Origin of the sequence: Cognatilysobacter terrigena (assembly GCF_004361065.1) — a bacterium.
Lineage (GTDB): Bacteria > Pseudomonadota > Gammaproteobacteria > Xanthomonadales > Xanthomonadaceae > Cognatilysobacter > Cognatilysobacter terrigena.
Genome location: NZ_SELT01000007.1, coordinates 1 through 54398, shown reverse-complemented (window position 1 = coordinate 54398; position 54398 = coordinate 1). Strand labels below are relative to the sequence as shown.

The 54398-nt window shown below is 68.7% G+C and carries 59 protein-coding genes (1 of these 59 running past the window's edge); 27 read left to right on the top strand and 32 right to left on the bottom strand.

Going from position 1 to position 54398, the window contains the following annotated elements; translation table 11 throughout:
• The 3 genes from cysW to hemB form a co-directional block, all read left to right on the top strand.
• Positions 1-231: the 3' end of a sulfate ABC transporter permease subunit CysW gene (cysW, locus tag EVS83_RS06245; protein ID WP_133500235.1), read on the top strand. It extends 582 nt beyond the left edge of the window; 231 of the gene's 813 nt are visible here — the last part of the coding sequence; its start codon lies beyond the left edge, outside the window; the stop codon is at positions 229-231.
• Positions 194-1297 (top strand): sulfate ABC transporter ATP-binding protein, encoded by a 1104-nt coding sequence (locus EVS83_RS16150; RefSeq protein ID WP_133500176.1) that lies wholly within the window; start codon positions 194-196, stop codon positions 1295-1297. Before cysW ends, EVS83_RS16150 begins: the two co-directional genes overlap by 38 nt.
• Before the next feature lie 217 nt (positions 1298-1514).
• A complete protein-coding gene (gene hemB / locus EVS83_RS06235) occupies positions 1515-2507 on the top strand; it encodes a porphobilinogen synthase (RefSeq protein WP_133500175.1) in 993 nt (330 codons plus the stop codon).
• Positions 2508-2976: 469 nt separating this feature from the next.
• Here hemB and EVS83_RS06230 read toward each other — a convergent pair whose 3' ends face one another.
• On the bottom strand, positions 2977-3831 hold the full coding sequence (locus EVS83_RS06230; RefSeq protein ID WP_133500234.1) for a TolB family protein: 855 nt from the start codon (positions 3829-3831) through the stop codon (positions 2977-2979).
• 74 nt (positions 3832-3905) lie between these two features.
• Between EVS83_RS06230 and aroE the strand changes: the two genes are divergently transcribed.
• Positions 3906-4763: a shikimate dehydrogenase gene (gene aroE / locus EVS83_RS06225; RefSeq protein WP_133500174.1), complete on the top strand. Its 858-nt coding sequence runs from the start codon at positions 3906-3908 to the stop codon at positions 4761-4763.
• Positions 4760-5023, top strand: a complete 264-nt coding sequence (locus tag EVS83_RS06220; protein WP_133500173.1) for a YkgJ family cysteine cluster protein — start codon at positions 4760-4762, stop codon at positions 5021-5023. The genes aroE and EVS83_RS06220 overlap by 4 nt, the downstream gene beginning before the upstream one ends.
• Here EVS83_RS06220 and EVS83_RS06215 read toward each other — a convergent pair.
• On the bottom strand, positions 5020-5499 hold the full coding sequence (locus EVS83_RS06215) for a DUF3465 domain-containing protein (protein ID WP_133500172.1): 480 nt from the start codon (positions 5497-5499) through the stop codon (positions 5020-5022). The genes EVS83_RS06220 and EVS83_RS06215 overlap by 4 nt on opposite strands.
• Before the next feature lie 180 nt (positions 5500-5679).
• Here EVS83_RS06215 and EVS83_RS06210 point away from each other — a divergent pair, with 180 nt between their 5' ends.
• Positions 5680-6213, top strand: coding sequence for a hypothetical protein (locus tag EVS83_RS06210; protein WP_133500171.1), 534 nt, complete (start codon positions 5680-5682; stop codon positions 6211-6213).
• Between the two features lie 98 nt (positions 6214-6311).
• Here EVS83_RS06210 and EVS83_RS06205 read toward each other — a convergent pair whose 3' ends face one another.
• Genes EVS83_RS06205 through EVS83_RS06170 form a run of 8 tightly spaced genes read right to left on the bottom strand, consistent with a single transcriptional unit; the run spans position 6312 to position 14091 of the window.
• Positions 6312-7619, bottom strand: coding sequence for a DUF58 domain-containing protein (locus EVS83_RS06205; protein ID WP_246022796.1), 1308 nt, complete (start codon positions 7617-7619; stop codon positions 6312-6314).
• A gap of 17 nt (positions 7620-7636) precedes the next feature.
• Positions 7637-8617, bottom strand: a complete 981-nt coding sequence (locus tag EVS83_RS06200; RefSeq protein ID WP_133500170.1) for an AAA family ATPase — start codon at positions 8615-8617, stop codon at positions 7637-7639.
• On the bottom strand, positions 8614-9741 hold the full coding sequence (locus EVS83_RS06195; protein WP_133500169.1) for a DUF4350 domain-containing protein: 1128 nt from the start codon (positions 9739-9741) through the stop codon (positions 8614-8616). Before EVS83_RS06195 ends, EVS83_RS06200 begins: the two co-directional genes overlap by 4 nt.
• Entirely contained in the window at positions 9738-11267 is a 1530-nt protein-coding gene (locus tag EVS83_RS06190) for a DUF4129 domain-containing protein (RefSeq protein WP_133500168.1), read from the bottom strand. Before EVS83_RS06190 ends, EVS83_RS06195 begins: the two co-directional genes overlap by 4 nt.
• Positions 11264-12280 (bottom strand): stage II sporulation protein M, encoded by a 1017-nt coding sequence (locus tag EVS83_RS06185; RefSeq protein ID WP_133500167.1) that lies wholly within the window; start codon positions 12278-12280, stop codon positions 11264-11266. Before EVS83_RS06185 ends, EVS83_RS06190 begins: the two co-directional genes overlap by 4 nt.
• The gene (locus tag EVS83_RS06180; protein WP_133500166.1) at positions 12277-12990 is read right to left on the bottom strand and encodes an RDD family protein; all 714 of its coding nucleotides are present in this window, start codon (positions 12988-12990) and stop codon (positions 12277-12279) included. The genes EVS83_RS06185 and EVS83_RS06180 overlap by 4 nt, the downstream gene beginning before the upstream one ends.
• Positions 12987-13505, bottom strand: a complete 519-nt coding sequence (locus EVS83_RS06175; RefSeq protein WP_133500165.1) for an RDD family protein — start codon at positions 13503-13505, stop codon at positions 12987-12989. Before EVS83_RS06175 ends, EVS83_RS06180 begins: the two co-directional genes overlap by 4 nt.
• A gap of 49 nt (positions 13506-13554) precedes the next feature.
• Entirely contained in the window at positions 13555-14091 is a 537-nt protein-coding gene (locus EVS83_RS06170; protein ID WP_133500164.1) for a gamma carbonic anhydrase family protein, read from the bottom strand.
• A 44-nt stretch (positions 14092-14135) separates the two neighbouring features.
• Between EVS83_RS06170 and EVS83_RS06165 the strand changes: the two genes are divergently transcribed.
• A complete protein-coding gene (locus tag EVS83_RS06165; RefSeq protein WP_133500163.1) occupies positions 14136-15536 on the top strand; it encodes a coniferyl aldehyde dehydrogenase in 1401 nt (466 codons plus the stop codon).
• Between the two features lies 1 nt (position 15537).
• On the opposite strand, the gene ltaE is transcribed toward EVS83_RS06165, so the two are convergent.
• The gene (ltaE, locus tag EVS83_RS06160) at positions 15538-16542 is read right to left on the bottom strand and encodes a low-specificity L-threonine aldolase (RefSeq protein WP_133500162.1); all 1005 of its coding nucleotides are present in this window, start codon (positions 16540-16542) and stop codon (positions 15538-15540) included.
• 70 nt (positions 16543-16612) lie between these two features.
• Here ltaE and xth point away from each other — a divergent pair, with 70 nt between their 5' ends.
• Positions 16613-17407 (top strand): exodeoxyribonuclease III, encoded by a 795-nt coding sequence (xth, locus tag EVS83_RS06155; RefSeq protein ID WP_133500161.1) that lies wholly within the window; start codon positions 16613-16615, stop codon positions 17405-17407.
• Positions 17408-17476: 69 nt separating this feature from the next.
• On the opposite strand, the gene EVS83_RS06150 is transcribed toward xth, so the two are convergent.
• Positions 17477-17749, bottom strand: a complete 273-nt coding sequence (locus tag EVS83_RS06150) for a GlsB/YeaQ/YmgE family stress response membrane protein (protein WP_133500160.1) — start codon at positions 17747-17749, stop codon at positions 17477-17479.
• A 161-nt stretch (positions 17750-17910) separates the two neighbouring features.
• Positions 17911-19278 carry an AMP-binding protein gene (locus tag EVS83_RS06145; RefSeq protein WP_133500159.1) on the bottom strand — a complete coding sequence of 456 codons (1368 nt, stop codon included), beginning with the start codon at positions 19276-19278 and terminating at the stop codon, positions 17911-17913.
• Positions 19279-19429: 151 nt separating this feature from the next.
• Between EVS83_RS06145 and EVS83_RS16195 the strand changes: the two genes are divergently transcribed.
• Positions 19430-19927 (top strand): 4'-phosphopantetheinyl transferase family protein, encoded by a 498-nt coding sequence (locus EVS83_RS16195; RefSeq protein ID WP_342774933.1) that lies wholly within the window; start codon positions 19430-19432, stop codon positions 19925-19927.
• Between the two features lie 205 nt (positions 19928-20132).
• Here EVS83_RS16195 and rsmG read toward each other — a convergent pair whose 3' ends face one another.
• Positions 20133-20786 carry a 16S rRNA (guanine(527)-N(7))-methyltransferase RsmG gene (gene rsmG / locus EVS83_RS06135; RefSeq protein ID WP_133500158.1) on the bottom strand — a complete coding sequence of 218 codons (654 nt, stop codon included), beginning with the start codon at positions 20784-20786 and terminating at the stop codon, positions 20133-20135.
• Positions 20787-20948: 162 nt separating this feature from the next.
• On the opposite strand from rsmG, the gene EVS83_RS06130 reads away from it, so the two are divergent.
• The 5 genes from EVS83_RS06130 (at position 20949) to EVS83_RS06110 (ending at position 24572) form a co-directional block, all read left to right on the top strand.
• Complete coding sequence (locus tag EVS83_RS06130) at positions 20949-21755, top strand: ParA family protein (RefSeq protein WP_133500157.1); 807 nt, start codon at positions 20949-20951, stop codon at positions 21753-21755.
• A complete protein-coding gene (locus tag EVS83_RS06125) occupies positions 21752-22675 on the top strand; it encodes a ParB/RepB/Spo0J family partition protein (RefSeq protein ID WP_133500156.1) in 924 nt (307 codons plus the stop codon). The genes EVS83_RS06130 and EVS83_RS06125 overlap by 4 nt, the downstream gene beginning before the upstream one ends.
• 218 nt (positions 22676-22893) lie before the next feature.
• Positions 22894-23619 (top strand): glycosyltransferase family 2 protein, encoded by a 726-nt coding sequence (locus EVS83_RS06120; RefSeq protein WP_133500155.1) that lies wholly within the window; start codon positions 22894-22896, stop codon positions 23617-23619.
• Between the two features lie 17 nt (positions 23620-23636).
• Complete coding sequence (locus EVS83_RS06115) at positions 23637-23963, top strand: lipid-A-disaccharide synthase N-terminal domain-containing protein (RefSeq protein ID WP_133500154.1); 327 nt, start codon at positions 23637-23639, stop codon at positions 23961-23963.
• Positions 23964-24101: 138 nt separating this feature from the next.
• Positions 24102-24572 (top strand): GlcG/HbpS family heme-binding protein, encoded by a 471-nt coding sequence (locus EVS83_RS06110; RefSeq protein WP_133500153.1) that lies wholly within the window; start codon positions 24102-24104, stop codon positions 24570-24572.
• A 58-nt stretch (positions 24573-24630) separates the two neighbouring features.
• On the opposite strand, the gene EVS83_RS06105 is transcribed toward EVS83_RS06110, so the two are convergent.
• On the bottom strand, positions 24631-24969 hold the full coding sequence (locus tag EVS83_RS06105; RefSeq protein ID WP_133500152.1) for a GFA family protein: 339 nt from the start codon (positions 24967-24969) through the stop codon (positions 24631-24633).
• 553 nt (positions 24970-25522) lie between these two features.
• Here EVS83_RS06105 and rpmB point away from each other — a divergent pair.
• Entirely contained in the window at positions 25523-25759 is a 237-nt protein-coding gene (gene rpmB / locus EVS83_RS06100; protein ID WP_133500151.1) for a 50S ribosomal protein L28, read from the top strand.
• Positions 25760-25772: 13 nt separating this feature from the next.
• Positions 25773-25937 (top strand): 50S ribosomal protein L33, encoded by a 165-nt coding sequence (gene rpmG / locus EVS83_RS06095; protein WP_133500150.1) that lies wholly within the window; start codon positions 25773-25775, stop codon positions 25935-25937.
• A gap of 121 nt (positions 25938-26058) precedes the next feature.
• Here the strand turns inward: rpmG and EVS83_RS06090 are convergent, their stop codons facing one another.
• From EVS83_RS06090 to EVS83_RS15620, 7 genes are all read right to left on the bottom strand, one after another.
• Entirely contained in the window at positions 26059-26316 is a 258-nt protein-coding gene (locus tag EVS83_RS06090; RefSeq protein ID WP_133500149.1) for a hypothetical protein, read from the bottom strand.
• Positions 26317-26409: 93 nt separating this feature from the next.
• Positions 26410-28212, bottom strand: coding sequence for a sensor domain-containing diguanylate cyclase (locus EVS83_RS06085; protein WP_133500148.1), 1803 nt, complete (start codon positions 28210-28212; stop codon positions 26410-26412).
• Between the two features lie 64 nt (positions 28213-28276).
• On the bottom strand, positions 28277-28552 hold the full coding sequence (locus EVS83_RS06080) for a hypothetical protein (protein ID WP_133500147.1): 276 nt from the start codon (positions 28550-28552) through the stop codon (positions 28277-28279).
• Complete coding sequence (locus EVS83_RS06075) at positions 28545-29408, bottom strand: SAM-dependent methyltransferase (RefSeq protein ID WP_208108699.1); 864 nt, start codon at positions 29406-29408, stop codon at positions 28545-28547. Before EVS83_RS06075 ends, EVS83_RS06080 begins: the two co-directional genes overlap by 8 nt.
• 30 nt (positions 29409-29438) lie before the next feature.
• Positions 29439-29990 carry a GNAT family N-acetyltransferase gene (locus EVS83_RS06070; RefSeq protein WP_133500146.1) on the bottom strand — a complete coding sequence of 184 codons (552 nt, stop codon included), beginning with the start codon at positions 29988-29990 and terminating at the stop codon, positions 29439-29441.
• Positions 29991-30013: 23 nt separating this feature from the next.
• Positions 30014-30355: a cupin domain-containing protein gene (locus tag EVS83_RS06065; RefSeq protein WP_133500145.1), complete on the bottom strand. Its 342-nt coding sequence runs from the start codon at positions 30353-30355 to the stop codon at positions 30014-30016.
• Entirely contained in the window at positions 30352-30525 is a 174-nt protein-coding gene (locus EVS83_RS15620) for a hypothetical protein (RefSeq protein ID WP_166636820.1), read from the bottom strand. Before EVS83_RS15620 ends, EVS83_RS06065 begins: the two co-directional genes overlap by 4 nt.
• 85 nt (positions 30526-30610) lie before the next feature.
• On the opposite strand from EVS83_RS15620, the gene EVS83_RS06060 reads away from it, so the two are divergent.
• Complete coding sequence (locus tag EVS83_RS06060) at positions 30611-31504, top strand: LysR family transcriptional regulator (RefSeq protein WP_133500144.1); 894 nt, start codon at positions 30611-30613, stop codon at positions 31502-31504.
• 63 nt (positions 31505-31567) lie between these two features.
• Here EVS83_RS06060 and EVS83_RS06055 read toward each other — a convergent pair whose 3' ends face one another.
• From EVS83_RS06055 to EVS83_RS06040, 4 genes are all read right to left on the bottom strand, one after another.
• Positions 31568-31813 carry a hypothetical protein gene (locus EVS83_RS06055; RefSeq protein WP_133500143.1) on the bottom strand — a complete coding sequence of 82 codons (246 nt, stop codon included), beginning with the start codon at positions 31811-31813 and terminating at the stop codon, positions 31568-31570.
• A gap of 103 nt (positions 31814-31916) precedes the next feature.
• On the bottom strand, positions 31917-33866 hold the full coding sequence (acs, locus tag EVS83_RS06050; RefSeq protein WP_133500142.1) for an acetate--CoA ligase: 1950 nt from the start codon (positions 33864-33866) through the stop codon (positions 31917-31919).
• Positions 33867-33915: 49 nt separating this feature from the next.
• Positions 33916-34491 carry a hypothetical protein gene (locus tag EVS83_RS06045; protein ID WP_133500141.1) on the bottom strand — a complete coding sequence of 192 codons (576 nt, stop codon included), beginning with the start codon at positions 34489-34491 and terminating at the stop codon, positions 33916-33918.
• Positions 34492-34519: 28 nt separating this feature from the next.
• The gene (locus EVS83_RS06040) at positions 34520-35893 is read right to left on the bottom strand and encodes an erythromycin esterase family protein (protein WP_133500140.1); all 1374 of its coding nucleotides are present in this window, start codon (positions 35891-35893) and stop codon (positions 34520-34522) included.
• Positions 35894-36046: 153 nt separating this feature from the next.
• On the opposite strand from EVS83_RS06040, the gene EVS83_RS06035 reads away from it, so the two are divergent.
• Positions 36047-36733: a glutathione binding-like protein gene (locus EVS83_RS06035; protein ID WP_133500139.1), complete on the top strand. Its 687-nt coding sequence runs from the start codon at positions 36047-36049 to the stop codon at positions 36731-36733.
• A 298-nt stretch (positions 36734-37031) separates the two neighbouring features.
• Here EVS83_RS06035 and EVS83_RS06030 read toward each other — a convergent pair whose 3' ends face one another.
• Genes EVS83_RS06030 through EVS83_RS06020 form a run of 3 tightly spaced genes read right to left on the bottom strand, consistent with a single transcriptional unit; the run spans position 37032 to position 39465 of the window.
• Positions 37032-37898, bottom strand: coding sequence for a pseudouridine synthase (locus EVS83_RS06030; protein WP_133500138.1), 867 nt, complete (start codon positions 37896-37898; stop codon positions 37032-37034).
• A complete protein-coding gene (locus EVS83_RS06025) occupies positions 37899-38282 on the bottom strand; it encodes an EF-hand domain-containing protein (RefSeq protein ID WP_133500137.1) in 384 nt (127 codons plus the stop codon). It abuts the gene before it with no gap.
• Entirely contained in the window at positions 38260-39465 is a 1206-nt protein-coding gene (locus EVS83_RS06020) for a DesA family fatty acid desaturase (RefSeq protein ID WP_133500136.1), read from the bottom strand. Before EVS83_RS06020 ends, EVS83_RS06025 begins: the two co-directional genes overlap by 23 nt.
• Before the next feature lie 213 nt (positions 39466-39678).
• On the opposite strand from EVS83_RS06020, the gene mutM reads away from it, so the two are divergent.
• The 3 genes from mutM (at position 39679) to EVS83_RS06005 (ending at position 44023) form a co-directional block, all read left to right on the top strand.
• Positions 39679-40491, top strand: coding sequence for a bifunctional DNA-formamidopyrimidine glycosylase/DNA-(apurinic or apyrimidinic site) lyase (mutM, locus tag EVS83_RS06015; protein WP_133500135.1), 813 nt, complete (start codon positions 39679-39681; stop codon positions 40489-40491).
• Between the two features lie 91 nt (positions 40492-40582).
• Complete coding sequence (locus EVS83_RS06010; RefSeq protein ID WP_027083575.1) at positions 40583-41158, top strand: ECF-type sigma factor; 576 nt, start codon at positions 40583-40585, stop codon at positions 41156-41158.
• 21 nt (positions 41159-41179) lie between these two features.
• Complete coding sequence (locus EVS83_RS06005) at positions 41180-44023, top strand: serine/threonine-protein kinase (protein WP_133500134.1); 2844 nt, start codon at positions 41180-41182, stop codon at positions 44021-44023.
• Between the two features lie 20 nt (positions 44024-44043).
• Here EVS83_RS06005 and EVS83_RS06000 read toward each other — a convergent pair whose 3' ends face one another.
• Both EVS83_RS06000 and EVS83_RS05995 read right to left on the bottom strand, forming a co-directional pair.
• Positions 44044-44673 carry a thymidine kinase gene (locus tag EVS83_RS06000; protein ID WP_133500133.1) on the bottom strand — a complete coding sequence of 210 codons (630 nt, stop codon included), beginning with the start codon at positions 44671-44673 and terminating at the stop codon, positions 44044-44046.
• A gap of 29 nt (positions 44674-44702) precedes the next feature.
• The gene (locus EVS83_RS05995) at positions 44703-45440 is read right to left on the bottom strand and encodes an SEL1-like repeat protein (protein WP_133500132.1); all 738 of its coding nucleotides are present in this window, start codon (positions 45438-45440) and stop codon (positions 44703-44705) included.
• Between the two features lie 145 nt (positions 45441-45585).
• Here EVS83_RS05995 and EVS83_RS05990 point away from each other — a divergent pair, with 145 nt between their 5' ends.
• Positions 45586-47565, top strand: coding sequence for a UvrD-helicase domain-containing protein (locus EVS83_RS05990; protein ID WP_133500131.1), 1980 nt, complete (start codon positions 45586-45588; stop codon positions 47563-47565).
• 257 nt (positions 47566-47822) lie between these two features.
• Complete coding sequence (gene plsB, locus EVS83_RS05985; protein WP_425456071.1) at positions 47823-50573, top strand: glycerol-3-phosphate 1-O-acyltransferase PlsB; 2751 nt, start codon at positions 47823-47825, stop codon at positions 50571-50573.
• A gap of 57 nt (positions 50574-50630) precedes the next feature.
• Here plsB and EVS83_RS05980 read toward each other — a convergent pair whose 3' ends face one another.
• Positions 50631-50840 carry a YdcH family protein gene (locus tag EVS83_RS05980; RefSeq protein ID WP_133500129.1) on the bottom strand — a complete coding sequence of 70 codons (210 nt, stop codon included), beginning with the start codon at positions 50838-50840 and terminating at the stop codon, positions 50631-50633.
• Between the two features lie 94 nt (positions 50841-50934).
• Between EVS83_RS05980 and ttcA the strand changes: the two genes are divergently transcribed.
• The 4 genes from ttcA to EVS83_RS05960 form a co-directional block, all read left to right on the top strand.
• A complete protein-coding gene (gene ttcA / locus EVS83_RS05975) occupies positions 50935-51840 on the top strand; it encodes a tRNA 2-thiocytidine(32) synthetase TtcA (RefSeq protein WP_133500128.1) in 906 nt (301 codons plus the stop codon).
• A 75-nt stretch (positions 51841-51915) separates the two neighbouring features.
• Positions 51916-52821, top strand: coding sequence for a recombination-associated protein RdgC (locus tag EVS83_RS05970; protein ID WP_133500127.1), 906 nt, complete (start codon positions 51916-51918; stop codon positions 52819-52821).
• Positions 52822-52828: 7 nt separating this feature from the next.
• Positions 52829-53620, top strand: coding sequence for a M48 family metallopeptidase (locus EVS83_RS05965; RefSeq protein ID WP_133500126.1), 792 nt, complete (start codon positions 52829-52831; stop codon positions 53618-53620).
• Between the two features lie 369 nt (positions 53621-53989).
• A partial coding sequence (locus tag EVS83_RS05960) for a hypothetical protein (protein WP_208108698.1) occupies positions 53990-54398 on the top strand: 409 nt, incomplete at its 3' end.

Sequence of the window (54398 nt, the reverse complement as noted above, 5' to 3'; positions counted from 1 at the left end):
GCGCGCGCGATGGGCGAGTTCGGCGCGGTGTCGGTGGTGTCGGGCCACATCCGCGGGCTGACCAACACGCTGCCGCTGCACATCGAGATCCTCTACAACGAGTTCGACAGCACCGCGGCGTTCGCCGCCGCGTCGCTGCTGGCCGGCCTCGCCCTCGTCACGCTCATCCTGAAATTCTGGCTGGAGTCCCGCCATGGCGACGCCCTCGCTCGCCCTACCCTTCGCCACTGACCTCGCGCCCGCCGCCGTGAAAACCGCCCGCGCCACCGGCACGCGCCTCACCGTGCGCGGCCTGTCCAAGCATTACGAAGGACTGGCCGCGCTCGACGCCGTCGACCTCGACGTCGGCGCGGGCGAACTCGTCGCGCTGCTCGGGCCGTCGGGTTCCGGCAAGACCACGCTGCTGCGCGTGATCGCCGGCCTGCTGCAGCCGGGCGCCGGCGCCGTGCATTTCGACGACACCGATGCGACGCGACTCTCGTTGCGCGAGCGCGGCGTCGGTTTCGTGTTCCAGCACTACGCGCTGTTCCGGCACATGACCGTCGCCGAGAACATCGCGTTCGGCCTGCGCAGCCGGCCGCGCTCGCGTCGCCCGTCCAAGGCGGACATTGCGCGTCGCGTGCAGGAGCTGCTGGCACTGGTGCAGTTGCCGGAGCATGGCGGTCGCTATCCGGAACAGTTGTCCGGTGGGCAAAAGCAGCGCATCGCCCTCGCGCGCGCGCTCGCGATCGAGCCGCGCGTGCTGCTGCTCGACGAGCCCTTCGGCGCGCTCGATGCGAAGGTGCGCGTCGAACTGCGGCGCTGGTTGCGTCGCCTGCACGAACAGACGGGACAGACCACGCTGTTCGTCACCCACGATCAGGAAGAGGCATTGGAGTTGGCCGATCGCGTGGTGCTGCTGCGCGACGGGCGCATCGAGCAGGTCGGTACGCCGGCGGAGATCTACGAAACACCTGCGTCCGCGTTCGCGTTCGACTTCATCGGTCGCGCGTCGACGATTGATGGCGAAGTGCGCGACGGCCGCTTCGGCGACGGCCACGCGATCGCCGCGCTGCCGACGGACAGCGCGCCGGGTCGCGCGCGCCTGTACTTCCGGCCGCACGACGCGGTACTGGCCGACATGGGGTTCGCCGGGCGCGTGGCCGATATCCGCCGGCTCGCCGGCGTCACCACGGTGGAGGTCGAGCTGGCGCACGGCGGGACGGTGGAGGTGGACGTCGCCAACGATGTCGCGGTGCCGGAGCGGGGTGCGGCGGTGCATGTGAAGCCGCGACGGTACGGGGTGTTTGCGTACTGAGGTGTCGGCGTGCGCGCTGCAGGGATGGCGACGCACCGGATCCCTTAGCGCATTCGATTCCGCGTACCGGATCGTCCGGGCTTGGCGCAAGCCGTACGCCGTCGAGAGGCGGCCGCCACCGGCGGCAAGGGCGACAACGCTACGCCAGCGCGTCGTCCCGGCGCGTTCAGCGATCCCTAGGCGGGTGCCTCCGCGGCGGGAGCGTAATCTGGCCGCCATGAGCTACCCCTACGTGCGACCGCGGCGGATGCGCCGCGACGATTTCTCGCGCCGCCTGATGCGCGAGACGGTTGTCACCGCGAACGACCTGATCTACCCCGTCTTCGTCCACGAGCTGTCCGGCCGCGCGCCGGTGGCCTCGATGCCGGGCGTCGAGCGGCTGTCGGTCGACGAACTGCTGCACGTCGCCGAACAGGCCGTCGAGCTGCGCATTCCGGCGCTCGCGCTGTTCCCGGTCACCGCGCCCGAAGCGAAGTCGCTCGACGCGGCCGCTGCGTGGGACGACGAGGGCCTCGTGCAGCGCGCCGTGTTCGCGCTCAAGTCGCGCTTCCCCGAGCTCGGCGTGATCACCGACGTCGCGCTCGATCCGTACACGTCGCACGGTCAGGACGGCCTGATCGACGAGAACGGCTACGTGCTCAACGACGAGACCGTCGACGCGCTCGTCAAGCAGGCGCTGAGCCATGCGCGTGCGGGCGCCGACATCGTCGCGCCCAGCGACATGATGGACGGCCGCATCGGCGAGATCCGCGCCGCGCTGGAAATGGACGACCACATCCACACGCGCATCCTCGCCTACAGCGCGAAGTACGCAAGCGCGTTCTACGGCCCGTTCCGCGACGCCGTCGGCAGCGCGACGGCGCTCGGCAAGGCCGACAAGAAGACGTACCAGATGGACCCCGCGAACAGCGACGAAGCACTGCGCGAAGTCTCGCTGGATCTCGCCGAAGGCGCCGACATGATCATGATCAAGCCGGGCCTGCCCTACCTCGACATCGTGCGTCGCGTCAAAGACGAATTCGGCGCGCCGACGTTCGTCTACCAGGTGAGTGGCGAGTACGCGATGTTGAAGGCCGCATCGCTCAACGGCTGGCTCGACGAGAAGAAGGTCGCACTCGAAGCGCTGACGTCGATCAAGCGCGCAGGCGCGGACGGCGTGCTGACGTATTACGCGCTCGATGCGGCGCGGTGGATGCGCGAGGACGCGTAAGCCACTCCTCCTGCACATGAGGCCGCCTTCGGGCGGCTTCGTTGTTTGTGGGATCGCACTTCTTTCGGCGCCCGAAGGCGACGACATGATGCGAAACGTAGGAGATGTCGCGCGCTTTGGTCTGCTCTGCACGCCTTGTGCAGCGAGTCAGCGGCACTACGCGCTTCATGCGTGTGACATCGGCAACCGACTCAAAGCGTAAAGGCCCCGAAGGGGCGGCCGACACGACGTCGGCCGTCGCCACCCGAGCCATGGATGGCGAGTGTGGCGATCGCGAGGAGTTAGCCGTCGCGAGCTGTAGATTCGTCGAGAAAGGTGCTTTCTTTGGTTACCTTTCTTTGCACCAGCAAAGAAAGTAACTCGGCCGCGCCAGCGGACGAAACGCCTTTGACCGTGCGAACCGCCACAACACACTATGTCGCCGACGCGCCGCGTCATCGCGCGCATGACGATGCATGCCGCACGGCAATCACCCACAACTCCCATCCCCCCTCACTACCGGCGTCAGCACCCGATAGATATCAAGCTTCCCCGCCTTCGGTGACGGTGCCGCGCCGGTGATCAACATCTCCACCGGACGGTTCCAATCGACCGCCGGCCCGAGCGTCCACGCCTCCTCGGTATTGAACGCCACCGCCATCGGCACGGCGTCGCCATACGCCTTCGCGCGACACGTGGCGACATAGAGGCGGATCGGCTTCGATTCCACATCCGTCGATCGCGCGAACACCAGCCCGTCGCCATCGCCGATCCACGCGCCGTCGAATTCGTCGGCGTCGGTCGCGATCCCCGGGACCGCCTTCGCGTCGACGAATGCCGTGCCGTTCCACGTCGCGACGAACAGATCGTGACGACGCGCGCCGCGTTGTCCGTCGCTCGCGAACAAAAGGCGGCGGCCGTCGCGACTCGGCGTCGGCGCCCATTCGTCGCCCCGCGTGTTGACGCCCGGGCCGAGGTTCTTTGCGGCGCCGATCGCACCGTCGGCCGCGACCGGCGCGCGATAGAGATCATCGCCACCCTGTCCGCCAGCGCGGTTCGAGAAGAAGTACAGCCACCGACCATCGCCACTGAACATCGGATCGAATTCCTTCGCGGGCGTGTTCAGCGCGAGCGGCTCCGCGTTCTGCCAGCGGCCGTCGATGCGATGCGCGCGCCACAGGTCCCAGCCGCCCGACGCGCCCGCGCGATCCGGGCTGCCCCAGACGATCGTCTGGCCGTCCGGGCTCACCGTCGCGCGGATCTCGGTGTCGCGCGTGGAGACCGTGCCGACACCTTCCATGCCCCAGGGCGCGAACGCGGTGCACGGCGTCGCGGCGAACAGCATGGCGAGGGCGACGGCGACGCCGCGGGATCGGTGGTGTACGGTGCGCACGCATGAATTCCGGCAGCCGAGGACCGATGCACCGTAACCGATTCGCCGTGTTCGGCCACCCCGTCGCGCATTCGCGGTCGCCGTTCATCCACGCGGCGTTCGCAGCGCAGTTCGGCATCGATCTCGAGTACACACGCATCGATGCGGCGCCGGACGATTTCGCCGCTGCGGTGCGTCGGTTCGGCGACGAAGGCGGCCGCGGCGCGAACGTGACGCTGCCGCACAAGATCGCCGCGGCCTCGCTGTGCACGGTGCTCGGCGATCGCGCGGCGCAGGCCGGTGCGGTAAACACGCTGGTGCGGCTCGATGCCGACGGTGCGGCGCGCTGGTACGGCGACAACACCGACGGCATCGGCCTGGTGCGCGACCTCCGCGATCGCCACGGCGTGATGCTCGACGGTGCGCGCGTGCTGCTGATCGGCGCGGGCGGTGCGGCGGCAGGTGTCGCTCCGGCGTTGCTGGCGGCCGGCGTCGCGGAACTCGGCCTCACCAATCGCTCGCCAGAGCGGGTGATCGCACTGAAGAAGCGACTCGCCTCGCCCCGTGTCGCACTGCAGCCGTGGGGCGGGTGGACCGACCTCGACCGTGACGATCCGCTCTATACGATCGTCATCAACACCACCTCCGCGGCGCGCGATGGCGTGCCGGTCGACTGGCCGCTGCCGCGCGGACTGCACACGAAGTGGACCGCGGTCGATCTCGGCTACGGCGAGGCCGCTCGGCCATTCCTCGAGGCCGCGCAGCACGCGGGCGCAACGGTCGGGATCGACGGCCTCGGCATGCTGGTCGAACAGGCCGCCGAGAGCTTCCGTCTGTGGCACGACGTCATGCCCGACACCGCACCGGTGTACGACGCGTTGCGCGAAGGTCGCGACCTGCGATGAGCGCGGTCCCCTGTCGCGCCGGCTGCGCGGCCTGCTGCATCGCGCCGTCGATCAGCTCGCCGATTCCGGGCATGCCGCACGGCAAGCCTGCGGGCGTGGCCTGCGTGCAACTCGACGAGCAGCTCCGCTGCCGCCTGTTCGACGATCCGCGTCGACCGGCCGTGTGTGCGTCGCTGCGGCCGTCGCCGTCGATGTGCGGCGTCGATCGCGACGACGCGCTACGGATGCTCGTGCACCTCGAAAGGGCGACCGCGCCCTAGTCGTAGGTGCGACCGCGCCAGCGCAGCCAGCCGTCGCGGTGCGTGCCATGCGGATCGCGATGCGTCCAGTGCAGCGCGCCGCCTTTCTCGTTCCACACGTAATCGCCGCGGAATTCGACGAGGTCGCCCGCTGCGAGCCCATCCAGCCGCGGTGCGAGGGCGATGTTGTGCGCGACCAGCACCGTGGTGCCGTCGTCGAGCTGCATCAGGAAGCGCTGGTGGGGATTGCCTTCGCGGTCGTCGGGCAGCACGCGCAGCACACGGCCGCGGCCGTCGACCGGGGCGTCCTGCGCGTGGCTGCGGACGGCCGCGAGGATCGACTCGTCGTCGCGTGCGGGGGCGGACGAGCCGATCGGCGTTCGCGGCGTATTGGAGGTCGGCGCATCGTACGGCGCTCGCGATGTTGGCCCGCGCGCGGCGAGCCACGCGGCACCGATGGCGAGCAACAGCGTGATGACGGTCGCAGGTCGACGCATCGTAATCTCCGGTCAACGCGATCGGCGTGCGTAAACGGCCCGCCCTGCGACGCATCGTGCCATCGTCCACAGCATCTTGTTCACGCTCACGGCCGCACAATGCGCGCGCCGCCCGTGGCGGCCTTCTACACACAGGGGACCTGGCCGACCGGCCGTCATGGCCATTCCCCGAGGATTGAAATGCACGATCGCCCCCAATCGCTGCGCGCCGTCAACCCGCTGGACCGCGTGATCGACATCGATCCGTCGTGGCTCGACTTCGGCCCGGACGATCCGCTCGACGCCGCCCGCTGGATCAATCCCTGCGCGGCCTGTGGCGAGGAGCCGCCGCTCGAGTTCAACGGCGAGCGCTGGCAGGTGACCTGCAGCTGCGGGCAGTGCGGCACGCCGGGCCAGCTCGCCGCGATCGCCGCGGTGAACTGGAACAAGTCGCCGCTGTCGCGCCATCCGCATTACGAGACGCTGCCTTTCTTCGCGCTGCAGGGCCTCTCGGTGCCGCGCGCGCGCGAGAAGCTGGTGCGCATCCGCGAATACCTTGAAGAGCAGAAGCGCCGCTGCGAGCGACGCATCCGCGAGCGCGAACCGTTCGGCCATCGCTACTTCCAGCGCATCCGCGCATACCTGGCGTGGGCGATCTACGCGCAGGGCCTGCTGCGGGAAACCGAGAACGCGCTGTTCGACGACGTCGCACAAACCGCGCCGCGCGTCGCCTGAGGCCACCAGCGGCGGACGTGCATTGCGTCGATCCCGACGCACGCTCATTGCTTTAGACCGCGAACCGCCCGCAGCATGACCGCCGCGGCGCGACTGCGCTAGAGCAGCCCGTCGCGCTTCACCGACAGGTACTTCTCGACCAGCGCCGCCGGCAGCTGGTCGCAGGTGACGTCGAGCACCAGCACCCCGTGGCTGCGCAGCGCATCGTGCGCCTCGGTGCGGCGCGCGAGGTACTGCGCCGTCGCGCCGGCGGTGAGCGCGCCCTGCAGATCACGGACGTCCGCCGCGAGCGTCGTATCGAGCGCCGCTTCGCGCAGGCTCGCGATGCAAACCAGGTGGCGACGCCGCAGCAGATGCACGGCGGCGAGCACGTCGTCCATGTCCTCGTCGCGCAGGTTGGTGACCATCATGACCAGCGAGCGACGCTGCTGGCGCAGCGCGATCTCGGTGGCCGCGGCAAGGAAGTCGGTGGCGACCGGGCGCGGCTGCAGCGCATAGGTCGCGCGCAGAAGGCGATCGATCGCCGCGGCGCCACGCTGCGGGGGCACCCATGCGGTATCGCCACCGCTCGCGAGCAGGCCGACGCCATCGCCCTGTCGCAACGCGAGCCAGGCGACGACGAGCGCGGCGTCGAGCACGTGGTCGAAATGGCTCATCGCATCGTCGCGCGCGAGCAGGCGGCGGCCGGTGTCGAGCATCAGCACGACCTGCTGGTTGCGCTCGTCCTGGTACTCGCGCGAGATCAGGCGACGCGTGCGTGCAGTGGCCTTCCAGTCGATCTGCCGCATCGAATCGCCGACGCGGTAGTCGCGCATCTGGTGGAAATCGGTGCCTTCGCCGCGACGCCGCTTGATGTGCGCACCGACGAGGCGTGACGCCTGGTCCGCACTGAACATCGCGAACTTCGCCAGCGGCGCGAAGTTGGGGAACACCCGCACCGCCTGCGCACGCCCGATCACGACATCGCGCCACAGCAGGCGCCACGGCGACCGCAGGCGCAGCTGCACGCCCTCGAAGCCGAAATCGCCGCGCTCCTGCGGCGTGAGCGCGTACTCGATCGAGGTCTCGACACCGCGACGCAGCTCGACACGCCGCGGAAGATCGCGCACGCGCCAGCCGCCCGGATGCAGGTCGAACACGTCGGCGGCTATGCGACGCGGCGCTATGTCGTCGAAGTGCAGCGTCACCGCCGTCTCGACGCCGACCGGCCACGTTTCCGGCATCTCGCGGCGCACGTTCGGCGGCCGCAGGCCCAGCAGGCGCAGCGCGTCGACCGCAACGACCACTGCGATCGCGACACCGGCCCACAGCCACGCCGCGCGCTCGACGTACCCGAACACCACCGGCACGCCGATCGCCGACCACGCGGCGAGCAGCACGAACAGCGGCGTCGCAGGACGCGGCACGCGGGTGCGCGACGAATTCACTGGCGCGGCGCTTCCACGCGTGCGAGCAGCGCCTTGAGCACGGTGTCGGTGGACTGGCCTTCGAGCTGCAGCTCCGGCGACAGGCCGATGCGATGGCGCAGCGCCGGCAGCGCGACTTCGCGCACGTCGTCGGGCGTAACGAAGTCACGGCCGGCGAGCACCGCCTGGGCACGCGCGCAACGCACCAGCGCGATCGAGCCGCGCGGGCCGGCGCCGAGCGCGATGCCGGCCCAGTCGCGCGTGCTCGCGGCGATGCGCACGGCGTAATCGACGATCGCGTCGTCGACGTGCAGCTGAGCGGTCGCGTTCTGCATGGCGACGATGTCGTCCGGGCCGAGCACGCGCGGCACGCTGGAGAGATCGAACGTGCTCGCGGCGCCACGGCTGACGTCGGCGACCATGCGCACTTCATCGGCGCGCGACGGATAGCCGATCAGCACCTTGAGCAGGAAACGGTCGAGCTGCGCTTCCGGCAGCGGATACGTGCCTTCGTGTTCGAGCGGGTTCTGCGTGGCGAGCGCCATGAACGGCGGCGGCAGCTGGAAACTCTGGCCTTCGATGGTGACCTGTCGTTCGGCCATCGCTTCGAGCAACGCGGCCTGCGTCTTCGCCGGTGCGCGGTTGATCTCGTCGGCGAGCAGCAGGTTGGTGAACACCGGGCCGCGGCGGATCGAGAACGTCTCCGTCTTCGGATCCCACACGGCGTGGCCGCTGATGTCGCTGGGCATCAGGTCGGGCGTGAACTGCACGCGCGCGTGCTGGCAGTCGATGGCCTGTGCGAGCGCGCGCACCAGCAGCGTCTTGCCGAGGCCGGGCACGCCCTCGATGAGCACGTGGCCGCCGGCGAGCAGCGCGACGAGGATCTGCTCCAGCACATCGGGCTGGCCGATGAAGGCGCCGGACACCGCGTCCCGCAGGCGCGATGCGGCCTCGGCGAGGGCGTCGCCGGTGAGCGGAGTGGCAGCGGTATCGGTCATAGCCGGTTTCTCATGCGGACAAGGGTGGCGATGCGGGTCGCGAGCGCTTTCGCGTCGCGTGGATCGGGCGGTGTGAGGGCGTCGATGACCTGCGCATGCGGCAGGCCGGTGCGTTCGACGAGGCGCAACGTCTGCGCCTCGCCCTGCAGCGCGGCGGCCTGCGGATCGCGTCGGCGCAGGCGCGCCTGGAAGGCGTCGAGCAGCGCGGCGTACAGCGCGTCGGCGCGGCCGTAACGCCACTGGTGCTGGCCGCTGGCGGCGACATGCTCCAGCAGCGAGCGACGCTCCAGCGTCGGCGACGGAATCAACGGGCCGAAGTGACGCATGCGCGCCCACATCCAGCCCGCGAGCAGCAGCGCCAGCGGCAGCCAGACCGGCCAGCCGCGGCTCACCAGCGTCATCCACAGCGACGGCATGTCGCTGCTGTGCACGAGGTGCACGACGCCGTGCGCATCGCCACCGCTGATTAGCTGGTGCGCGAACGCGGCGTTCGTGCGTTGCTCGAGGCGATCGGTGTCGACGAATTCCAGCGAGCCGACGACATCGACGCTGCCCGCGCCGACGCGTACGCGCGCCAGCACGTCGCCCTCGTCGTCGCCGATGCGCTGCGCGGTGCCGGGCGGGACGTCGAAGCGACGCGTGCCGCAGAGCGTGTAGATCGCGGTATCGCCGTCACCGATGCAGCCGCCGGTGCCGCGACGCATGCGCACGCCGATCTCGTCGAGCAGCGGCACGCCGACATGCGTCGCATCGCGATGGGTGAATACGTCGAGCGCGGCATCGGGCGCCGGCAGCGCAACGATGAGATGGCCGCCGCGGCGCACCCAGTCGAGCAGCGCGCGACGCACCGGCGTCGAGATCGCACGGATGTCGCCGTCGTACAGAAGCGTGTCGGTCGGCGCGAGATGCATGGCCTCGGGTGCGAGGCGACGCCAGGCATGCACGCGACGGCCGTCCTTCTCCAGCGCCACGCGCAGGCCGAACAACGGATTCGTCGCCGCCTCGCCCGTGCGCGGCAGGTCGATCCACTCGTCCACACGCTCGTAGGTATGCAGCCACCGCGCGACCACCAGCGCGACGAGCGCCGCGCCGATCGCGATCAGCGGGACATGCAGGCGCTTCATGCCCGCCACCCGAACTGCAGCGCGGCATCGTCGAGCACCGCTTCGAATTCGTCATCGGTGGGCACGCGTTCGGCCCACGCGGCGTACTGCCACAGGCGCACCACGCGTGCGAATGCGCGACGCGGCGATTCCGGCAAGGCCTGCGACGCGCGCAGGCACTGGGCTTCCGTTGCGCCCGGCGGCAGCACGCGATCCGTCGCACCGAGCATGGCCTCGACCGCAGCGCGATACAGCAGCGCCAGCGCGTCGCGCGCATGGCCAGCGGCCCACAGGCGACGCACGCTCGCGACGATGTCGCGCGGCAGCGGCACCGGTTCGGCGACCGCCTGCTCGACCGGCGGCGCCGGCGGTACGCGTGGCTCGCGCACGATCGACTGCAGCGTCGGCCACCAGCGATACAGCAACCAGACGAGCAGCAGCACGAGCGCGCCGGCGATCGCCCACAGCGTGACTTCGCCGATCGACGCGATCGCCTTGCCGATCGCGATGAGCCAGTCCGGCAGGCGCTGCGGCTTCGCCTCGCGCTTTTCCGGATGCTTGGGCTTCCACGTCGACACCTTGCGCTGCGGATGCAGGCGCGGATCCTGATAGGCCTTCTCGACCGCATGCTCGAAGCCGCGCGCGTCGCGGTAGTCGCCGCCGAACGCGCGTTGCAGCATCGAGGTGTCGTGCACGGGCAGCGGGCACTGCGCCATCGTCGAGCGCTCCGCCGCGAACGACAGGCGCGGCGCGAGCAGCACGCAGGCGATCAGTAGCGCCGGGCCGGCGGCGTCGAGCAGCCGCGCGCGCAGTCGGCGGAACGCGAGTTCGATGTCCCAGCCCTCGATCTCGGTGCGGCGGTTGAGGTACTGGCCGAAGCCGCTTCCGACATAGAACGGCTCGAGCACGCTGGTCGCTGCCCACACCAGCCCGTTCTCGATCAGCGTCATCCACGCCGGCGCTTCGCGCATCTGGAGCCAGAGATCCTGGAACGCCGCGCGCACGAACTCGTTGGGGATGAACAGCAGGGCGATGCCGGCAAAGCCGAAGACCAGCGCCGCCTCGAAATTCGCGAACACCAGTAGGCACAGCGACGCGACACCGTAGGCCGGACCGGCGAGCACACGACGTCGCGCACCCGCCTGCGCCGCCGGCCCGCCTTCGAGCACGTCGACCGGCAATAGCAGAGCGCGCGCAGGACTCAGGCGTCGCCACGACAGGTAGCCGATCATCGCGCGGCCACCGCCTCGGAACGCGCCGCGCAACGTCGCGCGCGTGTCCGGCACTTCGCCGAACACCGCGTGCGACAGCACGAACAGCGGCAGGCGGTCGAACACCGGCTTGAGCCACCACATCACGAACATGGCGACGCCGGGATGGCCGAGTGCCCAGCACGCGGCATTGACCAGCACGAACGCCGGCAGCGTGAGCAGCAGCCACGGCCGCCAGATCGCACGCGCGTGGCGACGCACGAGCGCGGTGCCGAGTTCGATCGCCTCCCACGACGAACGCGGGCGCAGCGCGACGGTGAGGTCGTCGATCCTCATGCCTCGGCCTCGTCGATCTCGTCCGGCAGGCGCCCGCGTCCGCCGCGCAGCAACCACAGCGCGACCAGCGACCACAGCACCGCCGCGACCGAATACTTCACCGCCGCCGGCATCCAGCCGATCGACGACCAGAACGCTTCGAGGAATGCGGCGATCACCAGCATCGCGAACACGCCGGCACTGAGCAGCGCGCCGCGCTTGCCCGCCTCGACCAACGCGTCGATGCGACGCCGTTGCCCGGGCATCAGCAGGCGCAGGCCGATCTGCATGCCCGCGCCGCCGGCGATGACGATCGCGGTAAGTTCGAACGACGCATGCCCGCACACGAAGCGCCAGAACGGATCGCCACGCCCCACCGCCTGCAGGTGGCCGGCGACACCACCCATCAGCAACCCGTTCTGGATCAGCACGATGATCGAGCCGATCGCGGCGAGCGCACCGCTGGCGAACGTCTTGAACGCGATCGACACGTTGTTCCAGATGTAGAAGCCGAACATCGCGACGTCGGTGCCGCTGTCGCGGCCGAGCTTGCGCGCGGCGTCGGCCGGGTCGTACATCTGCTCGAACTGCGCGAGCATTTCCGGCGGAAACAGCGCGGACGAAAGATCGGGATCGAACTGGATCGCCGCGTACACGAGCACCGCCGGCACGTACAGCAGCCCCGCGGCGGCGACCATGTAGCGCCATTCCTCGCGCACCAGCCTGGGGAATCCGCCCAGGAAGAAGGCGAGCACGCGTCGCCAGCGCGGCGCCGGCGTGCGGTAGAGCACCGCATGGCCGCGCTGCATGAGCGAGCGCAGCCGCGCCGTCACCTGCGTGCTGTAGCCGCGGCGCGAAGCGAGCGCGAGCTGCTGCGTGATGCGGCGGTACCGCGCGGGAATCTCGCTGTCGGACAGCGTGTAGGCGTCGTACGTGCCGCGTGCGCGACGCGCATTGCCACCGCGCGTGTCGAGCCAGTGCTCGAACGCCTCCCATTCGGCGAGGTGGCGCTCGACGAACGCGTCCTGCTTCATGCGCGACGCCCCAGCAACCAGGCGGCGACTGCGTACAACGCCTCGGACGCGCGCGAGCCGCGTGCGTTCACCAGCGGCGACGCGATGTCGGCGAGTTCGTCACGACGCGCGACCGTCAACACCGGCGCACGCTCGGCGAAGTCGACGATCGCCGCCTGTTCCGCCGGTTGCAGCGGCACGCGCGGTGGATGCGGCGCGACCACGGGCGCCGCGTCGCCGCGCGAATCGGGCACCAGATGCACCACGAGCGAACCGGCGACCATGTCGCCCAGGCGACGTGCGGCGGGATCGGCCAGGCACGACACGAGTCCCAGTGCGTAGCCGAACGGCAGCATGTCGACCACGCGCAGCAGGTTGCGCGCGAACGACGCGCGCCAGCCGATCGGCGCGCCATCGGCGGCGACCACGCGCAGGCCGAGCGCGCGCTTGCCGGGCGAGCGTCCGTCGAACATCACTTCGCAGACGACCGGATAGAACCAGTAGAGCAGGAACGCGACCACCGCCATCGCACCCGCGCCGGCGCCGCCGAGCAGCCCCAGCACCATCGACAGCGCGAACAGCACGGCCATGCGGATCGCGAAGTCGATCAGCCACGCGAGCGCGCGCGGCACCGGCCCAGCGACGGGCAGGTGCAGGGCGACGCCTTCGGGCGTCACCACGTCGTGGTGGGTGTCGAGCAGCGCGACCGCGCGCCGGGCCGCGGGCGTCATTGCGCGGGGACGACGATCGTGTCGGCCATCAGGTCGTGCAGGCAACGGCGCTCGTTGCCGAAGATCCACAGCGCATCGATCAGCCCGAACGGGCCGAAGAAGAACGCGATCAGGAACGGCACGACCGAGCGGATGCCGAAGCTGCGACCGAGCGTCGGATGCGAGCCGTCGCTGCGCAGGATGCGGATACCGACCAGTCGCTTGCCGAGCGTCTGGCCGCGGCGATCGAGCCCGATGATGTTCGCGACGAGCAGCGCGATCAGCAGCAGCGGCGTCGCCAGCGCGAGCGCATAGAAGCCGCGCATGTTCTCGCCGAGCGCGAGGCCCACGATGAGCGGCACGAACGCCAGCAGCACGAACAGCTGATCGAGCAGTCGCGCACCGAGGCGCAACCACCGGCTCGCCGGCACGTACGCAAAGGCTTCGCGCAGCGGCGGCGGCATCGCGACGACGGCCTGCGGCGTCGCGTACGGATTGTGCGCGTCAGGCCGCCCCGTGGCCCACGACTCGTCCATCTTCAAATCCCCTATCCCCCGCCGACGACTCTACCGTCCACGCGCCGCCTCAGCCAGCGCCGAGGTAGTGGTCCTTGAGCCGCACGTAGTGCTGCGCGGAGTAGTACAGCGCTTCGACTTCCGCATCGCTGAGCACGCGCACCATCTTGGCGGGGTTCCCGAGCCACAGCTCGCGCTCGCCGACCACCTTGCCCGGCGGCACCACCGCACCTGCGCCGACGAAGCCGTGCTTCTTCACCACCGCGCCGTCGAGCACGATCGCGCCCATGCCGATCAGCACGGCGTCCTCGATCGTGCAGGCGTGCACGATGGCCTTGTGGCCGATGGTGACGTCGGCGCCGATGCGCGTGGCGAAACCGCCGAGCTTGGCGTGCGGGCCGTCGTGGCTCACATGCACGACGGTGCCGTCCTGGATATTGGTGCGATCACCGATGCGGATGAAGTTGACGTCGCCGCGGATGACCGTGCCCGGCCAGACGGACACGTCGTCGCCGAGCACGACGTCGCCGATGACGGTGGCCGCCTCGTCGACGTAGCAGCGCGCACCGAGGGTCGGAAGGTGTTCGAGGTAGGGTCGGATCGCCATGCGCGGATTGTAGGCTGTCGGCTTCCGCCGCCCGACGCGACCGCATGAACGCGCTGAATCCCGACCTCGCCGCCACGCATGCACGCCTGCTCGCCGCGTGGCGCGCGCGCAAGCCGGACCTCGCGCAGCGACGTGCCGATCTTCATCGCCTGCGCGATGAATTCCGTGCGCGGCAGTCGACGATGGACACCGCGATCCGCGCGGACTTCGGCCATCGCTCGACGCACGAGAACCTGATCGCGGAAACGCTGATCGTGCTCGCCGAGATCGACCACGCACTCGCGCACCTGCGCCGGTGGACGCGTACGCGGAGCGCGAAGGTCGGCTGGCGGCTGTGGCCGGCGCGGGCGCGCGTGCGACCGATGCCGGTCGGCGTGGTCGGCATCATTTCGCCGTGGAATTACCCGGTGAATCTCGCGCTCGTACCGCTCGTGAGCGCGATCGCGGCGGGCAACCACGTCTATCTCAAACCTTCCGAGCACACGCCGCGCACGAGCGAATGGCTGCGCGACCTGCTCGCGGCAGTGTTTCCGGACGATCGCGTCGCCGTGGCGCTTGGTGGCGCCGACGTCGGCGCGGCGTTCGCGTCGCTTCCTTTCGACCACCTGCTGTTCACCGGCTCAACGGCCGTCGGTCGGAAGGTGATGGCCGCGGCCGCACCGAATCTGACACCCGTGACGCTCGAGCTCGGTGGCAAGGCGCCGGCGATCGTGGCGCCCGATTTCGACGTCGCGCTCGCCGCGGCGCGCATCACGACCGGCAAGTGGTTCAACGCGGGACAGACGTGCATCGGCGTCGATTACGCGCTGGTGGATCGCGCGCGCCGCGATGCGTTCGTCGACGCGGTGACGGCGCAACTGCGCGAGCGCTACGGCGAGCAGCTGCGTGGCGATGCCGACTACACGCGCATCATCAACGATGCGCAGTTCGCGCGGCTTCGCGGCTACATCGACGAAGCACGCGCTGCGGGCGCCAAGGTGATCGCGCCGTTCGGCGAGGGCGACGCCGCGACGCGCCTGCTTCCGCCGACGCTGATCCTCGATCCGCCATCGTCGCTGCGCGTCATGCAGGACGAGATCTTCGGACCGATCCTGCCGGTGCTGACGTACGACTCGATCGACGATGCGATCGCGCGCGTCGCCGCACTCGAACGCCCGCTCGCGATGTATCCCTTCAGCACATTGCGCGCGACCATCGAGCGGCTCGTCGACGGCACGCTCGCCGGCGGCGTCACCGTCAACGACACGCTGCTGCATTTCGGCGCGCAGGGCCTGCCGTTCGGCGGCATCGGGCCGAGCGGCATGGGCGCGATCCACGGGCAGGCGGGCTTCGACACCTTCAGCAAGCTGCTGCCGGTGTTCCAGCAGCGCCGTTTCGCCGTCACCGATCTGCTGAAACCGCCGTACGCGAAGCTCGATCGCGTGATTCGCTGGCTGGCGCGTTGATTCAGGAGAAGCTGCGGAACGCGTCGATCGTGCGCGCCACGCCGTCGTCGTTGACGTCGAGGTGCATGACGAGGCGGACGGTCGGCAGGTAGCCCGTCGAGATCACGACGCCGCGCTCGCCTAGATGCGCCTTCAGCGCAGCCTGGCGGTCGACCGGAATGTCGACGAAGACCATGTTGGTGTGGGCGTGCGCCGGCAGGCCGAGTGACGCGAGTTCGTCGGCGAGCGTCGCGGCGCGGCGGTGATCGTCGGCGAGACGCGCGACGTGATGGTCGAGCGCATGCAGCGCGCCCGCGGCGAGGATGCCGGCCTGGCGCATGCCACCGCCGCAGACCTTGCGCCAGCGCTTCGCGCGCTCGATCAGTTCGCGCGTGCCCGCGAGCACCGAACCCACCGGTGCACCCAGTCCTTTCGACAGACAGACCGACACGCTGTCGAAATGCTTCGCGATCTCGCGCGCCGGAACGTTCGACGCGACCGCCGCGTTGTACAGGCGGGCGCCATCGAGATGCAGGCCCAGCCCGCGGCGATCGCACAACGCGCGCGCCGCGGCGAGGTAGTCGAGCGGCATGACGCGACCGTGCCAGGTGTTCTCCAGCGCGAGGATCTTCGTGCGCGCGAAGTGCGGGTCGACCGGCTTGATCGCGCGCTCGACCGCATCGAGCGGCAACGTGCCGTCGGCCGCGTGCGGGATCGGCTGTGGCTGGATCGAGCCCAGCACCGCCGCGCCGCCGCCTTCGAACTTGTAGGTGTGCGCGTCCATCCCGACGATGTATTCATCGCCGCGCTCGCAATGCGCCATCAGCGCGACCAGGTTGGCCTGCGTGCCGGTGGGCGTGAACAGTGCCGCGTCAAAGCCGAGATCGGCCGCGACGCGGTCCTGCAGCGCGATCACGGTCGGATCCTCGCCGTAGACGTCGTCGCCCACCTCCGCGCGCAGCATGGCCTCGCGCATGGCCGGCGTGGGGCGGGTGACGGTGTCGCTGCGCAGGTCGATCGGGGTCATGACGGCGGTGCGGATTGGCGAAGATCCGGATCATGCCAGCGCGACGCGTCCGTGCCGCTAGACTTTGGTCATGAAGATCGCCAGCTGGAACGTCAATTCACTGAACGTGCGACTGCCGCACCTCGAGCAGTGGCTCGCCGCCGCGCGGCCGGACGTCGTGGCGCTGCAGGAAACCAAGCTCGAGGACGCACGCTTTCCCGACACCGACATCGCCGCGATGGGCTATCGCAGCGTGTTCTCGGGGCAGAAAACGTACAACGGCGTTGCGATCCTCGCGCGGATGGACGCGCCGGGCGGTGGCGTCATCAGTGACGTCCAGATGGGAATCCCGGGCTTCGAGGACGAGCAGAGGCGCGTGCTCGCGGCGACGGTGAACGGCGTGCGTATCGTCGACGTGTATGTCGTCAACGGGCAGTCCGTCGGCAGCGACAAGTACGCGTACAAGCTGCGCTGGCTGGACGCGCTGCACGCGTGGCTGCAAGGCGAGCTCGCGCGACACCCGAAGCTGGTGCTGCTCGGCGATTTCAACATCGCGCCCGACGAGCGCGACGTGCACGATCCGGTGCAGTGGAACGAGGACCACATCCTCACCTCGCGCGCCGAACGCGATGCGCTCGATCGCCTGCATGCACTCGGTCTGCACGACGCGTTCCGTGCACTGAATCCCGAGTCGCGCGAGTTCAGCTGGTGGGACTACCGCCAGTTCGCATTCCGGCGGAACCTCGGCCTGCGCATCGATCTCACGCTCGTGTCCGATGCGTTGAAGAGCGACTGCATCGCTGCGGGCATCGACAAGGAGCCGCGCACGTGGGAGCGCCCGAGCGACCACGCGCCGGCATGGGTCGAGCTCGCTTCGCAGGGCTGACGCCGGATCGCCGCACAAGAAAAAGGCCCGGATTGCCGGGCCTTTTTCTTCGTTCGTGGGTTGCGCGGATTAACGCACGCGACCACGACGGAACAGGTTGACGATGGCGAGCAGGACGACGGCGCCCAGCAGCGACATCAGCAGGCCCGACAGCGAGAAGTCGCCATTGTTGATGCTGCCGGCGTTGCCGAGAAGCATGCCGCCCAGCCAACCGCCGAGGAAGGCACCGACGATGCCGACGATGATGTTCATCAGCGCGCCCTGCTGGGCGTCGGTGCGCATGATCATGCTCGCGACCCAACCGATGATGCCGCCGACGATCAGCCAAATGATGAAGCCCATGGGTGTTCTCCTATCCAGTCAGAGGGTGAATTCGGCACCCCTCATGCGGGGGGCGAATGAAGTCTGGAAAGGCAGCCGTGACGGCCGCGTATGAAAACAGCCGCTTTCGAGCGTCGTTAGTCGTGCAACGCGTGGGCGTTACGTGAAGTGCAATGTGCCGTTCAGCTGCGCAGCAAATCGAGCACCGTCGAACGCGGGAGCTTGCCCGTTTCGTTGCGCGGCAATGACGCGATGCAACGAAGACGACGCGGCAGGAACACCGGATCCATCTGCTGACGCAGCGCACGCAGGATGTCGTCGGGCGACAGCGTGGGCGCGACGGCCAATGCCGCGATGCGACATACGCCATGTGCGTCGGCATCGAGCTGCACGACCACACCGTCGACGACGCCCGGCACCGCCAGCAGCTTGCGCGTGAGGTCGCCGAGCGACGCGCGCTTGCCCGCGATCTCGAGCAGGTCCGCATTGCGACCGCACAGACGGAACCGTCCGTCGGCCAACAGCTCGACGAGATCGGCGAGTGCGACCGGCGACGCCAGGTGCAGTGCGTCGACGAGCGTGCCGTCGGGTTGTGGCGAGAGCGTGACACCCGGAAGCAGCGTCCACGCGTCGTCGTGCGCCGTGCGTCGGCGCGCGAGGATGCAGGTTTCGGTCGAACCGAACATCTCGCGCACTTCGCAGCCGAACGCGGCTTCGGCGGCCTGCGCGAGATCCTGCGGCAGCGGCGCGGTGGCCGACACGATCGCCGCGATCGGCGGCATCGCGAACGACGGATCGTCGTGATGCGCCTGCACGAGTGCGCGCAGGTGCACGGGCGTGCTGACGAGCACCGGCGCGCGCGGACACTCCGCGACGGCCCGCGCGACGTCCTGCGGGAAGAAGGGACGGCCGCCATGCACCGCGACATCGCCGAGCAGCGGCAACATCACCGACATCTCCATGCCGTACATGTGCTGCGGCGGCACGGTCGCGACGAGCGGCGTCATGTCGTCGAGCGCGAGCAGGTCGTGCAGCGCGGCGACGTTCTGCGCGGTGCTGGTGACGAAGCTCGCGAGCGTCTTGAGGTTGGGCTTGGGCGCGCCGGTGCTGCCCGAAGTGAAACCGATCAGCAGCGTCGCGTCGGCGTCGATCGCGAGCGGTGCACCGTCGAGCTCGGCAAGCGCGTCGGGCAGTTGCCAGTAGCTCGGCGGCGCTGGATCGAGCGACGTATCGCCGATGCAGATCGAATCGGGATGGTCGGCGCGTACGACATCGACGACGGCCGGCGCGCGCGACGGCGGCAGCAGCGTCACCTGCCCGCGCAGCGCGACGGCGCACAGCGCGACGATGAAGCGATAGCGGTCTTCGCAGAGGTTCACCGCATAGGCGGCCTGCGGCAGCGCGGCGGCGACGGCGCGCACGTGGCGCTCGAACGTCGCGCGGGTGACCGGAACACCGGCGTCGTAGGCGACCACGCGCGACGACGCGCCCGTGACCAGCGCCTGCAGGCGCGACGCCCGCTCCCGTTCCGTACCGATGACCGCCGACATGTGCCCGACCTGACGCCTTTCCCCGTCGGTACTTTACGCTGCGGCCCCTGTCCGGTCAGCCAAAGGCCCCTGCTTGTCCGCCGCCCGTCGCCCCGGCCCGGTCCGCGTCGTCGACCTCCCGCACCCCGCCGGCGTGCCCGCGGAGTCGCTGGTGCGCGACTGGTTGTCGACCGTGCTCGAGGTGGACGCGGCGTCGATCGCGTTCGACCGCGGCCCGCACGGACGGCCGCTGCTGCGCCGGCCGGGACTGGACTGCAACTGGAGCCACAGCGGGGCCCGGCTGGCGATCGCGCTGGGCGAGGGCGTCCGGGTAGGGATCGACATCGAATCGCCGAAGCCCCGGCCGCGCGCGCTGGAACTCGCGCACCGCTATTTCCATGCAGACGAGGCGGCCGCACTGGCGCAGCTCGCGCCCGACGTCCGGGAAGCCGCCTTCCTGCGACTGTGGTGCGCGAAAGAAGCGGTGCTCAAGGCGCAGGGCCGGGGTCTGGCGTTCGGCCTGGACCGGCTGCGGTTCGACGGCCTGGGGGGCCCACCGCGGCTGGTCGTGGCGGATGCCGAGCTGGGGCCCGTCGACGCCTGGACCGTGGAGCCGCTGGCGATCGAGGGGCTGGTCGGGAGCGTGGCGTGGTGCCCGGCGCGCGAGTGATGGGTCGTCTCGAGGATCGTAGGTCGCGATCTTTAACGTCAGCCCAGTCGCCGCCTTCCGGAACGCGAACCTGCAAAGGACCCGACACGCTCCTGCGGGCTCAGCTGTCCGTTGATGTCGACATAAGCGACGTTAGTGGCAGTTTCGGGGCAGATGATCGCCGGTCCGCCCTGATTTGCGTTCGCTACGTCACACGTCGGGTGGCTCAGCGCGCCCGCTCGACGACGACCAGATGGCGCTCCGCGTCCAGTCCCGGCACGCGCAGCACATGGCTGTCGCGCAGCCGCCATCCCTCGGGCAGCTGCGCCAGCTCGTCCGCGGGATAGACGCCCTTCATCGCCAGCAGTACGCCGTCCGGCGCGAGCAGGTGCCCGCCCAGCTCGAGGATCAACGGGATCGTCGCGAGCGCGCGGGCGGTGATCGCGGTGTACGCGCCCGGCTCGTCGAGGGCCTCGATCCGCGATTCGGCCACCCGTGCAGCCGGCAGTCCCAGCTCGCGGATCGCCTGCCGCATGAAGCGGGCCTTCTTTCCCGCGCTTTCGACCAACGTGACCTTCAGCCCCGGCTTCACGATCGCCAGCGGGATGCCCGGCAGGCCGGCGCCGGTGCCGAGATCGGCCAGTGCGCCGCCCGCGGCGACCACCGGGTCGACGAACGGGTGCATCGCGAGCGAGTCGAGCAGGTGCTTGACCACCATCTCCCGCGGGTCGCGGATGGCCGTCAGGTTGTAGGTCCCGTTCCAGCGGACCAGCAGGGCGAGGTAGCCGAGCAGTCGCTCCGCATGGGCCGGATCGAGGCCGATCTCGGCCAGTCCGGACTCAAGCATCGGACGAAGGTCGGGGGGCAGGTCGGCGCGCATGGCGACAGTATGACCGGCGGCGCATGCCGTCGATCCGGGCGCCGTGAAGGCGCGTCTTCACGGGCATACTATGCGGTCCGGAACGGACCCCGACCGCCCGCGGCTCACGCCGTGGCGATCGACCGACGCCGTGTCATCCAGCCCAGCAGGGGAACGAGCCGAATGGCCCGCATCATCGCGATCGCCAACCAGAAGGGCGGCGTCGGCAAGACCACGACGGCCGTCAACCTGGCCGCTGGCCTGGCGCGCGCGCCACAGAAGGTGCTGCTCGTCGACCTCGACCCGCAGGGCAATGCGACGATGGGATCGGGCGTCGACAAGCGCGCGATCGAAGCGTCGATCACCGAGGTGCTGCTCGGCGAAGCCGAAGCGAAGAGCGCCATCGTGCGCACCGCCGAGGACTTCGACCTGCTGCCCGGCAACATCGACCTCACCGCGGCGGAAATCCGCCTGATGGACGAGAGCGCGCGCGAGCAGAAGCTCAAGGCCGTGCTCGAACCGCTGCGCGCCGACTACGACTTCATCCTCATCGACTGCCCGCCGGCGCTGTCGCTGCTCACGCTCAACGCGCTGACTGCGGCCGACTCGGTGATCGTGCCGATGCAGTGCGAGTACTACGCGCTCGAAGGTATTTCGGCGTTGGTCGAAACCATCGAAGCGATCCGCACGCGCCTGAATCCGAACCTCGAGATCGAAGGCGTGCTGCGCACCATGTTCGACGTGCGCAACAACCTCGCGAACGCGGTGTCGGCGGAACTCATCAACCATTTCGGCGACCGCGTGTTCCGCACCATCGTGCCGCGCAACGTGCGCCTGGCCGAGGCGCCGAGCCACGGGCAGTCGATCGTCGGTTACGACCGCGCGAGCCGTGGCGGCGTCGCGTATCTCGGCCTCGCCGGCGAAGTCGTGCGTCGCAATAAGGAACGTGAGCAGGCGGCCAAGAAGGCGATGAAGGAGGCCGCGGCATGAGTTCCGCGAAGAAGCGCGGCCTCGGCCGCGGGCTCGAAGCGTTGCTCGGGCCGAAGGCCGCCGCCGAGGCGCCGCAGATCGTCGAAGCGCAGCCCGGGGATCAGCTGCGGCAGTTGCCGGTCGACGCGCTCGTGGCCGGCAAGTACCAGCCGCGCCGTCATTGGGACGAAGCCAAGCTCGCCGAGCTATCGGAATCGATCAAGGCGCAGGGTGTCATCCAGCCGATCGTGGTGCGCGAGATCCGCGACCACGGCGGCAAGACGTTCGAAATCATCGCGGGCGAGCGTCGCTGGCGTGCGTCCAAGCTCGCCGGGCTGAGCGAGATCCCGGTCGTCGTGCGCGAAGTCGACGACCGCACCGTCGTCGCGATGGCGCTGATCGAGAACATCCAGCGCGAAGACCTCAATCCGCTGGAAGAAGCGCAGGCGCTGCAGCGCCTCATCGACGAGTTCGATCTCACGCATGCGCAGGCCGCGGAAGCGGTGGGCCGTTCGCGCGCGGCGGTGTCGAACCTGCTGCGCCTGCTCGAGCTGCCGCCGGAGATTCGCGTGCTGGTCGAGACGCGCGCGATCGAGATGGGCCATGCGCGCGCGTTGTTGCCGCTCGCGCCGCAGGCCGCGATCGCGCTGGCCAAGCAGGCCGCCGACCAGGGCTGGTCGGTGCGCGAAGTCGAACATCGCGTGCAGCAGCTGATGGCGGGCCAGGTACCGGCCGGCAACGCCAAGCCGCGCGCCGCGGCGGCCAAGGCCAAGCCGACCGCCGACATCGTCGCGCTCGAACGCGAACTCGCCGAGACGCTGGGCACGAAGGTGTCGGTGCTCAACGGCCGCGGCAACAAGGGCCGCCTCGTCATCCATTACAGCGATCTCGAATCGCTGGATGGCGTGCTCGAGCGCCTGCGCACGCGTCGCGAGGACTGACGTCACGACGCGTTGTGCGTCGCTGGCGAACGCCGCGAATCGACGCCACGACGCTGGCCGCAACGACGCATCGAACCCGACGACGCTGCCGTACCGATCCGCCGATCGCCGCTTCGAATCCCGCGCCGCCCGTCGCCGGAACTATCGGCGACAATCCTGCTCCAATCGGCGCGTCACCTTTGCCGCACGGACGTGGCCCCGCATCCCCCGAGAGTTCCATGACCGCTTCTCTTCCGCTCTCCGTCGTCGTGCCGGTCTTCAACGAGGAAGGCAACGTCGCGCCGCTCGTGCGCGAGATCGTCGCCGCGCTGCGCGGCGTGACCGACTTCGAGATCGTCTACGTCGACGACTGCTCGAAGGACGGCACCGTCGCCGCGTTGCAGGCGCTGAAGTCGGAAGCACCGGAACTGCGCGTCGTGCGCCACCTCAGGAACAGCGGACAGAGCACCGCGACGCGCACCGGCGTCAAAGCGGCGCGTGGCGCGTGGATCGCGACGCTCGACGGCGACGGCCAGAACGATCCGGCCGACATTCCGAAGCTGCTCGCCAAGCGCGATGCATCCGGCCCCGAGGTGAAGCTGTTCGCCGGCTGGCGCGTCAACCGCCAGGACACGGGCAGCAAGCGCTGGGCGTCGAAGGCGGCGAACGCGATCCGCTCGCGCATGCTGCGCGACTCGACGCCCGACACCGGCTGCGGCATCAAGCTGTTCGAGCGCGACGCCTTCCTCGACCTGCCCTACTTCGATCACATGCATCGCTACCTGCCCGCGCTGATGCAACGCGCCGGCTGGCAGACGGTGAGCGTGCCGGTGAACCATCGCCACCGCGCGAGCGGCGTGTCGAAGTACAACAATCTCAACCGCGCGCTGGTCGGCATCAGCGACCTGCGCGGCGTCTCGTGGCTGATCAAGCGCTCGCGCGTGACCCGCGTCGAGGAGGTCTGAGCGTGGTCGGCGACGTGATGAATTCACCGATCCCGTGGCTCGCCTGGACGGGTTTGCATGCATCGCCGTGGAAGGTGATCGGCTTGGTCGGCGCCGCGATGTTCGGCGGTCGCTGGCTGGTGCAGTTCGTCGCGAGCAAGCGCGCGGGCAAGCCGGTGATCCCGCGGCTCTTCTGGTACATGAGCGTGGTCGGCTCACTGATGACGCTGAGCTACTTCCTGTTCTCCCAGAAGCAGGATTCCGTCGGCGTCATCCAGAACCTGTTCCCCGCGTTCACCGCGGTGTACAGCCTGATGCTCGACATCCGGCATCGCGGGTGGAACCGGGATCGGGCCTCGCACTGAGGCTGCGCGTCCCGCGCACCGCGAGCGAAACCCGGCCGCGGAACAAGGCGGGTGCGCGTGAGACGCATCGACGTGCGGAAATCACGACGTTCCGCATCGACTCCATGACGCGTTGGCCAATCCAATGCACGCACCGCGATGATCAGCGGTTCGCCGTTTACCATGATCGGGATGCCCATGCAGAACCGCGCCGATAAACACCTGCGTACACGAACGGTCCTCGGCCTCGCCGCCGCGCGGCACATCGCCGCTGCCGCGGAAGCGGAAGCCGAACGCAACGGCTGGGCGGTCTCCATCGCCATCGTCGACGAGTCGGGTCGCCTGCTGCACTTCCTGCGCATGGACGGCACCACCAACGCCAGCGTCGACGTCGCGATCGCCAAGGCGCAGCACGCGGCGAACTACCAGCGCGATACTGGCTTCCATCAGCGGCTGCTCGAGGGCGGCGCGCAGGTGGTGCTGGCGTTGCCGTCCGCCCTGCCGCTCGAGGGCGGGGTGCGGCTGATGGTCGACGGCCAGGTTGTCGGTGGCATCGGCGTCGCCGGGGCGCAGGCCGCGGAAGACGGGCAGATCGGACAGGCGGGCGCGGACTGGTTGTCCGGCGCCTGACGGCTCGCCGGCCCCGCACGGCACCGAGGCGCAGCTCGCGCCCGGGGAGGCGCTGCGTCTACGGATGCGATTCGATATCCATCAGCGCCGGCATCGTCGTCCAGGCGTGCTGGCGATCGGTGTAGACCGCGACCGTCGGCGGCGGGATCCTCGGATCCGCGAATGCGCCGCCGGCAATGACGACCAGACCGGGGTCGCGGTCCATCGTCCACCACACCGTGCTTCCGCAGCGCGGGCAGAAGCGAAAGTCGAGTGCGCGCCCGCTATCGGCGACGCGGCGGTAGTGCGCGACGTCGCCGGTCGGCGTGACCGCGTCCTGCGGAAACCGGACCTGCCAGCCGAACCGGGTGCCGGTGCGGCGCTGGCAGGCGTCGCAGTGGCAGATCGAGACGCGCACGGGTTCGCCGCGTCACGCGACCGCGAGCTGGCCGCAGGCGCAGGCGGCATGACGGGCGACGGCGGCGTCCATGGGGGTCTCCTCGGCGGTCAGGGCGCCAGCCTAGCCCCGTCCGGGCAGCCGATCTCGCAGGCGATCAGGCGCTGTGGCGCGAACCATGCGCTGGGCGATCTGAGGGTCGTTAGGGCGGGCTCCGGCCCGCAGTCGCGGCGTCGCGGCGGGCCGCGGGGGTGCGTTCCCGTCGGGACGAGGCGGGCGATCACGGGATGCCGATCGCAAAACCCGGCTTGCACGCGGACGATCGCCCAGCGTGGGCCGACTGATTCACACGTAAGTGCTTGCCCGCAAAGGCCTCGGCCGCCATAATGCGCGGCTCGCTGCGTCCGCCGGCCCTGTGTCGGGCCCCGACGTCGACCGGAAAGCGCGTTTTCCGTCGCCAGCGAATCGCCCGCCCCGCGGGTCCCGCCTGAATCGCGCGATGCGTTCCTAACGGAGCGCGTCAGGGCCGCCGCCTCCCTGGCCAAGGGAAGCACTCATACCTTTCGAGGTGCGTATGTCCAAAGTCTGCCAAGTGACCGGCAAGCGTACGGTGACGGGTAACAACGTCTCCCACGCGAACAACAAGACCCGTCGTCGTTTCCAGCCGAACCTCCACGAGCGCCGCTTCTGGGTCGCTTCGGAGAACCGCTTGGTCCGCCTGCGCGTTTCCGCCAATGCCCTGCGCACCATCGACAAGAACGGCATCGACGCCGTCCTCGCCGATCTCCGCGCACGCGGCGAAAAGATCTGAGGAGTAGACGACGATGGCTTCCAAGCGCGACAAGATTCGCCTGATTTCGTCGGCCAACACCGGCCACTTCTACACGACCGACAAGAACAAGAAGAACACTCCGGGCAAGATGGAGATCAAGAAGTTCGATCCGGTCGTGCGCAAGCACGTGATGTACAAGGAAGGCAAGATCAAGTAAGCCTCGGCCGAACGATCCGACTTCGCAAAAAACCCGCCGAGAGGCGGGTTTTTTGTTGGGTGCGATGTTGACGACGCGCGGTTCGACGTCCGCATGCGGCGACGTCTGCCGACGCATCGAATCAGTGCTTACGCGGCCCCTTCCGGCGCTCCGAATACTCCGGCAGCACCTTTTCGGCCGGCCCGAGCGGCGCCACGCTCAATCGCAGCCCGGCCGCGCCCAGCGCGCTCCTCACCTCGTGGAAGGTCGCCCACTCCGGCATGTCGCGCAGCGCGCTTTCGACCAGCGTCATGTCGCCCGTCTGCTTGCAGGTGCGGAAGTACTCGGTCAGATCGGCGGTCGAACGCAGGTAATCCGCGATGCGGCGGTTCTCGTCCATGGCGGGCGGGTCGCAGGTGGCGGATGCCCAACGCTACGCCCGCCATGTCGCGGGCATGTCGACGCCGGGTGGAGGCCGGACCGACGGCCCGGCCTAGTACTGCTTGAGCATCGCCTCGGCGTTGCGGCGGTCGATCGCCGGGACCACGCCCGGCTGCGGCACCGGGGGACGCTCGTACAGCGTCACGCGATTGCGGCCCGCGACCTTCGACCGGTACATCGCGGCATCGGCGTGCGCGATCAGCGCCTCGTACTCGTAGCCCGACACCGACGTCGTCACCACGCCGATGCTGGCGGCGACCGGCTGCCCGCAGCCGGCCACGCTGGCGTCGATCCCGGCGATCGCGCGACGGCAGGCCTCGGCCGTGCGCATCGCCGCTTCCGCGTCGCAGTCGACGAGCGTCATCGCGAACTCCTCGCCGCCGATGCGCCCGAACAGATCCTGCTCGCGGCAATGCAGCCGACCGACGCGCGCGACCTCCCGCAGCACCCAGTCGCCCGAGGAATGGCCGCACTGATCGTTGATCTGCTTGAAGTGATCGAGGTCGAAGAGCAACACGCAGGCGGGGCGCTTGCGTTGTGCACAGAGTGCGAGCGCGGCTTCGGAGCGTGCGCGGAAATGACGGCGATTGGAGAGTCCGGTGAGTCCGTCCGTTTCCGCCAAAGTGCGAAGTGACCCGTGCATCCGCCGCGCGCGCCAGCCCCAGTAGCCGACGGAAGCGACGAGGACGAGGAGAAGGGCGATGGCAAGGCGGGTGTTCCACGCGGAAGCGCGCGTCGCCTGCTGCTGCAACAACAGCAACTGGTTCTGGCTCTTCAACAGCGCGATCGACTGGTTTTTCTGGCTGAGCTCATGCCGGCTCAGCTGAAACGCGTATTCGCGTGTCTTGATGTCGTCGAGGCGCGCACGTTCGGCCTCGGCATATTTGCGGTATTCGTCGAGCGCCTTCGCACTATCGCCTCGACGCAACGCAATTTCGTAAAGAACGTGATGCGCCGTAACGCTCGGCAACCATTGCGCGTCCTGGCCTTCGATCGTCGCAACGTAGTGCGCATCTGCTTCCGCTGCAGCTTCGTTGCCGAGCTTCAAGCGATATTCGGCCAGCAGGCTGCGTATTTCACCGATCAGGCGCGTGTAATGCGTCCCCATCACTTCGGGAAGACTGGCTTCCAGCAGAGCAACTGCACGCCGGACCTCTCCATTGGCCGCCCATCGCTGGGCAAGCGTCCGACGGATCAGATTCGCGAAAATCGCTTCCTTCTGGCTCGCGCAGTCGTCGATCGCAGCTTGAATTTCCGCGTCGGAATCGACAAGACGACCCAAGCCCAGCAGCGCTTCAGCGCGAAACTGCTTCGCGGCGCAGCGGTTTCGACCGGTGGCGCCTTCGGCGAGCATGCGCTCTGCGTATTTCTCGCCGAGCTCGTACTGACCGAATTGGTTATAGAGCGCAGCTGCAACGCCGTAGCCGTGCTGGCGCAGCTGCGGATCCGTAAGCTTCGGTTCGAGTTCGAGGGAGCGTTCGAGGTAGCGCAAGCCCAGGCCGAAGTCGCGCGTTACGGCTGCAACGTTGGCGACAAGGAGACCGGCCCGGTACTTCAGCTCGATCTCGGGTGCGTTCTCGTAGAGGGCCAACGACGAACGAATCGCCTCGTCGTAGCGACCCGCGATGGAATCACGATACGCATCGAGCAGCTGCAGGTGGCGCTTTTGGGCGGCCGTCAGCTTGGGCTGCAGCTGATCGAGTTGCGTCAATAGCCGATTGAACGTCGCGGGGTCCGAACTGCGGACCTCGTCCGCCCGACGGAGCAATTGACTCGCGTCAGTAGCCGGTGCCATGCCGGGCGCGAACGCACCGATGACGACGACCAGAACAAAGCAAAGCCTGAGAGCTTTCATAGGTCACGCATACCGGCGAAGCCGCTCGGATGTCCGGACGTTCCGGACATCCGAGCATACCTGCTCAGGCTGCCATCGATACGCCTTCCGACGGGCGACCCGGCTCCTCGGGAACATCTTCGGGCTCGTAAGGCGCGTCGGCCGGCTCTTCGTTGTCCGGCAGCATGATGGCGCAGGCCATCGTCGTGCGTCCGCCCAATAGACCCGCCAGCCCCGACGCATCGCGTCGCAGGACTGCACGGCGCATCTCCGCCGGCAGGGTCCGAAGGGCTTCGAAGTCCCGCGCGTCGGCGCGGGGGTCGCACGCAAGTGTTTCGAGGAACCGGATCGCTTCAGACATGGAACGGGCCTCTCTTCTGGATGGCGGTGGGAACATCAGTTCTGTTGGGATCGGATCGGGCGGTTTTCGCGCCAGCGTCGAGCGCCGCGATACGCGCGAGCATGTCCGTATCAGGAACCATGGATCGCGCGGGTGGAACGACGAGCGTGGAACACATGCGGAGTTCAGCGCCGGGAAGATCACACAACGCAAGACGATCCGCGCGCGGCGATTCAATCGGTGACGTCGGCGCTTCGTAGACGATCAACTCGTGCTCGAGTGGATACCACTCGGACAAACGCTCGACGAACAGGTCGCGGTGCGCGGCGGATGTGCTGAAGCGGCGGTGGCTCCGATCGCCGACGAGGCCGATCTGCCATAGCACGAGATAGGCAGACGGATCGACATGACGCCGGTAGAAGAGCAGCTGACTGGCTTCGAAATGCTGACAGCCGACGTGGCCCGGATCGATGCCCAGATCCGCGTACAGACAGTCCTCAGCAGAAACGCCAGGCTCCATCGAGGCATCGAAGCCTTCATCCCGCGCGCGCGCGATTGCGTCGTGAGGAACCTTTGCGAACACGCCCGGGTGACCGTAGAAGGCACCGCAGACGCGTCGGCCGGCGCGCACTTCATCCAGCATCGCGTCCGTCATCTCGCGGTAGGTCACGTGACGCGGCTTGCCTTCCGCATAGAACGGCTGGAGGCTGCGGGCGTCGGGCCGGATCTCCTGCAGCCACAACTCGACGAGCGCGTCCGAGGCCGCGACGAATACCACGTCGGCCTGTTCGATCTGATTGCGTGCGCGCGGTCCGAGATGCGCTCCCAACATCATCCCGAGCCCCACGCACACCAAGCTCCCCGGCGGCGTGGACATGAGTCGCTCCCCTTCAACGACCCGGCCACCCTAGCGCGATAGATGCTCCGCGCCAATCGCCGGCCGTCCGCAGTCGCTGTGCCATGCGGCTCGAGACAGGGCCCAGCGGCGGAGGCCCGGAGCGGTGGGGTCCGCGTTTAGAAATCCGAAGGGGTGCAGCAAACGGTCGATGACCACTGCGTGCTCGTCATCGCGACGCTCCGCATCGACCACGTCCAAACCCATCGGTCCGAAGGCGTGATCCAGAAGCGGCCGGAAAACTTCTTTCGCGACGCCGCGATTCCATACCCCGGGCAGCAGCATGATTCCAAGCTCGGCACGCCCACCCGCACGCAACAGGGCGGTAATTCCGATGGGTCGTTCGCTTTGGCGGTCGCGAATCGCCCAGACGCGGTGGCCTGGCTTCGATGCGGTGTTATGGCGTCGCACCCGACCAAATGCGGCGCGCAGGTGCTCGACGTCGGGTAACGGGCCGATTGCCCGCATCACGTCCGGATCGCGATACAAGGCGACGTAATGGGCTTCGTCCTCCGGGACGACCAGTCGCAATCGATAGCGCGGTGTCAGGAGGCTGCTGTCCATGCGGCGATGTTAGCCAGCGTGGACTAAGCCCCGTCCACCAGTACATCCGCCTCCCGCCTCTCCACCACCAGCACCCGCGCCTCGCCCTGCGGGATGGCGCGATGCACCACGCCGTCGCGGCCCGACCAGACGTCGCCGGCATGCAGAAGGGTGTCCTCGACCGGGGCCCGGTCGTGGGCGCGCCACTGCATCAGCACTTGGCCGTCGAGGACGACGAACAGCTCGGCGCCGTCGTTGACGTGCCAGGGGTAAGCGGCGTCGGTCCAGTGGATGCTCGCGGCGATGTCGCCGAAGTCGGCGGCGGGGACGGCGCCCCAGGGGCGGGACGCCGTCACGGCGGGGCCGCGGAGGACGCGCGCGGTCATGAGCAGGTCGCGGGGCGGGCGGCGGGGCGCGGGGCGCGACGGCGCTCGACGTCCTCGGAGTCGCGGCGGCGGCGTGCCTGCACGGGCCAACCGGCGAGCGACACCGGGCCGGCGGTGTGGGCGCCGGCGAGCATCGTAGCCAGAGTCTTGAGGAATTCGGAACGGCACATGGCGGGACCTCCTCGGATGGGCGGCCAGTCTCGCGCGGGTTCCCTCGGCTGATAATCCGCCCGATTGTGGCTTCTTTGTTTCCACATGCACGCCAATAACGACCTGCGACTGACCGAACGCCTCGCCGACATGGCGGTGTTCGCCGCCGTGCTCGACGTGGGCGGCTTCACCGCGGCGAGCCGGCGCCTCGGCCTGACCAAAGGCGCGGTGAGCAAGGCGGTCGGGCGGCTCGAACGCCATCTCGGCACGCGCCTGCTCAATCGCACCACGCGCCGCGTGGCCGCGACCGAAGCCGGCGACGCGCTGCTCGCGTACTGCCGCACCGTCGTGCAACAGGCCGACGCGGCGGAGCAGCACCTCGGTCGCCTCCGCGACGTGCCGCGCGGCCTGCTGCGCATCACCGCGACGATCAGCTTCGGCGTCGCGCGCGTGGCGCCCGTGCTCGCGGGGCTGGTCGAGCGGCACCCGGAGCTGCAGGTCGCGTTGCAGCTCGACGACACCGTCGCGGATCTCGTCGGCGATCGCTACGACATCGCGATCCGCATCGGTCGCCTGCCCGATTCCGGGCTCGTCGCGCGACGGCTGGGTGCGATTCGCGGCTCGGTGGTGGCGTCGCCCGACTACTTCGCGCGGCGCGGCGTGCCGCGAACACCCGCCAACCTGATCGAGCACGACTGCCTGCGCTACGACGAGCACGCGCGCACGTGGTCGGTGCCCGGGCTGGAGGTGCCGATCGGCCGCGGCATCGCGGTCGACAACACGCTGGGGCAGTTGCAGGTGGCGCTCGCGGGTGGCGGCATCGCGCTGCTCGCGGACTACCTCGCCGAGCCGCACGTCCAGAGCGGCGCGCTCGTGCGCGTGCTCGCCGACGACGTGCGCTCGAGCATCGACGTGCACGCGGTGCATCCCTACGCGCGCAATCCGCCGCCGAAGGTCACCGCGGCGAGTGCGTATTTTTCGGAATGTCTCGTGACATAGCGGCGCGGGCAGAGCGTCGACGCACGGTTTCGCAACGCCCCGCGCGTTGTGGGTGATGCAAGTTCACCTTGTCATCGAGAGGCGACGCAGCACGACCTCAGCGCAATGCTTGCCGCGCGCTACACCAGCCCGCGAACGTGCCGAGTGCGGCGCCGACGCCGCCCAGGGCAACACGATCAGACGCACCGCGCCGCCGGAGCTCGTCAGCATCAGCGCATCGACGAACAGCAGCGCGATGCCGCGGATCGCGTCGATCGGCACCGACAACTCGTCGAAACCGGGGTCCATCTGATCGATGCCGATCAGCAACCCTTCGCCATGCATGCGACAACAGCGCCAAGCACGCCACCACCGATCGCTGAGACCATGCGCGACGGTGTCCCCGCATTACGCGATGCCGAGGCATCGCGCGTCATCCGAACGCTTCCGCACCGTCGACGAGCTGCTGCACGACGGCCGGATCCGCGAGCGTCGACGTATCGCCGAGCTGATCGGGTGCGCCTTCGGCGATCTTGCGCAGGATGCGTCGCATGATCTTGCCCGAGCGCGTCTTCGGCAGACCGGGCGCCCACTGGATGCGATCGGGCGTCGCGATCGGGCCGATCTCGGTGCGCACGGTCTGCACCAGCGCGGCGCGCAGCGCGTCGGTTGCGTCGACGCCCGCTTTCAGCGTGACGTAGGCATGGATGCCCTGGCCCTTGAGGTCGTGCGGATAGCCGACCACCGCGGCCTCGGCGACGTCGTGATGCGACACGAGCGCGCTCTCGACTTCCGCGGTGCCGATGCGATGGCCGCTGACGTTGATGACGTCGTCGACGCGACCGGTGATCCAGTAATACCCGTCGGCATCGCGACGACAGCCGTCGCCGGTGAAGTACATGCCGGGATACGCCTTGAAATAGGTCTCGATGAAGCGCGCGTGGTCGCCGTACACGGTGCGCATCTGCCCGGGCCAGGACTCGAGCAGCACGAGGTTGCCTTCGGCTTCGCCCTCGAGGAATGCACCATTCGCATCGACGAGCGCGGGCTTGATGCCCGGCAGTGGCAACGTCGCGGAGCCCGGCTTCATCGCCGTCGCGCCGGGCAGCGGCGAAATGAGGATGCCGCCCGTTTCGGTCTGCCACCACGTATCCACGACCGGGCAGCGCGCGTCGCCGACCACGTCGTGATACCAGCGCCAAGCTTCCGGATTGATCGGCTCGCCGACGCTGCCGAGCAGGCGCAGCGACGCGCGCGACGTGCGCTTCACCGGCGCTTCGCCTTCGCGCATCAACGCGCGGATCGCGGTAGGCGCGGTGTAGAAGATCGTGACCTTGTGGCGGTCGATCACGTCCCAGAAGCGTGAGGTGTTCGGATAGTTCGGCACACCTTCGAACACGATCGACGTCGCGCCATTCGCGAGCGGGCCGTAGACGACGTAACTGTGGCCGGTGATCCAGCCGACGTCGGCGGTGCACCAGTAGACGTCGTCATCGCGCAGGTCGAACACCGCTTCGTGCGTCCAACTCGCCCACGTGAGGTAGCCGCCGGTGGTGTGCAGGACACCCTTGGGTTTGCCGGTGCTGCCGGAGGTGTAGAGGATGAACAGCGGATCCTCCGCGTTCATGCGCTCGGGCTCGCAGGTGTCGGGCTGGCCTTCGACCACCGCGTGCATCCAGCGGTCGCGCGGCATCTGCATGTCGATACCCGCGCCCGTATGCCGCACGACCAGCACCGTCTCCACCGAATTCGTGCCGGGCAGTTTCAACGCCGCATCGACGTTCGCCTTGAGCGGAATGCGCTTGCCACCGCGCAGGCCTTCGTCGGCGGTGATGACGAGCTTGCTCGCGCAGTCGGCGATGCGGTCGGCGATCGACTGCGGCGCGAAGCCGCCGAACACCACCGAGTGCACGGCGCCGATGCGCGCGCAGGCGAGCATCGCGACGGCGGCGTCGATGGTCATCGGCATGTAGATCGTGACGCGATCGCCCTTGCCCACGCCGAGGTTGCGCAGCGCATTGCCGAGCCGGCAGACGCGCGCGTGCAGCTCGCGATAGCTGATGTGCTGCGCCGGTTGCGACGGATCGTCGGGCTCGAAGATCAGCGCCGTGCGGTCGCCCTTGGTCGCGAGATGACGATCAAGGCAGTTGACGCTGGCGTTGAGCTCGCCATCGGCGTACCAGCGGATACGGAAATCGTCGTGCGCGAAGCTGACGTCGCGGATCTTCGTCGGTGCATGGAACCAGTCGAGGCGTTGCGCCATGCGTGCCCAGTAGGCGTCGGGATCGCGCGCTGCGTCCTCGCGCATCTCCTGCGCGGCGGTCGCGTCGATGCGCGCGGTGGCGGCGAGCTCGGGCGGCACGGGGATCGTCTCGGACGACATGGGCGGCTCCTCGGACAGTGCGCGCAGTGTGCCGGAGCGCGATGACGGGTTACAGCGCGCGCACCGTGCGATAGGCGCGACGCAGCTCGAGCACCGACGGCATCAGGCCGAAGGCGAAGGCACTGACGACGACCGCGACGATCGCCGCGGTCGGGACCGGCGGGTCGCGCCATCGCCACGACCAGTCGGCCGCGCCCGCACCGACGAGGCCGCGCAGCGCCGGCGCATGCAGCAGCGCGAGCAGCAGCAGGCCGAGCCACGGCACGGCATCGAGCGCGACGTGCACCTTCTGCTCCAGCGGGCCGATGTGCCGCACGCGATCGGCGAAGCGCGCGTCGCGCCATGAGGTCCAGCCGTGCACGACGACCGCGGCCGTCGCGATGAGGAACACCGGCACGGTCACGTCCAGGAACAGCACGAGCAGCACCGGAATGCCCATCTGGATGCACATCGCGACGTGCATCCACGATTCGTGCGTACCGGTGTGGACTTCGATGCGGTCGCGGCGGTGCACCAGCACATCGGCGACGCCCGCCGCGAGCCACACCGGGTAGATCACCGCACCCAGCAGCGTCCACGGCCACGACGCGGGAAGCAGCCCGGCGATGGTGGGATCGCCGCTCATGCGGTGTGGTGTCGCATGGCGCGCAGGCTCATACGCCGAACGGATAGGTTTCGGGCACGCCGCGGGCGTGCGGGCCCTCGAGTGCATCGACGGCGCGCGTGGTCTCGAACCAGACGTAGGCGTCGAACTGCCGCGCCAGCGAGGCTTCCGCGTAATGGCTCCAGCGTTCCGTGTCCGGCCGGTAGATCACGCCGATGAAGCGTTCGAGCCGCTCGCGTTCGAGTTCGCGACGCAGCGACGGCTCGATATCCCGCAGGTGCAGCACACCCCTCGGCTCGCCCGCATCGACGAACTGGCGCTCGACGCTGTCGGCCATCGAGGAATTCACGCGCATGACGCGCATCGGCGCGTCCCAGTCGCTGGCCGCGGCGACGGTGCCGGTGTCGGTACCGAAGCCGATCAGCGCGGCATCGTCCCCGAACTGCTCGCGACACAGCTGGCCGAGGTTGAGCTCGCCGCGTTCGCGGCCCATCTCGGTCTGCCGTGCATCGCCGATATGCGAGTTGTGCGCCCAGACGACGGCGCGCGACGTCTCCCCACGCGCGCGCAGCACCTGCAGCAGCGTCTCGGCCATGTGCGCATCGCGCACGTTCCAGCTCTCGGCCGCGCCGCGGTACATCGCGCGGTAGTAGTTCTCCGCATTGGCGACGAGTCGTGCGTTCTGCTCGGCCTCGAACGCGTCGGCGCCGTCGAGCCGCGCGAATTCCAGGCGCTTCTCCAGCATCTCCCGCAGCATCGACAGTACGGCGTCCTCGCAGCGGGCCTGCTCGTGCGTGAGCGCGGCGAGGCCGTAGTGCGCGGGCTCCTTGGCCCACGGCGTCAGACAGGCATAGCGCTTGCGGGCGAGCGCGGCGGTGTCGGGGTCGACGTCGTCGAGATAGTCGATGACGGCGCGCATCGACGCGCCGAGGCTGTAGAGATCGAGGCCGTAGAACCCGGCGCGGTCGCGGGCGTCGCGCGGTTCGTTGAAGTGGCGCATCCAGCGGAACAGTTCGGCGACTTCCGCGTTGCGCCACATCCACGTCGGGAAGCGGGTGAACGGCGGCTCGGCGTCGGCATTCGGCGCGCGGTGGCGGACGTGGCGATCGATGACGGCGGCATCCGGCCAGTCGGCCTCGACGGCGACGATGCGGAAGCCGTGTCGCTCCACCAGCCGCTTCGTGATCGCGGCGCGCGCGCGATAGAACTCGGACGTGCCGTGGCTCGCCTCGCCGAGCAGCACGACGCGACAGTGGGCGTAGCGGTCGAACGCTTCGGCGAACGCGGGATCGTCGATGTCGGGCAACGGCTCGATCGCTTCGCGCAGGCGCGAGGGCAGGCCTGGCGCGGGCGCGCGACGCGACGGACGCAGCACGTGCGGTGCGTGTGGCGACGGCGGCGTGCGGTCGGTGTGTCGGTGCATGGCCGGGCCCCGGACGGAGGCGTCGACGCTAGCGCGTGCGTCGTCGCGAACCGATCAATCGCCACGGCCGCCGCAACGCTGCGTGCGCGGAGCGACGACGCCGGTGTCGCACTGCAGGCCTAGCATCGCGGCTTCCCCTGCATGGAGCCGGACATGATCGACCTGCACTACTGGGCCACGCCCAACGGCTACAAGATCCGCCTGTTCCTCGAAGAGACGGGCCTGGAGCACCGCATCCTTCCGGTCGACATCCGCGCGGGCGAGCAGTTCAAGCCCGAGTTCCTCGCCATCGCGCCGAACAACCGCATCCCCGCGATCGTCGACCACGCACCCGCCGACGGCGGCGGCCCGCTCCCGCTGTTCGAATCCGGCGCGATCCTGCTCTATCTCGCCGACAAGACCGGCCGCTTCATCCCGCAGGACCTCCGCGGCCGCACCGAAGTGCTGCAGTGGCTGTTCTGGCAGATGGGCGGGCTCGGTCCGATGGCCGGGCAGAACGGCCACTTCAACGTCTACGCACCGGAAAAGGTGCCGTACGCGATCGACCGCTACACCCGCGAAACCGCGCGCCTGTACGGCGTGCTCGACAAGCGCCTGGCCGACCGCGAGTTCGTCGCCGGCGACGCGTATTCCATCGCCGACATGGCGATCTACCCGTGGATCGTCCCGCACGAAGCGCACAAGCAGAACCTCGACGACACGCCCCACCTCAAGCGCTGGTTCGCACAGGTGGGCGAGCGCGAGGCGACCAAGCGCGTGTACGCCGATGCACAGGCGTCGTACGCGAAGCCGATGACGGACGAGGAGCGGAAGGTGCTGTTCGGGGCGCCGGCGAAGTAGCAGTTCGTTGGCGACACGTATTTTTGGGCAGCGCACGGGCAGTGCGAAGTCCTTTGCCTTTAAGTACCGCAACCGCTACACCAGTCGTAGAGACCCCGAAGGGGCGGCCGACAGGACGTCGGCCGTCGCCACCCGAGGCAGGATGCCGAGTGTGGCGATCGCGAGAGTGCTACCGGTCGCGAGCTGTAGATTCGTCGAGGAAGGTGCTTTCTTTGGTTACCTTTCTTTGCACCAGCAAAGAAAGTAACTCGGCCGCGTCAGCGGACGAAACGCTGTTGCTCCCCGCGAACCCCAGCGACTAGAGAGACAACGAACTCTCGAACACGCGCCGCCGCCCATTAAGCGGATCCTCAAACCGAATCGACCGCGCAAGAAGCGCTAGCGGCGCGCCATCACCCGTGATGACGCCCCCATACAACGGATCATTCGCGATCGCCGCCCCCAGCGCCGCCATATGCACGCGGAGCTGGTGCTTGCGCCCCGTGACCGGCTCGAGCGTGTAACGCCACAAGATTTCTCCGCGCTCGAGAACATCGACCCGGCTACAACTGTTCGGCGTACCGTCGACCTCCTGCATCGCAGGAAACCGCGCGCCTGGCTCGAGGCGACTGCTGCGTTCGAGTGGGAACGCGAGATGCGGCAACGGTGGCGCAATCGCCTCGTAGCGCTTGTGAATCGCGCGACTGCGAAACAGGTCGAGATAGGCGTCGCGCGACGTCGCACGCAGGGAGAACATCACCAGCCCCGCCGTATCGCGATCGATCCGATGCAGCGGCGCGATGTCGTCGATGCCAAGCCTGCGGACGAGCCGCGCCAACAACGTGTCGTGCACGAAGCGCCCGGCCGGCATCACCGCGAGCCCATGCGGCTTGTCCACCACGGCAATGTCGTCGTCGACATGCAGCAGCGTTTCGACACCGCTGCACGCCTCCTCGTCCCGCACTTCGCGGTAATAGAAGACGTCGCCACCGCGGACGAGTGCGGTCGATACATCCAGTGCGACGCCGTTCGCATCCAGCACGCGACCACGCAGGAACCGCGACGTCCACGTGGCGCGATCGACCGCCGGGAACCGCGCGCACAAGGCGTCGAGCACGGTCAGGCCATCACCCGGCCGCAGCTGCACGCGGCTCGCGCCGACGCCATCGATCGCCGGCGGCTTCATTCAGCGCTGTGGCGGTGCCGCGAGTTCGCGCGCGTCGAGCACACCGTCGTGGTTGACGTCCTGCTTCGCGAATCGTGCCGCGAGTGCAGCGCGATGCTCCGCCAGCGAGATCGGCTTGCCGCGGCCGCCGGGCAGTTCGGCCTGCGACACGGTGCCGTCATGGTTCACGTCCATGCGTTCGAACGCGTAGCCCATCCACGCCTGGAACTCCGCGAGCGACACGCGCTTGTCGCCGTCGGTGTCCATGCGCGAGAGGTAATCGCTGCTCGACGTCACCGGCCCGGCGGCGAATGCGAGGCCTGCAAACGACGAGGCCGCGCAGATGAGCGCGGCCCCGAGGTGGCGAATGCCGTGTCGCACGTCAGTGCGCGGACGCGAGCGCATAGCCCTTCATGCGCGCCGAGAACTGCTGCAGCGAGGCGATGCCGCTGGCCTCGGCCTCCTGGCACCACGCGTGCAGACGGGCGAGCGTGGCCTTGGCGTCGTGCGAGCGGTCGTCGAGTACCGCGGCGAGGCGCGCGCGATATTCCGCGAGCGTGGCCAGCTTCGGACGTTCGGCGAGGAACGCCTGCAGGCGTGCCTTCTTCTCGTCGTCGAGCCAGCGGCCGCCATCGGCCAGACCCTTGCGCAGTGGGCGCGGCAGCACCGCGCGCATCTTCGCGCCGGCGGCCGCAGCTTCCTCGCGCAACGCCGGCAGGGTGACGCCGCGGTAGTAGTCGGTCATCGCCTGGAAGCGGATGGCGAGCAGCGCCTTGAGCGTCTCGGCGTCCGGCATGTCGATGTTCGGGCGCACGTCCAGCGACGGCGCGACGCGCAGCACCTTTGCAAGGCCGACCGCCTCGAATCCGCGCAGCGCGAACCAGCCGATGTCGAATTCCCACTTGCGCAGCGCGAACTTCGCCGACGACGGGAATGCGTGGTGGTTGTTGTGCAGCTCTTCGCCGCCGATCCACACGCCCCACGGCGTGAGGTTGGTCGCGGTGTCGGTGGTCTCGAAGTTGCGGTAGCCCCACCAGTGGCCGAGGCCATTGACGACGCCGGCCGCCCAGAACGGGATCCACGCCATCTGGATCGCCCACACGGCGATGCCCTTGAAACCGAACAGGAAGAAGCTGAGGAACAGCAGCACCGTCGGACCCATCGTCGCGAACGGCGTGTAGAGCTTGCGCTCGATCCAGTCGTCCGGGCAGCCCTTGCCGTACTTCTCGATGTCCTCGCGCTGCGCACGCGCTTCGCGATAGAGCTCGACGCCGCGCCAGAACACGGTCTTGATGCCCTTGATCTGCGGGCTGTGCGGATCCTCTTCGGTCTCGCACTTGGCGTGGTGCTTGCGATGGATCGCCGCCCACTCCTTGGTGATCATCGAGGTGGTGAGCCAGCACCAGAAACGGAAGAAGTGCGCGAGCACCGGGTGGAAATCCACCGCGCGGTGCGCCTGCGACCGGTGCAGGTAAAGGGTGACGGTGAAGATGGTGATCTGCGTGGCCACCAGCAGGTAGACCAGCATCGATCCCCAGCCCAGCTGCAACGCGCCGCCGACCAGGAAATCGCTGAGGGAAGAAGACATCGAACACTCCGAGGGGGAAGCGGCCGCGGGGCCGGTCGCGCGGGCGACGTACGCATCATGCCACCGCCGTATGCACCGCAGCCGTCCAGGAACTGCGGACGGCACAGCGGTTCACGCACGCGACAGCGCACCGCCATGTGAAAGCGGCGGGCGCCTTGCGAGATGGCGACGGCGCCGCCACCTTGCAAGCGGACCCGCCCGTGCGACGCCGCGATGCCCGAACTGCCCGAAGTCGAAACCACGCGACGCGGCCTCGCCCCGCACGTCGAAGGCCGTCGCGTCATGCAGGTGATGCTGCGACGCCCCGACCTGCGCTGGCCGATCCCGCCGGAAGTGTCGAACCTGCTGCCGGGCCAGCGCGTCGATGCGGTGCGTCGTCGCGCGAAGTACCTGCTGCTCGACACCGCCGTCGGCAGCGCGCTGCTGCATCTGGGGATGTCGGGTTCGCTGCGCGTACTGCCGGCCGACACGCCGCTGCGCGCGCACGACCACGTCGACCTGTCGCTCGATTCCGGCCGCGTGCTGCGCTTCAACGATCCACGCCGGTTCGGCTGCCTGCTCTGGCAGCCGCCCGGCGAGACACACGAGCTGCTCGCCGACCTCGGCCCGGAGCCGCTGTCGGATGCGTTCGATGGCGACTGGCTGTTCCGCCTGTCGCGCGGCCGCACGGCGCCGGTGAAGATCTTCCTGATGGATCAGGCGGTGGTGGTGGGCGTCGGCAACATCTACGCGGCCGAGGCGCTGTTCCGCGCCGGGATCTCGCCGCTTCGCGCCGCCGGCAAGGTCTCGCGCGACCGCTACGCCCGGCTGGCCGATGCCGTGAAGGCCATCCTCGCCTACGCCATCGGCCGCGGCGGCACGACCCTGCGCGACTTCATCAGCCCGGATGGCGCGCCCGGCTACTTCGAGCAGGAGCTCGCGGTGTACGGCCGCGGCGGCGAGCCCTGCCCCACCTGCGGCCGGACGCTGAAGCAGGCGGCCATCGGGCAACGTGCAAGCGTCTGGTGTCCGGCCTGCCAACGCTGACCGCCGGTCCAACGGAGCCCGCCTTCCATGCCTTCCGGCCCACGGTGGGTACCGGTCGGCGGCGTATAGTCCGTAACGGAGGACGTAGCCCATGACGGACGCCGCGGACATCACGAACTGGCTGGACGCCGCGCGCGATGGCAACCGCGAGGCGCTCGATCGCGTACTCGGCACGCTCTACGACGAACTGCACGCCATGGCGCGTCGCCAGCTCGCCGGACAACAGGAGCAGACGCTCGACGCGACCGCGCTCGTCCACGAGGCCTACCTCAAGCTCATCGGCAGCCACGGCGCGCAGTTCGGCGACCGTGCGCACTTCTTCGCGTACGCCGCCACGGCGATGCGCAGCGTCGTCGTCGACCACGTGCGCCAGCGCCTCGCGCAGAAGCGCGGCGGCGGCCTCGAGCGCGTCACGTCGATTCCCGAAGACGGCGAAGGCGCGATCCGCCTCGACGAAGACCTGCTCGCGCTCGACGGCGCGCTTGACAAGCTCGCCGCGGTGGACCCGCGTCTCGCGCAGGTGGTCGAGCTTCGCTATTTCGGTGGCCTGTCGGAACTGGAGATCGCCGCGCTGCAGGATCGCTCCGAGCGCTCGATCCGCCGCGACTGGCAGAAGGCGCGCCTGTTCCTGCTCGCGAGCCTGGAAGGCGACGAGCAGGCCGCCTGATACGCGGCGCGCGGTCGGATCATGGACCCCGCACGCTGGCTGCGCCTGTCGCCGCACCTCGACGAGCTGCTCGAGCTCGAACCGACCGAACGCGACGCGCGCCTGACGCAGATCGCGCATGACGACGCCGCGCTGGCCGCGGATCTCACCAAAATGCTCGCGCTGGAAGACGGCAATGCCGCCTTCCTCGCCGAACCCATCGTCGTGCCGAAGCCGCTGCTCAGCGAAGGCGGCGAAGTCGGGCCGTATCGCCTCGAAAAGCTGCTCGGCGAAGGCGGCATGGGTCAGGTGTGGCGTGCGTCGCGTGCGGACGGCCTGTACCAGCGCCGCGTCGCACTGAAGCTGCTGCGTCCCGGCCTCACCGACCAGAACCTGCGCCTGCGCTTCGCCCGTGAGCGGCAGATCCTCGCGCGTCTCGCGCATCCGCACATCGCGGGCCTGCTGGATGCCGGCGTCAGCGCGGAAGGCGTGCCGTATCTCGCGCTCGAATACGTCGAGGGCGAACCGATCACGCGCTACTGGCAGCGCCTCGACGTGCCGCTCGACGCGCGCCTTCGCATGTTCCGGCAGGTCTGCGCGGCGGTGAGCCATGCGCACGCCAACCTCGTCGTGCACTGCGACCTCAAGCCGTCGAACATCCTGGTGACGCAGGACGGCCAGGTGCGCCTGCTCGACTTCGGCATCGCCAAGCTGCTCGACGGCGGCGGCCCGCGCAGCGACAACACGCGCACCGGCACGCGCGCGTTCACGCTGCACTACGCGGCGCCCGAACAGATCCGCGGCGCGCCGGTCACCACGATGACCGACGTGTATTCGCTCGGCGTCGTGCTGTACGAACTGCTCACCGGCACCAAGCCGTATCGCCTCAAGCGCCAGAGCGATGCGGAGTGGGAGGAAGCGATCCTCACGCACGACCCGGTGCGGCCGTCGCAGAAGCTGTTGCGGCTCGCCGAGACGAAGCAGGGCGTCGAACGCCAGCAATTGCGTCGACGTGCGCGCCGTCTTGTCGGCGATCTCGACAACATCGTGATGCGCACGCTGTGCAAACAGCCCGAGCAGCGCTATCCGTCGGTCGAAGCGCTGAGCGAAGACCTCGCGCGCCATCTCGACGGCCGCCCGGTGCAGGCGCGGCCGCAGGGCCTGCTCTACATCGCGCGCAAGTACATGCGTCGCCACCGCTGGGCGCTTGCGGGCACCACCGCGGCCATCGCGTTCATCGCGATCGCCGGCGGCGTGGTCTGGCGACAGAGCCGCGAGGCGGTCGACGAAGCCCAACGCGCGCAGGCCATGCGCGACTTCATCGCCGGCGTGTTCGAAAAGGCGGCGGAAACGCGCGATGCGGGCGCGGTGGATCTGCGCACGCTGCTCGATGCGGCGGTCGAACGCGGCGATCGCGAACTCGCCCGCGAGCCGGCCTCGCAGGCGGAACTGTTCGGCCTCGTCGCGCGACTGCGCATGGGCCTGGGCGATTACCCGCAGGCGCTGGCGCTGCTGGAACGCCAGCGTGGACTGATCGAGCGCAACACCGACATGCCCGAGAGCCTGCGCATCGAAGCGAGCGCGCTGCGCGGCGACGTGCTGCGCCGCACCGGCAATCCGCGTGCGTGCGTGGCCGGCATGCGGCCGCTGGAGACGCTGGCCGAGCAGCGCCAGCGCGCGTTGCCGACGCCGGCCGCCGAGTTCTTCTCGCAGCTCGGTCGCTGCGAACGCGCGTTGGGCGACGTGTCCCGCGCGCGGCACTTGTTCTCGCGCGCGCTGGTGCTCCGTCAGTCCATCGACGCGCCGGGTTCGGCCGTCGCGGAAATCGAGAGCCGTCTCGACCTCGCGACGCTGCAGGTCGACCAGGGCGAGTTCGACGACGCGCTGCGCACCTATCGCGTCGCGCGCGAGCGCCTCGATGCCGAAGTCGGTTCGCGGCACCCGCTGCAGGTCGACATCGGCCGACAGATCGCGACGGTGGAGCGGCGCCTCGGCCATCCGGGTCGCGCGGAACGCGAGCTTGTGGACACGCTGTCGACCGCGCAGGACGTGCACGGCCCGCAGCATCCGATCACGCTCGCGGTGCGCCGCGAATTGGCCGACGTGCTGATCGACCAGTCGCGCTACCGCGACGCCGCGCTGCCGTTGCGCACACGTCATGCGGAGCTGAGCGCGCGGTTGTCGCCGAACGATCCCGAACTACGCGACAGCCATCTGCTTCTCGCGCGCGTCGAATGGCAACTCGGCCGGTTGCCGGCGGCGCTGTCTTCGTTGCAGGCGGCGCTGGCGATCGACCGGCATCGCGGCGATCCGGATGCGGTGTCCGACAGTCTGGCAACGATGGCGCAGGTGCTGCACGAAGCCGGACGCAGCGGCGAGGCGCGACCGCTGCTCGAAGAGGCGCGCGCGTTGCGCATCGCCCGGCATGGCGCGAGCGATGCATCCGTCGCCGACATTGATCGACGCCTCGGCGACGTCGACGCCGCGCTCGGCGACGCACGTGCGATCCCCGAACTGACCCGCGCGCTGCACTTCCTGCGACAGGGCTACGGCGCACGCGATCCGCGCACACGCCTCGCGCAGCTATCGCTCGCGCGCGAACAGGCGACGCAGGGCGATCCGGTCGCGTTGCGACTGCTCGACGTCATCGCCGCCTCGGGCGCGACGTCCGTGCGACCCCAGCCGATCGCTTGGCGCGCGGCGGGCTATGCGGATGCGGTGCGGTGCGCGGGACGTCCGCGGTCGGCGGGTGCGCGCCATCTCGATCGACTGATCGAGGCCGTGCGCGTCGCGCAGCCGGACGGCAGTGTCACGTTGCGGGACTTGGAGCAGCTACGCCGCGAATGCCAGCGCCCGAGCGCGCAGATCGCGATGCGCGACAACTGAGCAGCGGAGCGCGGCGCGCGTTACGCGGCGTCGAACGGAAACGGCACCTGCATCGGCTCGATCGTGCCTTCGCCGCGCATGACCTTCTTGAACTGCGCGCGCGACACCGAGACGTAACGCTCGTTGCCGCCGATCTCGACCTGCGGGCCGTCCTGCACCGCGCGGCCCTGCTCATCGACACGCACCGTCATCGTCGCTTTCTTGCCGGTGTGGCAGATCGTCTTGATCTCGTCGATCTCGTCCGCCCAGGCGAGCAGATACTGGCTGCCTTCGAACAGTTCGCCGCGGAAATCCGTACGCAACCCGTAGCAGAGCACCGGGACGCGCAGCGCGTCGACGATCTCGGTGAGCTGCCAGACCTGCGCCTTCGTCAGGAACTGCGCTTCGTCGACGAGCACGCAATGCAACGGGCCATGTTCGTCGATGTCGTGGCGGACGCAGCGTTCGAGATCGTCGTCACGCGAGAACGCCGTCGCCTGCGACGAAAGGCCGATGCGCGAGGCCACTACGCCGCGCCCCGCGCGATCGTCGAGCGCGGGCGTCAGGACGAACGTACGCATGCCGCGCTCCGCGTAGTTGTGCGCGGACTGCAGCAGCGTGGTGGTCTTACCGGCGTTCATCGCCGAGTAGTAGAAATACAGCTTCGCCATCGCGTCAGTTTACGCCGGCGACGACGACGCTAGCGGTCGTCGCCGGCGCGCGTGGCGTCGGACGACGCGGCCGGCGCGGACCGGACATCCTGCAGTTCGCCGGCATCGACGTGACCACCGGGCTCCTTCCACAGCGCATCCTGCAACGCCCAGTACTGGTCGGCATTCCAGTACTCGAGACTGTTGAGAAGCGTGCCGTCGACGGTCTGCACGCCGTATTGGCTGGGAATCTTGATCCGGGCGTTGCTGTTGTAGCCCGTCCGGCTGCCCACCCCGTTGTGGGATTCACGACGCAACTGATCGGCGAAGCGCGGCTTTGCGACGTCGTCGCCGTATTCGGCGTAAACCGACTGACCGACTTCGAGCGCACGAGCGCGGTCGGCCTCCGTCATACGCGCCCAGTAGCGTTCCCGACGCACGATGAAGTCGCGATACCCGCGCTCGGCGGCAAGATCCATCCATGCGTAGGCCAGCGCCATATCCGGGGGAACGCCCTGGCCGAGCGCGTACATCTCCGCGATCAGCCCCTGCGAAGGCTTGTCGCCGAAGTGCGCGGCACGTCGCAGGAGTACGAGCGCGCGATCGTACTGCTTACGACCATACGCCTGAACGCCGTACATGCGGAACTCAAGGTCGGGATGGCCGCGGAACGCCATCTCGTACTCGAGGGAGCGCGCGTCGGGTTGGCTGCCCTGGTCCGCTGCATGCACCGAAGGCGCCGCCAGTAGAAGGAGGGCGATCGCGGCGGTCGACAAACGGGCGTTCATGCAGGTCCAACGTTCGGAAAGTGGCTAGTGTGCAGTCGTGGGCGGCCGCGCGACAGCCAACTGATGGCACGAGAGCCTGAACGCGTCGCACGGACCTCGCGAACGGGACGCCGTACCATGCGCATCCCGCGACGCCGCAGTTCCCATGCACGGTCTCAATCCCCAGCAACGTGCCGCCGTCGAGCATTGCGACGGCCCGCTTCTCGTGCTTGCCGGCGCAGGGTCGGGCAAGACGCGCGTCATCGTCGAGAAGATCGCGCACCTGATCGCGTCGGGGCGCATGCCGGCCAAGCGCATCGCGGCGATCACGTTCACCAACAAGGCCGCGAAGGAAATGCGCGAGCGCGTCGCCAAGCGGATCAAGGGCGACGCGGCCGAAGGCCTGACGATCTGCACGTTCCACGCGCTCGGCCTGAAATTCCTTCAGATCGAACATGCGAAGGCGGGGCTGCGCCGCGGCTTCTCGATCTTCGATGCCGACGACTCCGCCGCGCAGATCAAGGACCTGCTCCCGGCAGGCAGCAAGCCCGACGCGATCGATGCGGTGAAGAACCTGATCTCGCGCGCGAAGAATGCGGGGTTGTCGCCGGAAGAAGCGATGCGCGAAGCGCGCGCCCCGCGGGAAGTCGAAGCGGCAACGATCTACGAGCTCTATCAGGCGCGCCTCAACAGCTTCAACGCGCTCGACTTCGACGACCTGATCCGCCTGCCCGTGCAGTTGCTCGAAGCCGACGAAGAGCTGCGGCTGACGTGGCGCGAGCGCATCGGCTACCTGCTCGTCGACGAATGCCAGGACACCAACGACGCGCAGTACCGCCTGCTCAAGGCGTTGGCCGGTCCGCGTGGTCTGTTCACCTGCGTGGGCGACGACGACCAGTCGATCTACGCCTGGCGCGGTGCGAACCCGGACAACCTGCTGCAGCTCGGCACCGACTATCCGACGCTGCGTATCGTCAAGCTCGAACAGAACTACCGCTGCAGCAATCGCGTGCTGCGCGCGGCGAACACGCTGATCGCGAACAACCCGCACGAACACCTGAAGACACTGTGGTCCGACCAGGCCGACGGCGAGCGCATCCGCATCTGGGAATGTCGCGAAGCGGGCCACGAAGCCGAACGCATCGCCGCGGAGATCCAGTTCATCGCGGCGTCCACGCGCGCGCCGTGGAGCGACTTCTGCATTCTCTTCCGCGGCAATTTCCAGAGCCGACCGCTGGAGAAGGCGCTGCAGCTGATGCGCGTGCCGTATCATCTGTCGGGCGGCACCGCGTTCCTCGACCGCGGCGAGGTCAAGGACGTGCTGAGCTGGCTGCGCCTGCTCGCCAATCCCGACGACGACGCGGCATTCCTGCGCGCCGTGCAGGCGCCCAAGCGCGAAGTCGGCGCGGGCACGCTGGCGAAGCTCGCCGAACTCTCGGCGCATGCGCACATGCCGATGGCGCGGGCGATCGAGAACGTCGGCGCGCTGAAGCAGCTGCCGCCGCGCGCGGCCAATGCGCTGGATTCCTTCGCGACGCTGGTGCGCCAGTTGCGGGCGAAGTCGGCCACCGCCGCGCCGTCCGAGCTGGTCGGTGAAGTCGCCGAACGCAGCGGGCTGCTCGCGTCGGTGCGCGCGCAGTGCAAGGACGAGGCGAGCTTCCAGCGCCGCAAGGCCAACATCGACGAACTCGCCGGCTGGTTCGAAGGCGCGCGCAACGCGGGCCCGGGCGAACTCGCGGCGCAACTCGCACTGCTCTCGCATGCGGACAAGGGCGAGGCCGGCAACCAGGTGCGGCTGATGTCGCTGCACGCGGCCAAGGGTCTCGAGTTCCGCTACGTCTTCATCGTCGGCATGGAAGACGGCACGCTGCCGCACGAGGCGTCGCTCGACGAAGGCCGGCTCGACGAAGAGCGCCGACTGCTCTACGTCGGCATCACCCGGGCGAAGGAACGACTGTGGCTGTCGTACTCGAAGATGGCGCAGCGCTGGGGCGAAGTGCTGCGGCTGAAGCCCAGCCGGTTCCTCGACGAACTGCCCGCCGCCGAGATCCAGCGCGATGGCGCCGACCCGGTCGCCGACGCCGAAAACAAGAAGGCGCGGGCAGATGCGGGGTTCGCGGCCATCCGGGCGCTGCTGGACGGCTGACGAACAATCAATTACTTATCGTCATATCCGAAAGTATTGCTTTCGGAATAACGCTTTATTAAGCTGGTCGAGTCCGGTTCCACCGGCACTGTCCACATCGTTGTTGTCCCTCCGGCTCCGGCCGGGTTTTGGGGAGGCCTCGCGGCCTCCTTTTTCTTTTGGCCGCGGTCACGCCTTGCGTTCACGATGCCTGCCCGGCGCCGACCGGTTCGCCGTCGTTCCCGGCCCGATGAACACGCTTGGGCATAATGCCGGCGATGGCCCAACAGACGCCCCTGCCGTTCCCGGACGCCGCGCCGACCGCCAACGGCGACGACACACCGCCCCCTGCCGCGCCCACGCCGGCCGGCACCGAATCCGACGTCGACGTCGAAGCCGCGCGCGCGATCGATCCCGCCCAGCCGGACCTGCCGATGCCCGGCGCGGGTCGCGGTGACGTTCCGCCGCCCCGTCCCGCCCGTCCGGCTTCGCGTCCGTGGTGGGCGCGGCTCCTCGAACGCGCCATGGCGCCGTGGGTCGCGCTCAAAATCGAACCCACGTCGCCCGCCGAACACGTGCCCGACTGGAACGGTCGCCCCGTCTGCTACGTGCTCGAGGACTACGGCCTCTCGAACGCATTGATCCTCGACCGCGCCTGCCGCGAGGCCGGCCTGCCCTCTCCGCTGACGCCGCTGCCCGGCGACCCGACAGGCCGCGGTCGTGCCTACGTCGCGCTGTCGCGCCGCAACGTCGGCCCGCTCGCGCCGATCCCCAATATTCCCGGCGTTCTCGAACGCCCGCGCGTCGAGAACGGCAAGTCGCATTCGGAATCGCTCGCGCGCCTGATCGATGCGCACCGCACCGATCCGTCCATGGACGTGCAGCTGGTGCCCGTCTCGATCTACGTCGGCCGCGCGCCCGAGAAGACCACCGGTTGGTTCTCGGTGCTGTTCTCCGAGAATTGGCAGCTGGTCGGTCGCTTCCGTCGCCTGCTGTCGATCGCGCTCAACGGGCGCGAGACGTACGTGCGCTTCGCGCCGCCGGTGTCGCTGCGCACGATCGTCGACGAAGGCCTGCCGCCGGAACGCACGGTGCGCAAGCTCTCGCGCGTGCTGCGCGCGCACTTCCGCCGCATCCGCACCGCGGTGATCGGGCCGGACCTGTCGACGCGCCGCCTGCTCGTCGACCGCGTGCTCGCCGCGCCGGGCGTGCTCGATGCCATCGCGGACCAGGCGCGGCGCGACAACAGCAGCATGGCCGAGGCGTGGAAGAAGGCGCACGCACTTGCGTACGAGATCGCGGCCGACTACTCGCATCCGGTCGTGCGTTCGGCGAGCTTTCTGCTGCAGCCGGTGTGGAACCGCATCTATCGCGGAGTGCTGGTGCATCACCTGGATCGGGTCAAGGAAGACGCGCCCGGCCACGAAGTCATCTATGTGCCCTGCCATCGCAGCCACATGGATTACCTGCTGATCAGCTACCTGCTGTACACGCGCGGGATCGTGCCGCCGCACATCGCGGCGGGCGTGAACCTCAACCTGCCCGTCGTCGGCACGCTGCTGCGCACGGGCGGTGCGTTCTTCCTGCGTCGTTCGATCCGCGGCAGCGCGCTGTATTCGGCGGTGTTCTCCGAATACCTCGCGCAGCTCGTCGCCGGCGGTTATTCGATCGAGTACTTCATCGAGGGTGGCCGCTCGCGCACCGGGCGATTGCTGCAGCCCAAGGGCGGCATGATCGCAATGACGCTGCGCGCGTACCTGCGCGCGCCGACGCGGCCCGTGCTGTTCCAGCCCGTCTACATCGGCTACGAAAAGCTGATGGAAGGCCGCAGCTATCTCGACGAGCTGTCGGGCAAGCCCAAGGAAAAGGAATCGATCTGGCAGCTGCTGATGGGCATCCCGAAGGTGCTCGGCAGCAACTACGGCCAGGTCGTCGTGAACTTCGGCGAGCCGATCCGCCTGACCGACGTGTTGGCGGAAAAGGCACCCGACTGGGACGGTCGCCCGGTGTCGGAAGACGAGAAGCCGGCGTGGCTCAACGATACGGTCGACACGCTGGCCGATCGCATCCAGATCAACGTCAACGGCGCAGCGGACGTCAATCCGATCAACCTGCTCGCGCTCGCGCTGCTGTCGACGCCGAAGCACGCGATGAGCGAAGTCGACCTGCTCGAACAGATCGCGCTCAGCAAGAAGCTGCTCGCGCAGCTGCCGTATTCCGATCGCGTCACCGTCACGCCGCACACGCCGGAAGAGATCATCGCGCACGGCGAGGAGATCAACGTCCTCGTGCGCGTGAAGCATCCGCTCGGCGACGTGCTGGAGGTCGACGAAGAAAAGGCGGTGCTGCTCAGCTACTTCCGCAACAACGTGCTGCACCTGTTCACTGCGGCGGCGTGGGTCGCGTGCTGTTTCCAGCACAACCGCCGCATGACGCTGTCGTCGGTGCTGCGCCTGGGGCGCAGCGTGTATCCGTTCCTGCAGAGCGAGCTGTTCCTGCCGTGGAGCGAGGACGAATTCGCCGAGCGCCTGCGGGCCACGGTCGACCTGTTCCAGACCGAAGGGCTGCTGCGCCGACGCGACGACGACGATCCGGAACAGCTCTCGCGCAGCGCGAGCCAGTCCGACGAGGTGTTCCGTCTTCGCGCGATCGGCCACTCGCTGCAGCAGGCGTTCGAGCGCTACTACATCGCGATTTCGGTGCTGGTGAAGAACGGCCCCGGCACGCTCAGTGCGGGCGAGCTGGAGACGCTCTGCCACCTCGCCGCGCAACGCCTGTCGCTGCTGTACGCGCCGGCCGCGCCGGAGTTCTTCGACAAGTCGCTGTTCCGGGGCTTCATCGCGAAGTTGCGCGAACTGCGCATGGTGTGGGCCGACGAGAACGGCAAGCTCACTTTCGACGAACGCCTCGACGCCTGGGCCAAGGACGCGAAGTTCATCCTCGGCCGCGAGCTGCGGCATTCGATCGAGAAGGTCAGCCCGGAGGCGGCGGAAGCGGCCAAGGCCTCCGCGGCGAAGGCCGCGTCGTAAGGCGGGCGGATGCGTGACGCGCTCGCGCCCCAGGTGCGAGGCGCGTCGCGGTTCGCGTCAGGCCGGCTCGTCCGGAATCAGCGAGGACTCCAGCCGCGCGATCGCGTCCTTGAGCTGGAGCTTGCGCTTCTTGAGCCGGGTGACGGCGAGTTCGTCGCGCACGCTGGCATGCTTCAGGCCCTCGATCGCCAGATCGAGGTCGCGGTGCTGCTGGCGGAGCTCGGCGAGCTGGCGGGCGATGTCGGCGGGGTTGCGACCGTCGTTCATGCGGCGAGCTTAGCCTGCGCACGCGACCGCCAGCGAGCCGGGCCGGCGCTGAATGCAGTCAGGCCCTGCGACGCCCCGCCCGTAGAATGACGGCATGAGCACCGTCGCACTGCCCGTCATTCCCCTCGCCGAACCGTTGCCGCCGCGCGCCAAGCGCGCGCAGCACGAGGCCAACAAGCTCGCCAAGCGCCTGCGCCACCAGGTGGGCCGCGCGATCGCCGACTTCGGCATGATCGAGGAGGGCGACAAGGTGATGGTCTGCCTGTCCGGCGGCAAGGACAGCTACACGATGCTCGACATCCTTCTGCAGCTGCAGAAGAAGGCGCCGGTGAAGTTCGAACTGGTCGCGGTCAACCTCGACCAGAAGCAACCGGATTTCCCCGAGCACGTGCTGCCGACGTACCTCGAGTCGATCGGCGTGCCGTACAAGATCCTCGAGCAGGACACGTATTCGGTGGTGACGCGCGTCGTGCCGGAAGGCAAGACGATGTGCTCGCTGTGCTCGCGACTGCGTCGCGGCGCGCTCTACACGTACGCCGAGCAGAAAGGCTTCACCAAGATCGCACTCGGTCATCATCGCGATGATCTGGTCGCGACGTTCTTCCTGAATCTCTTCTTCCACGCGAAGCTCTCGGGCATGCCGCCCAAGCTGCAGAGCGACGACGGCAAGCACGTGGTGATCCGCCCGCTCGCCTACGTCAAGGAAGACGACATCGCCGCGTACGCCGAGGCGAAGCAGTTCCCGATCATTCCCTGCAACCTCTGCGGCTCGCAGGAAAACCTGCAGCGCAAGCAGGTCAAGAAGATGATGGATGCGTGGGAGCGCGAGTCGCCCGGGCGGATCGAAACCATCTCGCGCGCGCTCGGCGACATCCGCCCGTCACAGCTGTCGGATACGACGCTGTTCGACTTCCTCGCGCTCGGCCGCCACGGCGATGCGCCGTTGCCCGACGCGCACGCCTGGCTCGCCGGCGAACCAAACGACGCACGCGACGACTGAGCGCACCGCGCCTGTCTCCGAACCGACCTTCCGGCCGCCGCCCAGGCGGCCCGTTTTCCACTCTCCGGATCTTCGATGTTCTTCCGCAACCTGACCCTGTTCCGCTTTCCGACATCGCTCGAACTCGACGCCTTCGACGCCGGCCTCGAAGAAGCCGCGCTGCGCCCCGTCGGCCCGATGGAGCTCTCGACGCGCGGCTTCGTTTCGCCATTCGGTCGCGACACCGAAGGCTTCAAGCACATGCTCGACGACGCCTACTGGCTCGCCGTCGGCAGTGAGGACCGGCTGCTGCCGGGCGCGGTCGTCAACGACCTGCTGCAGAAGAAACTCGACGAGATCGAGGAGAAGGAAGGGCGTCGCCCCGGCGGCCGCACGCGCAAGCGCCTGAAGGACGAGCTCATCACCGAACTGCTGCCGCGCGCATTCGTGCGGCCCTCGCGCACCGATGCGATCCTCGACATGAAGCAGGGCATCGTCGCGATCGACACGTCGAGCAAGAAGTCCGCCGAAAGCGTCGTCAGCGAGATCCGCCGTGCGCTCGGCAGCTTTCCCGCACTGCCGCTCAATGCGGAAGTCGCGCCGCGTTCGGTACTGACCGGCTGGGTGGCGGGTGAAGCGCTGCCGGACGGCCTCAGCCTCGGCGACGAATGCGAACTGCGCGATGCGCTCGACCAGGGCGCGGTGGTGAAGTGCCAGCGCATGGAACTCGTCGACAACGCCGAGATCGACAAGCACCTGCAGTCGGGCAAGCAGGTCACGCGGCTTGCGCTGAATCTCGACGACCATGTCAGCTTCGTGCTCGGCGAGGATCTGGTCATCCGCAAGTTCAAGCTGCTGGACGGCGCGGTCGACACGCTCGAGAACACCGAGCGAGAGGACCTGCGTGCCGAGCTCGAGGCGCGTTTCGCGCTGATGAGCCACGAGCTGCGTCGTCTGTTCACCGTGCTCGAGCCCGCCCTGAAGCTGTCGAAGGTCGAGTAGCCGCTGGATGTTCTTCCGCGCGCGACCGCCGCACGCGGCACCCGCGACGCCGCGTGCGCCGCTGCAGGTCACGCTGCCGGACGGTCGCATCGTGGACGTGCAGCGCGTCGACAACCGCCGCGTGCGCGGGCTGCGCCTGACCGTCACCGAGCGGGGCATCCGGCTCACGGTGCCGCCGCGCACGAGCGATCGTCGCGCGCTCGCCTTCGTGCAGGAACATGCCGCCTGGCTCGCCGGCCAGCTCGCGCATACGTTCGGCGACGTGCAGCCGCTGCGCATCGGCGAAAGCACGACGCTGCCGTTGCGCGGCGTCGATGCGCCGCTGCAGTGGCGCGAAGGCCGTTTCCTGCGCGTCGAGCTCGACCATGAGCAGGTAGTCGCCACGCTGCCGCCTGCGCTTGGCGAAGCCGCGGTGCGCAAGGCGTTCTCGAATTTCTATCTGGCGCAAGCGAAGGCGGACGTCGGGCGCTGGATGCCGAAATACCTGCCGACGCTGCCGCGCGCGCCGCGCACGACGACGATCCGTCCGCTCACGTCGCTGTGGGGCTCGCTCGCTCCGGACGACCGCATGCGCCTGGATCTCGCGCTCGTGCTCGCGCCGCCCGCGGCGTTCGAATACGTGCTCGTGCACGAGCTCTGCCATCTGATACAGGCGAACCACTCGCCCGCATTCTGGGCGGAAGTCGAACAGCGCTTTCCCGACTGGCAGACGCAACGCGAACTGTTGCGTTCGCGTGGTCGGCCGATCAAGGCCGCGTTGCGCGCCGTCTGCGAAGTGCGCGCGATCCCGCACGATTGAATTGCGTCGGCACGGTTTCGCATGGTCGTGTCCGCTGCCCGCGTTGGTCGTTGTCAGAGCTCCACACGCGCGAAAACGTGCACTGCGTGCGAAACGGCCATCTCGTTTTCGTGCTCGTTCGGTTAAAGCGGACTCGTGCGTGCAGCTTCATGCGCGGAAAAATTTTCGATGCTGTTGAACGGTTTGCAGACACGACATGTGAATTTCGAACGCCTCGCTTGACGCTCGGGTTCGCAAAGCATTCATCCATGTGGGGCGCGCGCGAATTCGTGACGTAGGTCACGGGTTGGCACGGGATATGCGACGAGGGCGATGCGTCCGAAAAGGGGCGCTTCCTCCCCTGAAATTCGACATCCCAAGGAGAACCACATGCGCAAGAACCTCATCGCCGCCTCCGTCGCACTGGCGCTCGGCTTTGCCGCTGCCCCGGCGTTCGCGCAGAGCGTGACCGACGCGTTGAACAGCAACGACCGCCTGACGCTCGCCGGCACCACCGCGACCGACAGCTCCACCAACGACGCCTACAACGACAACTCGACGAACGACTCGAACAACGACAACCGTTCGGGCTTCAATAACGACTCCACGAACGATTCGTACAACGACAACTCCACCAACCTCGACCTTGCGATCTCGGACTCGGGCAACGACAACTCGACGACCGACTCGCACGACGACAACTCGACGGACAACTCCACCGACAACAGCGTCGCCCTCGCCACGCTCGGCAGCGCGGCGGCCAACAACGGCGGCACCGCGTCGTCGAACATCTCCGACT

Excerpts from the sequence above, each read along its gene's own strand:
- EVS83_RS05995 (WP_133500132.1), bottom strand. The coding sequence starts at position 45,440 with ATGAACGCCCGTTTGTCGACCGCCGCGATCGCCCTCCTTCTACTGGCG.
- EVS83_RS06175 (WP_133500165.1), bottom strand. The coding sequence starts at position 13,505 with ATGGACGAGTCGTGGGCCACGGGGCGGCCTGACGCGCACAATCCGTAC.
- EVS83_RS06020 (WP_133500136.1), bottom strand. The coding sequence starts at position 39,465 with ATGTCTTCTTCCCTCAGCGATTTCCTGGTCGGCGGCGCGTTGCAGCTG.
- EVS83_RS06230 (WP_133500234.1), bottom strand. The coding sequence starts at position 3,831 with ATGCTGTTCGCCGCGACGCCGTGCACCGCGTTCGCGCCCTGGGGCATG.
- EVS83_RS06025 (WP_133500137.1), bottom strand. The coding sequence starts at position 38,282 with ATGCGCTCGCGTCCGCGCACTGACGTGCGACACGGCATTCGCCACCTC.
- EVS83_RS06075 (WP_208108699.1), bottom strand. The coding sequence starts at position 29,408 with ATGTCCACGCCGCCGGGGAGCTTGGTGTGCGTGGGGCTCGGGATGATG.
- EVS83_RS06115 (WP_133500154.1), top strand. The coding sequence starts at position 23,637 with ATGAATTCACCGATCCCGTGGCTCGCCTGGACGGGTTTGCATGCATCG.
- EVS83_RS06000 (WP_133500133.1), bottom strand. The coding sequence starts at position 44,673 with ATGGCGAAGCTGTATTTCTACTACTCGGCGATGAACGCCGGTAAGACC.
- EVS83_RS06170 (WP_133500164.1), bottom strand. The coding sequence starts at position 14,091 with ATGGCGATCCGACCCTACCTCGAACACCTTCCGACCCTCGGTGCGCGC.
- EVS83_RS15620 (WP_166636820.1), bottom strand. The coding sequence starts at position 30,525 with ATGTGCCGTTCCGAATTCCTCAAGACTCTGGCTACGATGCTCGCCGGC.
- mutM (WP_133500135.1), top strand. The coding sequence starts at position 39,679 with ATGCCCGAACTGCCCGAAGTCGAAACCACGCGACGCGGCCTCGCCCCG.
- EVS83_RS06010 (WP_027083575.1), top strand. The coding sequence starts at position 40,583 with ATGACGGACGCCGCGGACATCACGAACTGGCTGGACGCCGCGCGCGAT.
- EVS83_RS06215 (WP_133500172.1), bottom strand. The coding sequence starts at position 5,499 with ATGCGTCGACCTGCGACCGTCATCACGCTGTTGCTCGCCATCGGTGCC.
- EVS83_RS06180 (WP_133500166.1), bottom strand. The coding sequence starts at position 12,990 with ATGACGCCCGCGGCCCGGCGCGCGGTCGCGCTGCTCGACACCCACCAC.
- xth (WP_133500161.1), top strand. The coding sequence starts at position 16,613 with ATGAAGATCGCCAGCTGGAACGTCAATTCACTGAACGTGCGACTGCCG.
- EVS83_RS05980 (WP_133500129.1), bottom strand. The coding sequence starts at position 50,840 with ATGAACGACGGTCGCAACCCCGCCGACATCGCCCGCCAGCTCGCCGAG.
- EVS83_RS06210 (WP_133500171.1), top strand. The coding sequence starts at position 5,680 with ATGCACGATCGCCCCCAATCGCTGCGCGCCGTCAACCCGCTGGACCGC.
- EVS83_RS06165 (WP_133500163.1), top strand. The coding sequence starts at position 14,136 with ATGAACGCGCTGAATCCCGACCTCGCCGCCACGCATGCACGCCTGCTC.
- EVS83_RS06030 (WP_133500138.1), bottom strand. The coding sequence starts at position 37,898 with ATGAAGCCGCCGGCGATCGATGGCGTCGGCGCGAGCCGCGTGCAGCTG.
- acs (WP_133500142.1), bottom strand. The coding sequence starts at position 33,866 with ATGTCGTCCGAGACGATCCCCGTGCCGCCCGAGCTCGCCGCCACCGCG.
- EVS83_RS06150 (WP_133500160.1), bottom strand. The coding sequence starts at position 17,749 with ATGGGCTTCATCATTTGGCTGATCGTCGGCGGCATCATCGGTTGGGTC.
- EVS83_RS06130 (WP_133500157.1), top strand. The coding sequence starts at position 20,949 with ATGGCCCGCATCATCGCGATCGCCAACCAGAAGGGCGGCGTCGGCAAG.
- EVS83_RS06070 (WP_133500146.1), bottom strand. The coding sequence starts at position 29,990 with ATGGACAGCAGCCTCCTGACACCGCGCTATCGATTGCGACTGGTCGTC.
- ltaE (WP_133500162.1), bottom strand. The coding sequence starts at position 16,542 with ATGACCCCGATCGACCTGCGCAGCGACACCGTCACCCGCCCCACGCCG.
- EVS83_RS06060 (WP_133500144.1), top strand. The coding sequence starts at position 30,611 with ATGCACGCCAATAACGACCTGCGACTGACCGAACGCCTCGCCGACATG.
- EVS83_RS05990 (WP_133500131.1), top strand. The coding sequence starts at position 45,586 with ATGCACGGTCTCAATCCCCAGCAACGTGCCGCCGTCGAGCATTGCGAC.
- EVS83_RS05965 (WP_133500126.1), top strand. The coding sequence starts at position 52,829 with ATGTTCTTCCGCGCGCGACCGCCGCACGCGGCACCCGCGACGCCGCGT.
- rpmB (WP_133500151.1), top strand. The coding sequence starts at position 25,523 with ATGTCCAAAGTCTGCCAAGTGACCGGCAAGCGTACGGTGACGGGTAAC.
- EVS83_RS06190 (WP_133500168.1), bottom strand. The coding sequence starts at position 11,267 with ATGAGGATCGACGACCTCACCGTCGCGCTGCGCCCGCGTTCGTCGTGG.
- EVS83_RS06220 (WP_133500173.1), top strand. The coding sequence starts at position 4,760 with ATGAGCGCGGTCCCCTGTCGCGCCGGCTGCGCGGCCTGCTGCATCGCG.
- hemB (WP_133500175.1), top strand. The coding sequence starts at position 1,515 with ATGAGCTACCCCTACGTGCGACCGCGGCGGATGCGCCGCGACGATTTC.
- EVS83_RS06125 (WP_133500156.1), top strand. The coding sequence starts at position 21,752 with ATGAGTTCCGCGAAGAAGCGCGGCCTCGGCCGCGGGCTCGAAGCGTTG.
- EVS83_RS06090 (WP_133500149.1), bottom strand. The coding sequence starts at position 26,316 with ATGGACGAGAACCGCCGCATCGCGGATTACCTGCGTTCGACCGCCGAT.
- ttcA (WP_133500128.1), top strand. The coding sequence starts at position 50,935 with ATGAGCACCGTCGCACTGCCCGTCATTCCCCTCGCCGAACCGTTGCCG.
- EVS83_RS06085 (WP_133500148.1), bottom strand. The coding sequence starts at position 28,212 with ATGAAAGCTCTCAGGCTTTGCTTTGTTCTGGTCGTCGTCATCGGTGCG.
- EVS83_RS06145 (WP_133500159.1), bottom strand. The coding sequence starts at position 19,278 with ATGTCGGCGGTCATCGGTACGGAACGGGAGCGGGCGTCGCGCCTGCAG.
- EVS83_RS06045 (WP_133500141.1), bottom strand. The coding sequence starts at position 34,491 with ATGAGCGGCGATCCCACCATCGCCGGGCTGCTTCCCGCGTCGTGGCCG.
- aroE (WP_133500174.1), top strand. The coding sequence starts at position 3,906 with ATGCACCGTAACCGATTCGCCGTGTTCGGCCACCCCGTCGCGCATTCG.
- EVS83_RS06065 (WP_133500145.1), bottom strand. The coding sequence starts at position 30,355 with ATGACCGCGCGCGTCCTCCGCGGCCCCGCCGTGACGGCGTCCCGCCCC.
- EVS83_RS06185 (WP_133500167.1), bottom strand. The coding sequence starts at position 12,280 with ATGAAGCAGGACGCGTTCGTCGAGCGCCACCTCGCCGAATGGGAGGCG.
- EVS83_RS06120 (WP_133500155.1), top strand. The coding sequence starts at position 22,894 with ATGACCGCTTCTCTTCCGCTCTCCGTCGTCGTGCCGGTCTTCAACGAG.
- EVS83_RS06110 (WP_133500153.1), top strand. The coding sequence starts at position 24,102 with ATGATCAGCGGTTCGCCGTTTACCATGATCGGGATGCCCATGCAGAAC.
- rsmG (WP_133500158.1), bottom strand. The coding sequence starts at position 20,786 with ATGCGCGCCGACCTGCCCCCCGACCTTCGTCCGATGCTTGAGTCCGGA.
- EVS83_RS16150 (WP_133500176.1), top strand. The coding sequence starts at position 194 with ATGGCGACGCCCTCGCTCGCCCTACCCTTCGCCACTGACCTCGCGCCC.
- EVS83_RS05970 (WP_133500127.1), top strand. The coding sequence starts at position 51,916 with ATGTTCTTCCGCAACCTGACCCTGTTCCGCTTTCCGACATCGCTCGAA.
- EVS83_RS06005 (WP_133500134.1), top strand. The coding sequence starts at position 41,180 with ATGGACCCCGCACGCTGGCTGCGCCTGTCGCCGCACCTCGACGAGCTG.
- EVS83_RS06200 (WP_133500170.1), bottom strand. The coding sequence starts at position 8,617 with ATGACCGATACCGCTGCCACTCCGCTCACCGGCGACGCCCTCGCCGAG.
- EVS83_RS06040 (WP_133500140.1), bottom strand. The coding sequence starts at position 35,893 with ATGCACCGACACACCGACCGCACGCCGCCGTCGCCACACGCACCGCAC.
- EVS83_RS06195 (WP_133500169.1), bottom strand. The coding sequence starts at position 9,741 with ATGAAGCGCCTGCATGTCCCGCTGATCGCGATCGGCGCGGCGCTCGTC.
- EVS83_RS06035 (WP_133500139.1), top strand. The coding sequence starts at position 36,047 with ATGATCGACCTGCACTACTGGGCCACGCCCAACGGCTACAAGATCCGC.
- plsB (WP_425456071.1), top strand. The coding sequence starts at position 47,823 with ATGGCCCAACAGACGCCCCTGCCGTTCCCGGACGCCGCGCCGACCGCC.
- rpmG (WP_133500150.1), top strand. The coding sequence starts at position 25,773 with ATGGCTTCCAAGCGCGACAAGATTCGCCTGATTTCGTCGGCCAACACC.
- EVS83_RS06080 (WP_133500147.1), bottom strand. The coding sequence starts at position 28,552 with ATGTCTGAAGCGATCCGGTTCCTCGAAACACTTGCGTGCGACCCCCGC.